At 62.1% G+C, this 57,671-nt stretch carries 50 protein-coding genes and 1 tRNA gene (1 of these 51 cut by a window edge); 29 read left to right on the top strand and 22 right to left on the bottom strand.

Features of this window, described 5'->3' with window-relative positions; all coding sequences use genetic code 11:
* A protein-coding gene (locus M1D87_RS02330) for an anhydro-N-acetylmuramic acid kinase (RefSeq protein ID WP_123084588.1) crosses the window boundary here: on the top strand, positions 1-876 show its 3' portion. The gene continues 216 nt to the left of window position 1, outside the view; 876 of the gene's 1,092 nt are visible here — the last part of the coding sequence; the start codon falls outside the window, past its left edge; it ends in the stop codon at positions 874-876.
* A gap of 59 nt (positions 877-935) precedes the next feature.
* Here M1D87_RS02330 and erpA read toward each other — a convergent pair whose 3' ends face one another.
* Positions 936-1,286 carry an iron-sulfur cluster insertion protein ErpA gene (gene erpA, locus M1D87_RS02325; protein ID WP_015268740.1) on the bottom strand — a complete coding sequence of 117 codons (351 nt, stop codon included), beginning with the start codon at positions 1,284-1,286 and terminating at the stop codon, positions 936-938.
* Positions 1,287-1,432: 146 nt separating this feature from the next.
* Positions 1,433-2,467: an N-acetyl-gamma-glutamyl-phosphate reductase gene (argC, locus tag M1D87_RS02320; RefSeq protein WP_123084589.1), complete on the bottom strand. Its 1,035-nt coding sequence runs from the start codon at positions 2,465-2,467 to the stop codon at positions 1,433-1,435.
* 141 nt (positions 2,468-2,608) lie between these two features.
* Between argC and hemJ the strand changes: the two genes are divergently transcribed.
* The 6 genes from hemJ (at position 2,609) to M1D87_RS02290 (ending at position 7,035) form a co-directional block, all read left to right on the top strand.
* The gene (gene hemJ, locus M1D87_RS02315; RefSeq protein WP_003258833.1) at positions 2,609-3,034 is read left to right on the top strand and encodes a protoporphyrinogen oxidase HemJ; all 426 of its coding nucleotides are present in this window, start codon (positions 2,609-2,611) and stop codon (positions 3,032-3,034) included.
* 28 nt (positions 3,035-3,062) lie between these two features.
* Positions 3,063-4,019, top strand: coding sequence for an NAD(P)H-dependent flavin oxidoreductase (locus tag M1D87_RS02310; RefSeq protein WP_123084590.1), 957 nt, complete (start codon positions 3,063-3,065; stop codon positions 4,017-4,019).
* 67 nt (positions 4,020-4,086) lie between these two features.
* Positions 4,087-4,869: an SDR family NAD(P)-dependent oxidoreductase gene (locus tag M1D87_RS02305; protein ID WP_061550917.1), complete on the top strand. Its 783-nt coding sequence runs from the start codon at positions 4,087-4,089 to the stop codon at positions 4,867-4,869.
* A 63-nt stretch (positions 4,870-4,932) separates the two neighbouring features.
* Positions 4,933-5,271 (top strand): histidine triad nucleotide-binding protein, encoded by a 339-nt coding sequence (locus M1D87_RS02300; RefSeq protein ID WP_013970615.1) that lies wholly within the window; start codon positions 4,933-4,935, stop codon positions 5,269-5,271.
* 65 nt (positions 5,272-5,336) lie between these two features.
* Positions 5,337-5,984 (top strand): 2-polyprenyl-3-methyl-6-methoxy-1,4-benzoquinone monooxygenase, encoded by a 648-nt coding sequence (gene coq7 / locus M1D87_RS02295; protein ID WP_003258825.1) that lies wholly within the window; start codon positions 5,337-5,339, stop codon positions 5,982-5,984.
* A 10-nt stretch (positions 5,985-5,994) separates the two neighbouring features.
* Positions 5,995-7,035, top strand: coding sequence for a DUF2157 domain-containing protein (locus M1D87_RS02290; RefSeq protein ID WP_123084591.1), 1,041 nt, complete (start codon positions 5,995-5,997; stop codon positions 7,033-7,035).
* An 88-nt stretch (positions 7,036-7,123) separates the two neighbouring features.
* On the opposite strand, the gene M1D87_RS02285 is transcribed toward M1D87_RS02290, so the two are convergent.
* Complete coding sequence (locus tag M1D87_RS02285; RefSeq protein ID WP_025337475.1) at positions 7,124-7,552, bottom strand: OsmC family protein; 429 nt, start codon at positions 7,550-7,552, stop codon at positions 7,124-7,126.
* A 191-nt stretch (positions 7,553-7,743) separates the two neighbouring features.
* Here M1D87_RS02285 and crp point away from each other — a divergent pair, with 191 nt between their 5' ends.
* Entirely contained in the window at positions 7,744-8,388 is a 645-nt protein-coding gene (gene crp, locus M1D87_RS02280) for a cAMP-activated global transcriptional regulator CRP (protein WP_039613260.1), read from the top strand.
* On the opposite strand, the gene M1D87_RS02275 is transcribed toward crp, so the two are convergent.
* The 4 genes from M1D87_RS02275 to M1D87_RS02260 form a co-directional block, all read right to left on the bottom strand.
* Positions 8,385-9,089 (bottom strand): lipoate--protein ligase family protein, encoded by a 705-nt coding sequence (locus M1D87_RS02275; protein WP_123084592.1) that lies wholly within the window; start codon positions 9,087-9,089, stop codon positions 8,385-8,387. The genes crp and M1D87_RS02275 overlap by 4 nt on opposite strands.
* A 104-nt stretch (positions 9,090-9,193) precedes the next feature.
* Complete coding sequence (trpC, locus tag M1D87_RS02270; RefSeq protein WP_421091537.1) at positions 9,194-10,027, bottom strand: indole-3-glycerol phosphate synthase TrpC; 834 nt, start codon at positions 10,025-10,027, stop codon at positions 9,194-9,196.
* Positions 10,024-11,073 carry an anthranilate phosphoribosyltransferase gene (trpD, locus tag M1D87_RS02265; RefSeq protein ID WP_013970609.1) on the bottom strand — a complete coding sequence of 350 codons (1,050 nt, stop codon included), beginning with the start codon at positions 11,071-11,073 and terminating at the stop codon, positions 10,024-10,026. Before trpD ends, trpC begins: the two co-directional genes overlap by 4 nt.
* Positions 11,074-11,082: 9 nt before the next feature.
* On the bottom strand, positions 11,083-11,676 hold the full coding sequence (locus M1D87_RS02260; RefSeq protein ID WP_039613257.1) for an aminodeoxychorismate/anthranilate synthase component II: 594 nt from the start codon (positions 11,674-11,676) through the stop codon (positions 11,083-11,085).
* Between the two features lie 367 nt (positions 11,677-12,043).
* Between M1D87_RS02260 and estP the strand changes: the two genes are divergently transcribed.
* Positions 12,044-13,924, top strand: a complete 1,881-nt coding sequence (gene estP, locus M1D87_RS02255) for an esterase EstP (RefSeq protein WP_123084593.1) — start codon at positions 12,044-12,046, stop codon at positions 13,922-13,924.
* A gap of 131 nt (positions 13,925-14,055) precedes the next feature.
* Here the strand turns inward: estP and trpE are convergent, their stop codons facing one another.
* The 9 genes from trpE to M1D87_RS02210 all read right to left on the bottom strand — a co-directional run bounded on the left by trpE (position 14,056) and on the right by M1D87_RS02210 (position 25,079).
* Positions 14,056-15,537 carry an anthranilate synthase component I gene (gene trpE / locus M1D87_RS02250; protein ID WP_123084594.1) on the bottom strand — a complete coding sequence of 494 codons (1,482 nt, stop codon included), beginning with the start codon at positions 15,535-15,537 and terminating at the stop codon, positions 14,056-14,058.
* 67 nt (positions 15,538-15,604) lie between these two features.
* A complete protein-coding gene (locus M1D87_RS02245) occupies positions 15,605-16,423 on the bottom strand; it encodes a phosphoglycolate phosphatase (protein ID WP_123084595.1) in 819 nt (272 codons plus the stop codon).
* A complete protein-coding gene (gene rpe / locus M1D87_RS02240) occupies positions 16,420-17,094 on the bottom strand; it encodes a ribulose-phosphate 3-epimerase (RefSeq protein WP_003260678.1) in 675 nt (224 codons plus the stop codon). Before rpe ends, M1D87_RS02245 begins: the two co-directional genes overlap by 4 nt.
* Positions 17,095-17,312: 218 nt before the next feature.
* Positions 17,313-18,140: an ABC transporter permease gene (locus M1D87_RS02235; RefSeq protein ID WP_003260880.1), complete on the bottom strand. Its 828-nt coding sequence runs from the start codon at positions 18,138-18,140 to the stop codon at positions 17,313-17,315.
* 11 nt (positions 18,141-18,151) lie between these two features.
* Positions 18,152-19,399 (bottom strand): ABC transporter permease, encoded by a 1,248-nt coding sequence (locus tag M1D87_RS02230; protein WP_013970602.1) that lies wholly within the window; start codon positions 19,397-19,399, stop codon positions 18,152-18,154.
* A 157-nt stretch (positions 19,400-19,556) separates the two neighbouring features.
* Positions 19,557-20,591: an ABC transporter substrate-binding protein gene (locus M1D87_RS02225; protein ID WP_015268730.1), complete on the bottom strand. Its 1,035-nt coding sequence runs from the start codon at positions 20,589-20,591 to the stop codon at positions 19,557-19,559.
* A gap of 40 nt (positions 20,592-20,631) precedes the next feature.
* Positions 20,632-21,756 (bottom strand): ABC transporter ATP-binding protein, encoded by a 1,125-nt coding sequence (locus M1D87_RS02220; protein WP_012270208.1) that lies wholly within the window; start codon positions 21,754-21,756, stop codon positions 20,632-20,634.
* Positions 21,757-22,051: 295 nt separating this feature from the next.
* Positions 22,052-22,684, bottom strand: a complete 633-nt coding sequence (locus M1D87_RS02215; protein WP_169774891.1) for a response regulator — start codon at positions 22,682-22,684, stop codon at positions 22,052-22,054.
* Positions 22,685-22,691: 7 nt separating this feature from the next.
* Entirely contained in the window at positions 22,692-25,079 is a 2,388-nt protein-coding gene (locus tag M1D87_RS02210) for a PAS domain-containing sensor histidine kinase (protein ID WP_123084596.1), read from the bottom strand.
* A 94-nt stretch (positions 25,080-25,173) separates the two neighbouring features.
* Between M1D87_RS02210 and M1D87_RS02205 the strand changes: the two genes are divergently transcribed.
* Positions 25,174-26,172, top strand: a complete 999-nt coding sequence (locus M1D87_RS02205) for an alpha/beta hydrolase family protein (RefSeq protein ID WP_123084597.1) — start codon at positions 25,174-25,176, stop codon at positions 26,170-26,172.
* A 108-nt stretch (positions 26,173-26,280) separates the two neighbouring features.
* Here the strand turns inward: M1D87_RS02205 and M1D87_RS02200 are convergent, their stop codons facing one another.
* Genes M1D87_RS02200 through M1D87_RS02190 form a run of 3 tightly spaced genes read right to left on the bottom strand, consistent with a single transcriptional unit; the run spans position 26,281 to position 28,737 of the window.
* Entirely contained in the window at positions 26,281-27,048 is a 768-nt protein-coding gene (locus M1D87_RS02200) for a TerB family tellurite resistance protein (protein ID WP_100413373.1), read from the bottom strand.
* Between the two features lies 1 nt (position 27,049).
* Positions 27,050-27,721: an N-acetylmuramate alpha-1-phosphate uridylyltransferase MurU gene (murU, locus tag M1D87_RS02195; protein ID WP_023662470.1), complete on the bottom strand. Its 672-nt coding sequence runs from the start codon at positions 27,719-27,721 to the stop codon at positions 27,050-27,052.
* Complete coding sequence (locus tag M1D87_RS02190) at positions 27,718-28,737, bottom strand: aminoglycoside phosphotransferase family protein (RefSeq protein ID WP_013970595.1); 1,020 nt, start codon at positions 28,735-28,737, stop codon at positions 27,718-27,720. The genes murU and M1D87_RS02190 overlap by 4 nt, the downstream gene beginning before the upstream one ends.
* Positions 28,738-28,867: 130 nt before the next feature.
* Between M1D87_RS02190 and M1D87_RS02185 the strand changes: the two genes are divergently transcribed.
* The 11 genes from M1D87_RS02185 to M1D87_RS02135 all read left to right on the top strand — a co-directional run bounded on the left by M1D87_RS02185 (position 28,868) and on the right by M1D87_RS02135 (position 43,018).
* Positions 28,868-31,675, top strand: coding sequence for an LPS-assembly protein LptD (locus tag M1D87_RS02185; protein WP_123084598.1), 2,808 nt, complete (start codon positions 28,868-28,870; stop codon positions 31,673-31,675).
* Complete coding sequence (locus M1D87_RS02180) at positions 31,656-32,975, top strand: peptidylprolyl isomerase (RefSeq protein ID WP_015268722.1); 1,320 nt, start codon at positions 31,656-31,658, stop codon at positions 32,973-32,975. The genes M1D87_RS02185 and M1D87_RS02180 overlap by 20 nt, the downstream gene beginning before the upstream one ends.
* Positions 32,972-33,961 carry a 4-hydroxythreonine-4-phosphate dehydrogenase PdxA gene (pdxA, locus tag M1D87_RS02175; RefSeq protein WP_038408583.1) on the top strand — a complete coding sequence of 330 codons (990 nt, stop codon included), beginning with the start codon at positions 32,972-32,974 and terminating at the stop codon, positions 33,959-33,961. Before M1D87_RS02180 ends, pdxA begins: the two co-directional genes overlap by 4 nt.
* Positions 33,958-34,758, top strand: coding sequence for a 16S rRNA (adenine(1518)-N(6)/adenine(1519)-N(6))-dimethyltransferase RsmA (gene rsmA, locus M1D87_RS02170; RefSeq protein WP_123084599.1), 801 nt, complete (start codon positions 33,958-33,960; stop codon positions 34,756-34,758). Before pdxA ends, rsmA begins: the two co-directional genes overlap by 4 nt.
* Positions 34,759-35,092: 334 nt before the next feature.
* A complete protein-coding gene (gene apaG / locus M1D87_RS02165; RefSeq protein WP_013970590.1) occupies positions 35,093-35,473 on the top strand; it encodes a Co2+/Mg2+ efflux protein ApaG in 381 nt (126 codons plus the stop codon).
* A complete protein-coding gene (locus M1D87_RS02160; protein ID WP_123084600.1) occupies positions 35,473-36,339 on the top strand; it encodes a symmetrical bis(5'-nucleosyl)-tetraphosphatase in 867 nt (288 codons plus the stop codon). Before apaG ends, M1D87_RS02160 begins: the two co-directional genes overlap by 1 nt.
* Before the next feature lie 14 nt (positions 36,340-36,353).
* Positions 36,354-36,683, top strand: coding sequence for a thiosulfate sulfurtransferase GlpE (gene glpE / locus M1D87_RS02155; protein WP_061303896.1), 330 nt, complete (start codon positions 36,354-36,356; stop codon positions 36,681-36,683).
* Positions 36,684-36,966: 283 nt separating this feature from the next.
* Positions 36,967-38,889 carry a PrkA family serine protein kinase gene (locus M1D87_RS02150; protein ID WP_013970587.1) on the top strand — a complete coding sequence of 641 codons (1,923 nt, stop codon included), beginning with the start codon at positions 36,967-36,969 and terminating at the stop codon, positions 38,887-38,889.
* Positions 38,890-39,019: 130 nt separating this feature from the next.
* On the top strand, positions 39,020-40,291 hold the full coding sequence (locus M1D87_RS02145) for a YeaH/YhbH family protein (RefSeq protein ID WP_013970586.1): 1,272 nt from the start codon (positions 39,020-39,022) through the stop codon (positions 40,289-40,291).
* Positions 40,288-41,856: a SpoVR family protein gene (locus M1D87_RS02140; protein WP_039613245.1), complete on the top strand. Its 1,569-nt coding sequence runs from the start codon at positions 40,288-40,290 to the stop codon at positions 41,854-41,856. The genes M1D87_RS02145 and M1D87_RS02140 overlap by 4 nt, the downstream gene beginning before the upstream one ends.
* A 55-nt stretch (positions 41,857-41,911) precedes the next feature.
* The gene (locus M1D87_RS02135) at positions 41,912-43,018 is read left to right on the top strand and encodes a multifunctional CCA addition/repair protein (protein ID WP_123084602.1); all 1,107 of its coding nucleotides are present in this window, start codon (positions 41,912-41,914) and stop codon (positions 43,016-43,018) included.
* 110 nt (positions 43,019-43,128) lie between these two features.
* On the opposite strand, the gene folK is transcribed toward M1D87_RS02135, so the two are convergent.
* Both folK and folB read right to left on the bottom strand, forming a co-directional pair.
* The gene (gene folK / locus M1D87_RS02130) at positions 43,129-43,638 is read right to left on the bottom strand and encodes a 2-amino-4-hydroxy-6-hydroxymethyldihydropteridine diphosphokinase (protein WP_123084603.1); all 510 of its coding nucleotides are present in this window, start codon (positions 43,636-43,638) and stop codon (positions 43,129-43,131) included.
* Positions 43,629-43,985 carry a dihydroneopterin aldolase gene (folB, locus tag M1D87_RS02125; RefSeq protein ID WP_004375185.1) on the bottom strand — a complete coding sequence of 119 codons (357 nt, stop codon included), beginning with the start codon at positions 43,983-43,985 and terminating at the stop codon, positions 43,629-43,631. The genes folK and folB overlap by 10 nt, the downstream gene beginning before the upstream one ends.
* Before the next feature lie 74 nt (positions 43,986-44,059).
* On the opposite strand from folB, the gene plsY reads away from it, so the two are divergent.
* Complete coding sequence (gene plsY / locus M1D87_RS02120; RefSeq protein ID WP_004375186.1) at positions 44,060-44,629, top strand: glycerol-3-phosphate 1-O-acyltransferase PlsY; 570 nt, start codon at positions 44,060-44,062, stop codon at positions 44,627-44,629.
* 3 nt (positions 44,630-44,632) lie between these two features.
* Here the strand turns inward: plsY and tsaD are convergent, their stop codons facing one another.
* On the bottom strand, positions 44,633-45,658 hold the full coding sequence (gene tsaD, locus M1D87_RS02115) for a tRNA (adenosine(37)-N6)-threonylcarbamoyltransferase complex transferase subunit TsaD (RefSeq protein WP_015268715.1): 1,026 nt from the start codon (positions 45,656-45,658) through the stop codon (positions 44,633-44,635).
* A 204-nt stretch (positions 45,659-45,862) separates the two neighbouring features.
* Between tsaD and rpsU the strand changes: the two genes are divergently transcribed.
* From rpsU to M1D87_RS02080, 7 genes are all read left to right on the top strand, one after another.
* Entirely contained in the window at positions 45,863-46,078 is a 216-nt protein-coding gene (rpsU, locus tag M1D87_RS02110) for a 30S ribosomal protein S21 (protein WP_003255575.1), read from the top strand.
* A gap of 303 nt (positions 46,079-46,381) precedes the next feature.
* Positions 46,382-48,364: a DNA primase gene (gene dnaG, locus M1D87_RS02105; RefSeq protein ID WP_421091536.1), complete on the top strand. Its 1,983-nt coding sequence runs from the start codon at positions 46,382-46,384 to the stop codon at positions 48,362-48,364.
* Positions 48,365-48,431: 67 nt separating this feature from the next.
* Positions 48,432-50,282: an RNA polymerase sigma factor RpoD gene (gene rpoD, locus M1D87_RS02100; RefSeq protein ID WP_013970578.1), complete on the top strand. Its 1,851-nt coding sequence runs from the start codon at positions 48,432-48,434 to the stop codon at positions 50,280-50,282.
* Between the two features lie 313 nt (positions 50,283-50,595).
* Positions 50,596-54,339, top strand: coding sequence for a bifunctional diguanylate cyclase/phosphodiesterase (locus M1D87_RS02095; RefSeq protein ID WP_123084605.1), 3,744 nt, complete (start codon positions 50,596-50,598; stop codon positions 54,337-54,339).
* Between the two features lie 16 nt (positions 54,340-54,355).
* Positions 54,356-54,432: transfer RNA gene (locus M1D87_RS02090), tRNA-Ile, on the top strand.
* A 217-nt stretch (positions 54,433-54,649) separates the two neighbouring features.
* On the top strand, positions 54,650-55,930 hold the full coding sequence (locus M1D87_RS02085; protein ID WP_421091535.1) for a hypothetical protein: 1,281 nt from the start codon (positions 54,650-54,652) through the stop codon (positions 55,928-55,930).
* Complete coding sequence (locus M1D87_RS02080; protein ID WP_421091534.1) at positions 55,931-57,040, top strand: hypothetical protein; 1,110 nt, start codon at positions 55,931-55,933, stop codon at positions 57,038-57,040.
* Positions 57,041-57,671 lie beyond the last annotated feature (631 nt).

The following is a 57,671-nucleotide window of genomic DNA, read 5'->3' as shown; positions in this document are numbered from 1 at the left end:
GGCATCTGCCAACTGCTGGCCAGGCAAGGGCTGCCGGCCGGAGCCATCCGCGCCATCGGCAGCCACGGCCAGACCATCCGCCACGAACCTGCACGTGGCTTTACCGTGCAGATCGGCAACCCGGCGCTGCTGGCCGAGCTTACCGGTATCAGCGTGGTCGCCGACTTCCGCCGTCGCGATGTGGCCGCCGGCGGCCAAGGTGCGCCACTGGTGCCGGCCTTCCATGAAACCCTGTTCAGCCATCTGGGCCAGCGCCTGGCAATTCTCAACGTGGGCGGCTTCAGCAACCTCAGCCTGATCGAACACGACAAGCCAGTCCACGGCTTCGACTGCGGCCCGGGCAACGTGCTGCTGGATGCCTGGATCGAACGCAAGCGCGGCCAGGCCTACGATGCGGATGGGGCTTGGGCTGCCTCGGGCTTGGTGCAAGCGGACTTGCTCAGCGCACTGCTGGCCGACCCGTTCTTCGCCGGAATCGGCCCGAAGAGCACCGGTCGCGAAGTATTCAACCTGCCCTGGCTGGAAGGTCATCTGGCCCGCCTGCCCGCTTACCGCGACGAGGACATACAGGCAACTTTGCTGGAACTGACCGCACGCAGCATCATCGACTCGTTGAGCAACGCCCAGCAAGGCACCGAAGCGCTGCTGGTCTGCGGTGGCGGTGCGCGCAACGGCGCCCTGATGGCACGCCTTGGCCAGTTGCTGCCCGACGCCCGTGTCGCCAGCACCGGCGCCCATGGCGTGGACCCGGACTGGGTCGAAGCAATGGCCTTCGCCTGGCTGGCCCACTGCTGCCTGGAAGGCATCGCTGCCAATCGCCCTAGCGTGACAGCGGCCAAGGGCCTGCGCGTACTCGGCGCAATCTACCCGGCCTGAACGTTACGCCAGAAAGCAAAACGCCGCGCAATTGCGCGGCGTTTTCGTATGGCCAGGCCTCAGATCGAGAACGAGGAGCCGCAGCCACAGGTGGTGGCAGCGTTCGGGTTCTTGATCACGAAGCGCGAGCCTTCCAGACCTTCCTGGTAATCCACTTCGGCGCCGGCGAGGTACTGGAAGCTCATTGGGTCGACCACAAGGGAAACACCTTCGCGCTCGACGATGGTGTCGTCTTCAGCCACGTCTTCATCGAAGGTGAAGCCATATTGGAACCCCGAGCAGCCACCACCGGTGACGAACACGCGCAGCTTCAGACGATCGTTGCCTTCCTCGGAAACCAGGTTCTTCACCTTTTGCGCAGCGCCGTGGGTGAATTCCAAAGCGGTGGGGGTGAAGGTTTCGACGCTCATGTTGATTCTCCCGGCGTGGTAGCCGCCATAAAACTCGATGACGCGCATTATCCGCTTTCCCGAGAAAATCGGTCAAGAATTGTGCGGCTTTAGTCGCGACATACAAAAAGGCCCGCACGACGCGGGCCTTTTCGCAAGCTGGCTGCTTATGGCAGCAGGCCCGCGTGGGACAGGCCCATGCGTTCGTCCAGGCTGAACAGGATGTTGAGGTTCTGCACTGCCTGGCCGGACGCGCCCTTGACCAGGTTGTCGATCACCGACAGCACCACCACCAGGTCACCACCTTGCGGGCGATGAACGGCAATGCGGCAGACGTTGGCACCGCGCACACTGCGGGTTTCCGGATGGCTGCCAGCCGGCATCACGTCGACGAACGGTTCGTTGGCGTAACGCTTCTCGAACAGCGCCTGCAGGTCGACCGAGGTGTCGGCGACGGTAGCGTACAGGGTGGCGTGGATGCCACGGATCATTGGCGTCAGGTGCGGCACGAAAGTCAGGCCGATATCCTTGCCAGCGGCCAGGCGAAGACCTTGGCTGATTTCCGGCAGGTGGCGATGGCCCTTCACTGCGTAGGCTTTCATGCTTTCGCCGGCTTCGCAGAACAGCGAGCCCACCGCCGCACCACGGCCAGCGCCGCTGACACCCGACTTGCAGTCGGCGATCAGGCGCGACGGGTCGGCCAGGCCAGCTTCCAGCAGCGGCAGGAAGCCCAGTTGGGTAGCAGTCGGGTAGCAACCCGGCACTGCGATCAGGCGCGCCTGGCGAATCTTCTCGCGGTTGACTTCAGGCAGGCCGTATACCGCGTCCTTGAGCAGCTCTGGCGCACCGTGCGGCTGGCCGTACCACTTGCCCCACTCGGCGGCGTCCTGCAGGCGGAAGTCGGCCGACAGGTCGATCACCTTGGTACCTGCCGCCAGCAGTTCGCCAGCCAGGGCGTGGGCAACACCGTGCGGGGTGGCGAAAAACACCACGTCGCAGGCGGCCAGGGTCTTGCTGTCCGGCACGCTGAACGCCAGACCGTCATAGTGGCCGCGCAGGTTCGGGTACATGTCCGCCACTGCAACGCCCGCCTCGGAGCGCGAAGTGATGACCGCCACTTCGGCCTGTGGATGCTGTGCCAGCAGACGCAACAGTTCGACGCCGGTGTAACCCGTGCCGCCGACGATACCGACCTTGATCATAACGCTTGCCCCTTATCAACGAGCCGTCTGGAAAGCGCACGATAATAGGGGCGCAAGGCGCCTGTAACAACTCTTCGGGTGACCCTTCGGGCGCTTGACCACTACTATCTGACGACCGTGAATACCTGAAGGAACTCCCCCATGCTTTACCTATGGATCAAAGCGCTGCATATCGTCAGTGTGGTCTGCTGGTTCGCCGGCCTGTTCTACCTGCCGCGGCTGTTCGTCTACCACGCCCAAAGCCAGGACAGCATCAGCCAGGAACGCTTCGTGACCATGGAGCGCAAGCTGTTTCGCGGCATCATGAACCCGGCGATGATCGCCACCTACGTGTTCGGCGCGTGGATGCTCTACCTCACGCCCGGCTGGCTCAGCCAGGGCTGGCTGCATGCCAAGCTGACCCTGGTCATCCTGCTGACCGTCTACCATCACATGTGCGGCGCCCAGCGCAAGCGCTTCGCCAGCGGCAGCAACACCCGCAGCCATGTCTACTATCGCTGGTTCAACGAAGTACCCGTATTGTTCCTGCTGGGTATCGTAATTCTGGTGGTGGTCAAACCGTTCTGACATAGCCACCCGCTCAAGGAGCCTTGCCATGTCGCTACCTGCCTCCCTCGAACAACGCCTGCGCCTGCCCGTGGTTGCCGCACCGATGTTCCTGATCTCCAACCCCAGGCTGGTACTGGCCTGCTGCTCCAGCGGCGTGGTCGGCAGCTTCCCGGCCCTGAACCAGCGCGACAGCGCCGGCTTCAAGGCCTGGCTGGAGGAAATCGAGGCAGGCCTGGCACTGTTGCAGGCGCCAGCACCCTATGCCGTCAACCTGATCGTCCACCCGACCAACCCGCGCCTGCAGGCCGACCTGGCCTTGTGCGTGGAACATCGCGTACCGATCGTCATCACCAGCCTCGGCGCGGTCAAGGAAGTGGTCGATGCCGTGCATGGCTATGGCGGCCTGGTGTTCCACGATGTCACCACCCGCCGCCATGCCGAGAAAGCCGCCGAAGCCGGCGTCGATGGCCTGATCGCCGTCGCTGCGGGCGCAGGCGGCCATGCTGGCACCTGGAGCCCGTTCGCCCTGGCCGCAGAGATTCGCCAGTTCTTCGACAAGACCCTGCTGCTGGCCGGCTGCCTCAACCACGGCCACGAGATCCTCGCCGCGCAAATGCTGGGTGCGGACCTTGCGTACATGGGCACCCGCTTCATCGCCACCGCAGAAAGCCAGGCCCCGGGCGCCTACAAGCAGATGCTGCTCGATTCCCATGCCGCCGACATCATCCACACCCCGGCGGTATCCGGCGTCCCTGCCAGCTTCCTGCGCCCGAGCCTGGAGCAAGCTGGCTACGACATGGATACCCTCAAGGGCGGCCATGAGCAAGGCAAGCTCAAGCCGATCGACGACGAAGCCAAGGCCTGGAAGACCGTGTGGTCAGCGGGCCAGGGGGTCGGCGGTATCGACGACCTGCCCAGTGCCAGCGCACTGATCGGACGGCTGCATGACGAGTACCGGGACGCTCTGGAGCGCTGCCAGGCGCTGCGCGCCCGTACCTTGTAGCAAAAGGCAACACCTTGACTGGCCAAGCTGTACACTAGGCGCCCTCTTCAGCCCCCAGGAGCCTTGCATGACCCGTTACGCCATGATCACTGGTGCTTCCAGCGGCCTGGGCCTCGCCCTGGCGGAAGCCCTGGCGCGGCGCGGGCGCAACCTGATCCTGGTGGCTCGCCAGCGTGAAACGCTGGAGCCGGTGGCCATCGAACTGACCCAACGCTTCGGTGTCGAGGTGCTATTCCGCGCCTGCGATCTCAGCCAACCGTTACGCCTGTCAGGCTTCGTGCTTGAACTGGAGGAAGGCGAGCGACGTATAGACCTGCTGGTCAATTGTGCCGGCCTGCGCACCTACGGGCCATTCCTGGCCCATGAGTGGGCGGACGAGCAGGACTTGTTGGAAGTCAACGTGCTGGCCCTGAGCCGCCTGTGCCACGCCATCGGTAACCTGATGGCCGTGCAGGGCGGCGGACAGATCCTCAATGTCGCGGGCCTGGCCGGGGTGGCGCCTGGCCCGTGGATGGCCGCCTATGCCGCTAGCAAGGCCTATGTACTGAGCTTCTCCCAGGCCTTGCGTGAAGAACTCAAGCGCACCGGCATCAAGGTTTCGGTACTGTGCCCAGGCCCGGTGCACTCCTCGCGCCGGCGCATTCCGCGGCTGGATGGCAAGCCACGCTGCCTCAGCCCTGAGGAAGTTGCGCTGTACACGGTGCGCGCGCTGGACAAGAACCGCGCGCTGATCATGCCAGGCCGACGCAACCGCTGGATGGCGTTCGCACCGCGTCTGCTGCCGCGCTGGCTGGTGCGCAAGCTGGCCGGTGCCATCCACCGCCGCTATTGCCCGGTTGGTATGGAATAGCTACTGGGCGAGCGGCGCCCGGCTGAGTACACTCGGCCCGACCCTCACCATGGAGCAAGTGCTGTGGACGATTTATTCATCAAGATCATCAACCGGGAAATCCCGGCGAAGATCATCTACGAGGACGACCAGGTTCTGGCGTTCCACGATATCGCCCCCCAGGCGCCCGTGCATTTTCTGGTCATCCCGAAAAAGCACATCCGCACCCTCAATGACTTGACCGAGGAAGACAAAGGCCTGGCTGGTCACATCTTGTTCACCGCCCAGCGCCTGGCCAAGGAACTTGGCTGCGAAGAAGGCTTCCGCGTAGTCATGAACTGCAACGAGCAAGGCGGCCAGACCGTCTACCACATCCACATGCACGTGCTTGGCCAGCGCCAGATGCACTGGCCACCGGGCTGATCCACGGCAAGCGACCCTGCCACTATTGCGGTAAACTGTCGGGCACATTCTTGCGGAGGTGCCCGATGGCTACCGAACGTCACTACTCGCCGCTCGACCGCTTGTTGCTGCAGGCCGATACAGCCATGCGCACCTTGCTGCCCTTCAGCGGCCAACCCGCCCGCCCTTCGCCGGCCATCGTCCAGCCGGACGTCGACCTTGACGAACAGCAGGCCCGTCATGTTGCCGGGTTGATGCGTATCAACCACACCGGTGAAGTCTGCGCCCAGGCGCTGTACCAGGGCCAGGCCCTGACCGCCAAGCTGCCCGAAGTGCGCAAGGCCATGGAACATGCCGCCGAGGAAGAAGTGGACCATCTGGCCTGGTGCGAACAGCGCATTCGCCAGCTGAACAGCCACCCCAGCGTGCTCAACCCGTTGTTCTACGGCATGTCGTTCGGTATCGGTGCACTCGCCGGGCTGGTCAGCGACAAGGTCAGCCTGGGCTTTGTCGCCGCCACCGAGCATCAGGTGTGCAAGCACCTCGACGAGCACCTGGAGCAGATTCCGCAGGAAGACGAAAAGTCCCGGGCCATCCTCGAACAGATGCGCGTCGACGAGGAACAGCACGCCGAGTCTGCACTGGAAGCCGGCGGTTATCGCTTCCCTGCCCCGGTTCGCTTTGGCATGAGCCTGTTGGCCAAAGTCATGACCAAGAGCACCTACCGTATCTGAAGGCATCACCATGACGGACCGTTTCGACGCCATGGACCTGGCGCGCGCCGTGCAAGCCGGCATTCTCCAGCCGGGCCAGGACCAGGCCCTGCTGGCGTTCCTGCGCCAGCGACCAGCACAGCGTGGCAGCTTCCAGCTGGCCCATGTCGCGTTCTACTTCGGCGCCATGCTGATCATGGCAGCCATGGGCTGGTTGCTCACCGAAGCCTGGATGCGCATCGGCGACTGGGCGCTGCTGCTCATCGCCAGCCTCTATATTCTGCTGCTCACACTGTTCGCCGTTAACCTGCAACGGCGCGTACAGCCCGTCGCGGCCGGGGTGCTGGCGGCGGTGGCGGTCAGCATCGTGCCGTTGGCGGTGTTCGCCATCGAACGGCTGGCCGGCTGGTGGCCAATGGATGATGCGCAGGCGAACTATCACCAGTACTACACCTACGTGCAGGGCGGCTGGCTGGCAATGGAAGCAGCTACGGTACTTGCCGGGCTGTTGATGCTGAGGCTGATCCCCTACCCGTTTATCGTCATGCCGATTGCCGTCGCCCTGTGGTTCATGTCGATGGACTTGAGCGAATGGTTCTTCGGCTCGCCATTCAGCTGGGAACAGCGCCGCGAGGTTTCGCTGTGGTTCGGTCTGGGCTTGCTGGTGTTTTTTGTTGGTGTGGACGGCCGCACCCGCGAAGACTATGCCCACTGGGGCTACCTGGCCGGGCTGGCGGCATTCTGGGGCGGGCTGACGCTGGTGGACAGCGGCAGTGAGCTGGGCAAGGCCCTGTACTGCCTGATCAATATTGCCCTGATGGGTATGGCGGTGCTGTTGCGCCGGCCGGTGTTCATGGTGTTCGGGGCGTTGGGTGTGGCGGCTTACCTGGGGTACCTGTCGTACGAGGTGTTTGCCGACTCGCTGCTGTTCCCGGTGGTGGTGACCCTGATCGGGCTGGGGGTTATCGCTCTGGGGCTGGTTTACCAGAAGCGGCGGGAGCGGTTGAGCCGGGTGATGCGCGATTGTTTGCCGGGATGGGTGCGGGCTGCGCTGCCGGCGCTTCGCAGCTGAAATTGCCAGGGCCGCTCCTACAGGTGGTACGCGATCCCTTGTAGGAGCGGCCTTGTGTCGCGATGGGGCGCAAAGCGGCCCCAAAATGTCAGCCTTGACCCAGCTCTACAATCTCGTACCCGTGGGTAATCTCAACCCCGGCACGCTCGAGCATGATCGAAGCCGAGCAATACTTCTCCGCCGACAGCTCTACCGCACGCTTGACCTGGGCCTCCTTCAGCCCACGCCCCTTCACCACGAAGTTCATGTGGATCTTGGTAAACACCTTCGGGTCTTCGCTGGCACGCTCGGCCTCCAGGAACGCCTCGCAGCTTTCCACCGCCTGGCGCGACTTCTTCAGAATGCTGACCACGTCAAAGCTGCTGCAGCCACCCAGGCCCAGCAACAGCATCTCCATCGGGCGCACGCCCAGGTTACGGCCACCGGCCTCGGGCGGGCCGTCCATCACGACGACATGGCCGCTCCCCGATTCGCCGAGGAACATCGCCTCACCGGCCCACTGGATACGTGCCTTCATCTACCCGGACTCCTGATTTTCGAAAAAGGGTGTCAGCTTAGACCTTGTACGGCTGTGGGAAAAGTACGAGTCATGTCGGTTTAGTACCGAAACATCCTGTAGTGTCTGATAAGCTGGCGCCAAATGACTGGCGCGCTCCGCCAGCCAACCTTTATAAAAAGCCTATGCGTCATATCGAACAGGATTTCGTGATGGTTGCTTCCGCCCTACCCGCCAAGATCAAGAACATCGAAAAGCTGCTGGTGCACTGCCAGCGCCGTCGCTATACCGCCAAAAGCAACATCATCTGCGCCGGCGACCGGGCCGAGACACTGTCGTTCATCATCAAGGGTTCGGTCACCATCCTCATCGAGGACGATGACGGCCATGAAATGATCATCGCCTACCTCAACAATGGCGACTTCTTCGGCGAGCTGGGCCTGTTCGAACCAGTCGAAGGTGAACAGCAGCGCAGTGCCTGGGTGCGCGCCAAGACCGAATGCGAAGTGGCCGAAATCAGTTATGAGAAATTTCGCGAACTGGCGCGCCAAGACCCGGAAATCCTTTATGCCTTGGGCAGCCAGATGGCCCAGCGCCTGCGCAACACCACGCGCAAGGTCGGCGACCTGGCGTTCTTCGACGTTACCGGGCGTGTCGCCCGTTGCCTGCTGGAGCTGTGCAAGCAACCCGACGCCATGACACACCCCGATGGCATGCAGATCAAGATCACTCGTCAGGAAATCGGCCGCATCGTCGGTTGCTCGCGGGAAATGGTCGGCCGCGTCCTCAAGGACCTTGAAGAACGCAGCCTGGTGCAGGTCAAAGGCAAGACCATGGTGGTCTACGGTACCCGCTAGTCTCTGGGCAGGTCGGTCAGCACCTTGGCATAGGCCTGCGACAGCCGCTCGAACCATGGGGCCGCGGGCGCCACTTCGTGCAGGGCGATGTGCGCATCGGCGCGGCAGCGCTGCTCCAGTTCGCAGCACTCATTGAAGCGGTTGACCGCAGCCACCATCGAATCACGCTCGTTGTCCAGCAGCAACGCACCGTGCACCAGCACCACCGGGCGCTTGCCACCCAGCCCCTGGCGCCAGCGCTGGGCGGTGCCGACCAATTTGCGGCCATTGAGGTTGACGTTGTAACGGCCATCGCAGAAGGCACCGTCGATTTCGCCCACCGATGCCACCCCGCCCCACTCGCGCAGCACGTCGCATAGCGGCAGGCACAAGCGCTCGTAGGCGTTTTCGATACGGCCGTGGTCTCCTTCGCTGCGGGGGGCAACATAGACCAGGGCTACGTTCACCGTGGAGTGTGACTGCGGCACCGGTTCGCCGCCGGTTTCGCGCAGCAGCACCGGCCAGCCGGCAATCGCCAGCTCCGCGCAGGCGGCTTCGAAGTTTTCCAGACGGCTCATGCGCCGGGGCATGACCAGGGCGTGGTCGGTCGGGCGCCAGAACAGCACGCCACTGTCGCACTCCCCGCGACAGACGGCGGCCAGCAATTCCTGTTCGGCGTGCAGGCCTTGTTCTACGGTCAGGGCCAGGGGTTGATCGGTCATTGATCCACCTATGTGTTTTTTTTACCGGCCCCTTCGCGGGCTCGCCCGCGAAGGGGCCATTACATGCATACAAAAAAGCCGGCAATAACGCCGGCTTCATTCGATCAGTCCAGTTGCTGAACAGTCTTCTTCACCTGTTCCGGGAAGAACAACCGCTGCAATTCAAGCCCTGGCTGCTCGGCGCGCATGAATGCCTCACCTACCAGGAACGAGTAGACCTCATTGATCGCCATCAGCTCCACATCGGCCCGGTTCAAGATGCCGCTCTCGGTAATCGCCTGGCGATCACGCGGAATACGCGGCAGCAGGTCGAGGGTGGTTTCCAAGCTGACCTCGAAGGTGTGCAGATTGCGGTTGTTCACCCCCACCAGCGGTGTATCCAAGGTTTTCAACGCGCGCTCCAGTTCATCGCCATCATGCACTTCCACCAGCACGTCGAGCCCAACATCCTTGGCCGTGGCCGCCAGTTCGGCCATCTTCACGTCATCCAGCGCCGACACGATCAGCAGCACACAGTCAGCGCCCAGGGCCCGCGCCTCGACGATCTGGTACGGGTCGACCATGAAGTCCTTGCGGATCACTGGCAGCGACACCGCCGCGCGGGCCTGCTGCAGGTACTCGTCGGCGCCCTGGAAGTAGTCCACATCGGTCAGCACCGACAGGCAGGTCGCCCCGCCCTTCTCGTAGCTGACGGCGATTTCCGCCGGCACGAAATTCTCGCGAATCACGCCTTTGCTCGGCGAGGCCTTCTTTATTTCGGCAATCACCGCCGGCTGCTTGCGCGCGGCTTGCTCGATCAGAGCCTTGGCAAAACCACGCGGGGCGTCGGCAGCCTTTGCAAGGCCCTCCAGTTCGGCGAGGCTGATGCGCGCGCTGCGCTCGGCCACTTCCTGAAACTTGCGGGCAATGATCCTTTCCAGCACCGTCGGCACACTCATGCTTCGTTCTCCACCTTGAATACTGCAGTAAAGGCACCCAGCTCCTGCAGTTTCTCCCAGGCCAGCCCGGTGTGCAGTACGTCGTGGGCCAGTTCCACACCGGCTTTCAGGCTCATGGCATGGTCAGCGGCATACAGCGCCGCGCCCGCATTGAGCACGATCATCTCGGCGGCCTTCTGGCCGTTTTCGGTCTTGCGTCGGCCCAGTGCATCGCGGATCAGCTCCAGCGACGCCTGCGGGTTCTCGACGGCCAGGCCGTGCAGGCTCTGGCTCTTCATGCCGAGGTCTTCCGGCTCTACCCAGTATTCGGTGATTTCACCATTTTTCAGCTCGGCGACGAAGGTCGGCGCAGCCAGGCTGAACTCGTCCAGGCCATCCTTCGAGTGCACCACCAGCACGTGCTTGCTGCCCAGGCGCTGCAGTACTTCAGCCAACGGGCGGCATAGGGTCTGGGCGAATACCCCGACCACCTGGTGCTTCACCCCGGCCGGATTCGTAAGCGGGCCGAGCATGTTGAACAGGGTGCGCAGCCCCAGGTCGCGACGCGGGCCGGCAGCGTGCTTCATAGCCGAATGATGGCTTTGCGCGAACATGAAGCCGATGCCCAGGCTATCGATGCAGCGGGCCACCTGGGTGGGCGTCAGGTTCAGGTAGATACCGGCGGCCTCCAGCAGGTCGGCACTGCCGCTCTTGCCCGATACCGCGCGGTTGCCATGCTTTGCCACGGTGCAACCTGCCGCCGCCAGTACGAACGACGAGGCGGTGGACACGTTGAAGATGTTGGCGCCATCACCGCCGGTACCGACGATATCGACCACGCCATCGAGGCTCTGCAGTTCGACCTTGTCGGCCAGCTCGCGCATCACCGACACCGCACCGACGATCTCGTCGATGCTTTCGCTCTTCATGCGCATGCCCATCAGGAAGGCGCCGATCTGCGCTTCGCTGCACTGGCCGGTCATGATCTGGCGCATGACGTCGCGCATTTCTTCGGTAGAAAGGTCCAGCTGACCGACGATACGGCTCAACGCACTCTTGATATCCATGTTCGATCCTTAGCGGCGGCCGCCGGTCTGCTTGAGGAAGTTGGCGAACAGTTCGTGGCCCTGTTCGGTCAGGATCGACTCGGGGTGGAACTGCACCCCTTCGATATTCAGCGTCTTGTGGCGCAAGCCCATGATCTCGTCGACCGAGCCGTCAGCATGGGCGGTCCAGGCGGTCACTTCCAGGCAGTCGGGCAAGGTTTCGCGCTTTACCACCAGCGAATGGTAACGGGTCACGGTCAACGGGTTGTTGAGGCCGGCGAACACGCCCAGGTCACGGTGATGTACCGGGCTGGTCTTGCCGTGCATCACCTGGCGGGCTCGTACCACATCACCACCAAAGGCCTGGCCGATGGACTGGTGGCCCAGGCATACGCCAAGGATCGGCAGCTTGCCGGCAAAGTGCAGGATGGCCTCGATGGACACGCCCGCCTCGCTCGGCGTGCACGGGCCTGGAGATACGACGATGCGCTCGGGGTTGAGGGCTTCGATCTGGGCGATGGTCATTTCGTCATTGCGAATGACCTTTACCTCGGCACCCAGCTCGCCAAGGTACTGAACGACGTTGTAAGTGAATGAGTCGTAATTGTCGATCATCAGTAACATCGGGTTAAACCTCTTGAATCTACTGACTTCAAAATTCGAACCTTCCTGCTTCTGCCAAAGGGGCAGCTTGGCCATTCAGGGGTGGTAGACAGGAAGGCAAACGGGGGCGGGCCGGACGGGCGGCAGGGGATAAAGTCAGGCGCGCCAACGCCAACGGGCGTGGGCCTTGATAACGCGCATCAAGAGTTTGCTGACGATCAACACAGGATAGGTCTCGCTCATACGTTCCGGCACAGTAGCCTACCGGGGCGGCGGGCGCAATATGCCCGTAAACACGGGGAAACGAATGGACTTGGGAGGGATGCACTGCGATTTGCTAAGGTCGATGGGGTTGTCCTGATAAAAACAAAGAAAAGGATGTTCCCTGATGCGAAAAGCACCGTTATTGCGCTTTACCCTCGCCTCATTGACGTTAGCCTGCAGCCAGGCCTTCGCGACACCCTCGCCCTACTCCAGCATGATCGTGTTTGGTGACAGCCTCAGCGACGCCGGGCAGTTTGGCGGGGTGCGCTTCACCAACCGCGATGCCAATGGCAATTATGCGCCAGTGTCTCCGATGATCCTGGGCGGGCGGCTCGGTGTGAGCCCGACCGAGCTTGGCCCCTCCACCTCCCCGGTCAATCCGGTGCTGGGGCTTCCCGACGGCAACAACTGGGCAGTCGGTGGCTACACCACCCAGCAGATCCTGGATTCGATCACCAGTACCTCCGAAACCGTCATCCCGCCAGGGCGACCCGGCGCCGGGCTGGTACTGCGTGATAAACCGGGCTACCTGGCCAACGGCCTGCGCGCCGACCCCAACGCGTTGTATTACCTGACTGGCGGCGGCAATGACTTCCTGCAAGGCCTGGTCAACAGCCCGGCCGATGCCGTGGCCGCCGGCGCCCGCCTGGCCGCCAGCGCCCAGGCCCTGCAGCAAGGCGGCGCCCGCTACATCATGGTCTGGCTGCTGCCCGACCTCGGGCAAACACCGAACTTCAGCGGTACGCCGCAACAAAACCCACTGTCGCTGCTATCCGGCGCGTTCAACCAGTCGCTGCTCAGCCAACTGGGGCAGATCGATGCCGAAATCATTCCGCTGAATATCCCTGTGCTGCTGAGCGAAGCGCTGGCCAGCCCCGAGCAGTTCGGCCTGGCCAGCGGCCAGAATCTGGTCGGCACCTGCTACAGCGGCGAAGGCTGCGTGGAAAACCCGATGTATGGCATCAACGGCGCCACGCCAGACCCGACCAAGCTGCTGTTCAACGACTCGGTGCACCCGACCATTGCCGGCCAGCAACTGATTGCCGACTACGCCTATTCGATCATCGCCGCCCCCTGGGAACTGACCTTGCTCCCGGAAATGGCCCACGCCAGCCTGCGCGCTCACCAGGACGAACTGCGCAACCAGTGGCAGACACCCTGGCAGGCAGTTGGCCAGTGGCAGGCCTTCGTTGCCACCGGCGCCCAGGACCTGGACTTCGACGGCCAGCGCAGCGCGGCCAGCGGCGATGGCCGTGGCTACAACCTGACCCTGGGCGGCAGCTACCGCCTGAACGATGCATGGCGCCTAGGCCTGGCCGGAGGCGTGTACCGGCAGAAGCTGGAAGCCGGCGCACAGGACTCGGACTACAAGCTGGACAGCTACCTTGCCAGCGCTTTCGCCCAATACCGCCAGGACCGCTGGTGGGCCGACGCGGCGCTTACCGCCGGGCACCTGGACTACAGCGACCTCAAGCGCACCTTCGCCCTTGGCGTGAACGACCGCAGCGAAAAGGGCGACACCAATGGCGAGGCCTGGGCGATGTCGGGGCGGCTGGGCTACAACCTGGCGGCCGAAAGCAGCAGCTGGCAGCTGGCGCCGTTCATCAGTGCCGACTATGCGCGGGTGAAGGTGGATGGCTATGACGAGAAGAGCGGGCGCTCGACGGCGCTGGGCTTCGATGACCAGGAACGTACATCACGCCGCTTGGGCGTGGGGTTGCTGGGCAGTGTGCAGGTGCTGCCGAGTACCCGGCTGTTCGCCGAGGTGGCGCAGGAGCATGAGTTCGAGGATGACCAGCAGGATGTGACGATGCACCTGACCAGCCTGCCGGCGAATGACTTCACCCTGACAGGGTATACCCCGCACAGCGACCTGACCCGGGCGAGCCTGGGGGTGAGCCATGAAGTGGTGGCGGGGGTGCATTTGCGCGGCAACTATAACTGGCGCAAGAGTGATGAATTGACGCAGCAAGGAGTGAGTTTGGGCGTCAGCGTCGACTTTTGAATTGATGGGACCGCTTTGCGGCCCTTCGCGGGCTCGCCCGCTCCCACAGGTATTGCACAGGCCTTGCAGCATGTGATTTCCCTGTAGGAGCGGGCGAGCCCGGGAAGGGCTGCAACGCAGCCCCGATCAACTTATTTGGCGGAAGTTTGCTCAGCCAACGCCACCGCGCGGAACATCGCTCGGCGCTTGTTGATGGTCTCTTCCCATTCCAGCGCCGGCACCGAGTCGGCAACGATGCCCCCCCCGGCCTGCACATGCAGCTCACCGTCCTTGATTACCGCGGTACGGATGGCAATGGCGGTATCCATGTTGCCGTTCCATGCGAAGTAACCGACGGCACCACCGTAAACCCCACGTTTGACCGGCTCCAGCTCGTCGATGATTTCCATCGCACGAATTTTCGGCGCACCCGACAGCGTACCGGCCGGCAGTATCGCCCGCAGTGCGTCCATCGCCGTCAGCCCTTCGCGCAGCTGGCCAGTGACGTTGGACACAATGTGCATCACGTTGGAGTAACGCTCGATCACCATCTTCTCGGTCAGGCGCACGCTGCCGGTAGAGGACACGCGCCCGACATCGTTACGGCCCAGGTCGATGAGCATCAGGTGCTCGGCAATTTCCTTGTCGTCCGACAGCAGGTCGTCTTCCAGCGCGCGGTCGGCCTCTTCGGTAGCACCACGCGGGCGGGTGCCGGCAATCGGGCGTACGGTGACCAGGTTGTCCTCGACGCGTACCAGCACCTCGGGCGAGCTGCCGACCACATGGAAGTCGCCAAAGTTGAAGAAGTACATGTACGGCGTCGGGTTGAAGCAGCGCAGCGCGCGGTACAGGTCGATAGGCGCCGCCTTGAAGTCGATCGACATGCGCTGCGACGGCACCACCTGCATGCAGTCACCAGCCAGGATGTATTCCTTGATGCGGCCGACGGCGTTCTCGTAATCCTCGCGGGTATAGCTGGAGCGGAATTCCGGCTCGGCAGCCTGCGGGCCACTCAGGTCCAGGCCACGGCGTGGAGTGATCGGCTGACGCAGGGTTTCAAGCAGGCCTTGCAGGCGTGCCTGGCCCTGTTCGAAAGCCTGCTCTTCCGCCGGGTCGACCAGCACGATCGCATGCATCTTGCCCGCCAGATTGTCGAACACCACCACCGCATCGGACACCATCAGCAGGATATCCGGCACACCCAGCGGGTCCGGGTTGGGGCTGGCACCCAGGCGCTTTTCCACATAGCGCACGCAGTCGTAGCCGAAGTAACCGACCAGGCCGCCATTGAAGCGCGGCAGGCCAGGGATATCGGCGACCTTGTAACGGTCCTTGAAGGTTTCGACGAAGGCCAGCGGGTCTTCGACATCGTGGCTTTCCACCTCCACGCCATCCTGCAGGATGCTGACGTGGTAACCGTACACACGCATCACGGTGCGCGACGGCAGGCCGATCATCGAGTAACGGCCCCATTTCTCGCCGCCCTGCACCGATTCGAGCAGGTACGAGTTGGGCTGGTCGGCCAGTTTCAGGTAGATCGACAGCGGCGTGTCAAAGTCGGCCAGGGTTTCGCAGGCCAGGGGAATGCGGTTGTAGCCGGCAGCGGCCAGGCGCAGGAATTCTTCGCGGGTCATGGGTAGCCTCGTGGCAAGCAGCAATATCAGGCAAACGGACGGGCCGGCACGCGCCGGCAGGCTGAAGTCAGGCGCGCCAACGCCAACGGGCCAGGGCCTTGATGACTTTCATCCAGAATTTGCCGGTAACCGCCACGGTGGACTCTCTGTCTTGTGAGGCTTGAAGGTCCGCCAACGTTATCCCAGTGGCCGGGTCTGCGCAACCGGGCAGCAATGCACGCAGGTCGTCGATCACCAGGCTGGGGGATTCGTCGTGGATCGGCCGGCCATGGTTGTAGCCGTAGGTCAGGCCGACGCACTGCACGCCAGCCGCCTTGGCCGCCAGCACGTCACTGCGTGAATCGCCGACAAACAGCGACTGCTGCGGGGTGACACCGGCCATCTGCATAACGAACAGCAACGCCGCAGGGTCGGGCTTTTTCTGCGGCAGGGTGTCGCCACCGATGATCCAGCGGAAGTAGTTGCCGATCTTCATCTGGTCCAGCAGCGGGCCAACGAAGCGCTCGGGCTTGTTGGTGATCAGAGCCATCTCCACGCCCTGCTTGCGCAGCCAGCGCAGGGTGTCCTGCACACCGGGGTAGACCACGGTCAGTTCGTGGCTTTCGGCATAGGCGTCCATGAACAGCGCCAGCGCCTGGTCGGCCAGCGCATCTTCCACGACAGCGTGGTCGATGCCGCCGGCCAGCGCCCGGCGCACCAGCACCTGGGCACCGTTGCCCACCCAGTGGCGCACCGCCTCCAGGCCGGCAGGCGGGCGCCCCAGTTCGAGCAGCATGCGGTCCACGGCGGCGGCCAGGTCTGGCACGGAATCGATCAGGGTACCGTCCAGATCGAACATCACCAGCCTGGGCAGCGTCCCGGGGAACAGCTGCTCGAAGCCGCTCATGGGCGGGCCTGAGCCAGTTCGGCGCGCATCCTGGCGATTACTTCCTGGTAGTCCGGGGCATTGAAGATCGCCGAGCCGGCCACGAAAGTGTCGGCGCCAGCGGCAGCGATTTCGCGGATGTTGTTGACGTTGACGCCACCGTCGATTTCCAGGCGGATATCACGGCCGCTGGCGTCGATCAGCGCACGCGCCTCGCGCAGCTTGTCGAGGGTGCCAGGGATGAACTTCTGCCCGCCAAAGCCAGGGTTGACGCTCATCAGCAGCACCATGTCGATCTTGTCCATCACGTACTTCAAGGCATCCAGGCTGGTGGCCGGGTTGAACACCAGACCGGCCTTGCAACCACCGTCCTTGATCAACTGCAGCGAACGGTCGATGTGCTGCGAGGCCTCCGGGTGGAAGGTGATGTAGGTGGCGCCAGCTTCGATGAAGTCGCCGATGATGCGGTCGACCGGGCTGACCATCAGGTGCACGTCGATTGGGGCGGTGACGCCGTACTTGCGCAGAGCGGTGCAGACCATCGGACCGATGGTCAGGTTGGGGACGTAGTGGTTGTCCATCACATCGAAGTGGACGATGTCGGCACCCGCGGCCAATACCTTGTCGACGTCCTCGCCCAGACGGGCGAAATCGGCGGAGAGAATGGAGGGGGCAATAGCGTAGGGCTGCATGGCGCACCTGTTGGCAGAATCACGGTGGCGCGCATTGTAACCCAGGGAAGCGGATGAAGGCTGATTAGCATCAACCTGTACCGGCCTCTTCGCGTCTGTAGGAGCAGCCTTGTGCTGCGAAGAGGCCGGTAGGACCGAAGAATAGCTTTTGTCTTACCGGCCTCTTCGCAGCACAAGGCTGCTCCTACAAGGGTAATGCGCAGGCCTTGCGCTACTAATCAAGCCGGCTGCTGAGTTCTCAGCTTCTCGCTACGCCCACGCAACCACTCCAGGGTCAGCAGCAACACTACCGAGAAGGCAATCAGCAAGGTCGCCGCCGCGGCAATGGTCGGGCTCAGGTTCTCGCGAATACCACTGAACATCTGCCGCGGCAGGGTCGCCTGCTCCGGCCCGGCCAGGAACAGGGTCACCACTACTTCGTCAAACGACGTGGCAAAGGCGAACAATGCCCCCGAAATCACCCCGGGCGCGATCAGCGGCAGGGTCACCCGGCGGAAAGTCAGCAGCGGCGAGGCGCCCAGGCTGGCTGCCGCGCGCACCAGGTTGTAGTTGAAGCCCTGCAAGGTCGCCGACACGGTAATGATCACGAACGGCACGCCGAGTACCGCATGCACCAGAATCAGCGAGGTGAAACTGTTGCCCATGCCCAACGGGGCAAAGAACAGGTAGCTGGCCACACCGATGATCACCACCGGCACCACCATCGGCGAAATCACCAGCGCCATCACCAGCGACTTGCCCGGAAAGTCGCCACGGGTCAGGCCGATGGCCGCCAGGGTGCCGAACACCATGGCCAGCACTGTGGCTGCCGGGGCGACGATGATGCTGTTCTTCAAGGCCCGCATCCACTCGGCCGAGCCGAAGAAGTCCTGGTACCACTGCAGCGAGAAGCCCTGCAGCGGGTACACCAGGAAACTGCCACTGTTGAACGACAGCGGCACGATCACCAGGACCGGCAGTATGAGGAACAGCAGGATCAAGCCGCAAAGTATGCGCAGGCTGTAAAACCACACCCGCTCCACGGGCGACATGTAAGGGCTCAGCATGACAAGGCTCCTCAGCTCAGGCGCAGGCGGCTGGCGCCGACCAGCCAGCTATAGATCAGGTACAACAGCACGGTCGCCAGCAGCAACAGCCCGCCAAGTGCGGTGGCCATGCCCCAGTTGATGCTGGTGTTGGTGTAGAAGGCCACGAAGTAGCTGACCATCTGGTCATTCGGGCTGCCCAGCAGTGCCGGGGTGATGTAGTAGCCGATGGCCAGAATGAACACCAGCAGGCAACCAGCGCCAACCCCGGCGTAGGTCTGCGGGAAGTAGACCCGCCAGAAACTGGCGAACGGGTGGCAGCCCAGCGAGATCGCCGCACGCATGTAGCTCGGCGAAATGCCCTTCATCACGCTGTACAGCGGCAGGATCATGAACGGCAACAGGATGTGCACCATCGAGATGTACACGCCGGTGCGGTTGAACACCAGTTCCAGCGGCTGGTCGATGATGCCCATGGCCATCAGCGCGCTGTTGATCAGGCCGCCCGACTGCAGCAGCACGATCCACGCCGCCACCCGCACCAGGATCGAGGTCCAGAACGGCAGCAGCACCAGAATCATCAGCAGGTTACTCTGCCGGGTCGGCAGGTTGGCCAGCAGGTACGCCAGCGGGTAGGCCAGCACCAGGCAGATTGCGGTAATCACCACACCCATCCACAGGGTGCGGGCGAAGATGTCCAGGTAAATGGCCTGGTCCGGGGTGGCCTTGGCCAGTTCGCCAAGGTCATCGATACGGTGGTCGAGCGAAGCCAGCAGGTAGAAAGAGGTGACCGTACTGGTGTTGCGGCGGATTGCCTGCCAGTAGGCCGGGTCGCCCCAACGCTCGTCGAGAGCCTGCAGGGCATCTTTATACGAAGCGGGTTCGCTCTTGAACGGCAGCGCCCGCGCGGTCTTGGCCAACAGGCTGCGGTAACCGGCAAGCTCCATGTTCAGGCGCTTGGAAAGGTCGCCCAGGGTCTGGTTCTTGCGCGATTCGGCCAAATCCTGGCTCAACGCCTTGTAAACGTCCTCGCCCGGCAGGCTCTTGCCATCCCACTGGGTGATGACGCCAACGGTGCGCGGCAAGCCGCCAACCACTTCCGGGTTGCCGACGCTCTTGTACAGCAGCGCCGCAATAGGCACCAGGAACACCAGCAGGAGAAACAGCGCCAGCGGCGCGATCAACGCCTGCGCCTTCCAGCGGTTGACCCGCTCGGCATGCTTGAGGCGCTGCTTGAGACTTGGACCTGCGCCTTCTTTGAGGGGCACTGCAATGGCCATGGCGAACTCCGCGATACGAACTGAAAATGGGGCTGCTGCGCAGCCCATCGCAGGCAAGCCAGCTCCTACAGATACTGCGCTGGCTCCAGGGCAGCGGCCCCCTGTGGGAGCTGGCTTGCCGGCGATGGGCCGCAAAGCGGCCCCCTACACTGGTCGTTTACTTCTTCGCCGCCCAGGCGTTGAAGCGTTGCTCCAGCTGCTCGCTGTTGTCAGCCCAGAAGGCCACGTCGATCTGCACCTGGTTGGCGATGTTTTCAGGCGTGGTCGGCATGTCCTTCTTCACAGCGTCCGACAGCAGGCTCACGGCCTTGGAATTGGCCGGGCCATAGGCGATGTTCTCGGAGTAGGTCTTCTGTTGCTCTGGCTGCACGCTGAAGGCGATGAATTTCTTCGCTTCCTCGACATCCTTGGCACCTTTCGGGATGGCCCAGGCATCGAAGTCGTAGATGCCGCCGTTCCACACCACCTTCAGGTTGCTCTCTTTCTGCACCGCAGCGATGCGGCCGTTGTAGGCAGAACTCATGACCACGTCACCCGAGGCCAGGTACTGCGGCGGCTGGGCGCCAGCTTCCCACCACTGGATGCTTGGCTTGAGTTCGTCGAGCTTCTTGAAGGCGCGGTCCACGCCCTCTTTGGTGCCCAGCACCTGGTACACATCCTTCGGTGCCACACCGTCGGCCATCAAGGCGAATTCAAGGGTGTACTTGGCGCCCTTGCGCAGGCCGCGCTTACCCGGGAATTTCTTGGTATCCCAGAAATCGGCCCAGCTGGTCGGTGCGGTCTTCAGCTTGTCGGCGTTGTAGGCCAGCACCGTGGACCATACGAAGAAGCCAACGCCACATGGCTGAATGGCACCCGGCACATAGTCGGCCTCATTACCGAACAGGGCCGGGTCGAGTTCTTCGAACATGCCCTCGTCACAGCCGCGGGCCAACTCTGGCGACTCCACTTCCACCAGGTTCCACGACACGCTCTTGGTGTCGACCATGGCTTTGACCTTGGCCATCTCGCCGTTGTACTCGCCTGCGATGATCTTGCCCTTGCCGGCCTTCTCCCACGGTTCGTAGAACGCCTTCACCTGGGCCGCCTTGTTGGCACCACCAAACGAGACAACAGTCAGGTCTGCGGCCATGGCCTGGCCAGCGGCGAACAGCCCCAGGGCCAGGGCGGTCAGTTTCAACTGCTTGCGCATTATTATTCTCTCCACAGTACAGGGTTGGTGAAGCAATCCATCAATGGGCTTCGGCAATCGGATCGAGCGCGCGGGCGTGCTCCACCTCCCAGCCCAGCGGTACCACATCGCCCACGGCCAGGGCCGGGTCGAGCTCGGCAATCGGCTGTTTCACGAAAAAATCGCCCTTGCCGCAAACTTCCAGGCGCACCCGCACGTGGTCGCCCAGGTAAATGAATTCCGCCACCCGGCCCGAGAAACGGTTAACACAGCTTTCGCTGTGGCCATTCAGGCGCACGCGCTCCGGGCGGATCGACAGGGTCACCGGCTCGCCGGCCTGGCCGACATTCACCGCCAGCGCCTCGACCCGCTCGCCACGCGGCAACTGCACCTGGCAGCGCTTGCCATCACTGGCCAGCAATGTGCCGTTGATGCGGTTGTTCTCGCCGATGAAGTTGGCGACGAAGGTGTTGCAGGGTTCTTCGTACAGCGTGCGCGGGTCGGCGATCTGCTGGATTTCGCCCTGATGGAACACGGCCACCCGGTCGGACATGGTCAGCGCTTCGCCCTGGTCGTGGGTCACATACACCACGGTCACGCCCAGGCGCTGGTGGATATGCTTGATCTCCATCTGCATGTGCTCGCGCAGCTGCTTGTCCAGCGCGCCCAGCGGTTCGTCCATCAGAACCAGCTGCGGCTCGAACACCAGTGCCCGGGCCAGGGCCACACGCTGTTGCTGGCCGCCGGACAGCTGGCCGGGGTAGCGTTTGGCGAAGGCATCGAGCTGGACCATGTTCAGCACCCGCTTTACCCGCTCGCTGATGTCGGTCTTGCTCAGGTTGCGCACGGTCAGCGGGAACGCCAGGTTCTCGGCCACGGTCATGTGCGGGAACAGCGCGTAGTTCTGGAACACCATGCCGATGTCGCGCTTGTGCGGCGGCACGTTGTTGATCGAACGCCCGGCCAGCTGGATTTCACCAGCGGTGGGGGTTTCGAAGCCGGCCAGCATCATCAGGCTGGTTGTCTTGCCCGAGCCGGACGGGCCAAGCAGGGTAAGGAACTCGCCCTTGCGAATATCCAGATTGAGGTCTTTGACGATCAGCGACTCGCCGTCGTAGCTCTTCTGCACACCACGGAAGCTGACCAGCGTTTCGCTGGTTGCAGCGTTCGACTTCGCCTCGCTCATGCCTGCACCTTCTTGTTGGATGACTGCGTAGGCATAGACTAGACAAGCGGCAAGCGCCGGAAAATCGGGGGTGCTGAGAGAATGCCATCATCCGGATGGAAGATTTGTTGTAGGGATTCCCCTACAAAGATGGCGGGTTTGGAATATTTCTCTCAGCCCTCCGGCACGCCCCTGTGGGAGCGGGTTCACCCGCGAAGAGGCCAGCCCAGGCACCGCAGATGGCAGGTCAGGCCCTTTCGCGGGTAAACCCGCTCCCACAGGATTCGCTACAGGACGCAGGAAGCGCATGTCGCAATCAGACCAGCTTGTGCTCCATGGCGTACTTCACCAGCTCAGCCAGCGAATTCACTTTCAGCTTCTGCATCAGGCGCGCCTTGTGGGTGCTGATGGTCTTGCTCGACAGCGCCAACTGCTGGGCGATGTCGTTGACGTTGGCGCCCTGGGCCAGGCGTTCGAACACCGAAAACTCTCGCTCCGACAGCAGCGTGTGCAACGGCCGCGACTCGGTCAGGCCCACCTCGAAGACCATGCGGTCGGCCAGCGCCGGGTCGATATAGCGCCCGCCAGCGGCAACCCGGCGAATCGCGGTCAGCAACAACGCTGGGTCGCTGTCCTTGGTGGCATAGCCCGCCGCTCCGGCCTTCAGCGCCCGCGCCGCCATCTGCGCTTCATCGTGCATCGACAGCATCAGGATCGCCGGGGCGTCCTGCAACGCGCGGATTCGCGGAATCGCCTCCAGACCATTCACGCCCGGCATCGAGATATCCAGCAGTACCACCTCGCACGGGGTGTGGCGCAAGGTCTCCAGCAACTGCTCGCCGTTACCGGCCTCCCCCGCCACCTGCATGTCCTTGGCCAGGCCAATCAACTGCTTGATGCCCTCACGGACAATGGTGTGGTCTTCGGCCACCAGCACTCGAATCACGATCGCTCTCCTACTCCAACGGTATGGCCACGCTCAGGCTGGTGCCTTCGCCCGGTTCACTGTCCAGCGCCATGCTGCCGCCCAGCATCAGCACCCGCTCACGTACCCCTACCAGGCCGAACGAGGTGGGCCGAGGCTGGTCACGGCAAAAGCCCTGGCCGTCATCGCTGACGGTCATGCGCAATTGCCCGTGCTCACGCACCAGTTCGATCTCCACGCTATGCGCCTGGGCATGGCGCATCACGTTGGTCAGCGCCTCCTGGAGGATACGGAACAGCCCGATGGCCTTGGCATCGCTCAATGCTGGCAGATTATCCGGTACTTGCACCAGGCAGGGGATCTGCGTGCGTGCTTCAAAGCGCCGCGCCTGCCATTCAATGGCCGAGGCGATGCCGGCATCGAGAATCGGAGGACGCAAGGCAGTGGCTACGTCGCGCACCAGCTGGAACAGCTGGGCGATCAGGCGCTTCATGCTGGCCAGCCGCTCGTTCAGCCCCGGGTCCAGCTCGGCGAAGGCCAGCTCGCACATCGACACTTCCAGCTTGAGCACGGTCAGCATCTGCCCCAGTTCATCGTGCACTTCTCGGGCGATGCGGGCTTTTTCTTCCTCACGCACGCTTTCCAGGTGGGCCGACAGTTCGCGCAGCTGCTCCTGGGACCTGGCCAGCGCCAACTCGGCCCGCTTGCCCTGCGTGATGTCCCAAACCACACCGTCCCATACCACCTGGCCGTTACCCAGGCGCCGGGTACTGGCTTTGATGTCGGCCCAGCGCTGTTCACCCTGGCGGGTGAGGATGCGCCCCTGCCAGGACCAGTCCTGGTCGCTGGCCAGGGCCAGGTCCTGCACCCGGTGGTAATCGGCACGGTCCTCAGGGTGCACCAGGTTGCGCAGGCCCATCTGCGGGTCCTGGATCTCACTGGGCGAATAGCCCACCAAGGCCTCGCTGCCTTCGCTGATGTAGGGGAATTCCAGGTCGCCCTCGGCCGGGTCGCGCTCCAGGCGGAACACCAGCCCCGGCACGTTGCCGGCAATGCCCTTGAGCCGCGCCTCGCTTTCGCGCAGGGCCGCCAGGGCGCGGTAGCGCTCGGTGACATCGGCGAGGTACACCACCAGGTACTCGGAGTCACGAAAGCGCAGAAAACTCAGCGACAGCTCGACCGGCAACAGGCTGTGGTCAGCCCGGCGGCACTGCGTCTCGAACTGACCAACACCGCCCGCCCCGGTACGTGCGCCCTTCCACAGCTCCAGCCAGCGATCCATGGTCAGGCTGGGTTCAAAGTCGCTCAGCGGCCGCTCCAGCAGTGCGCCTTCGCCGTAGCCCAGCATGCGCTCGGCGGCATGGTTGGCGTAGCGTACGTGGCTGTCCCAGTTGACCCAGAGGATGCCCACCGTGCTCTGGTCGATGGCAAACTGACTCAGGCGCAACGCTTCTTCGCGCACTTGCCGCTCCACAAGACTTTCCCGCGTGGCCAGCAGGCTGCGCTCCAACTGGCGCTGTTGCCGACGCTGCCACGCCAGGGTGGCCAGCGCGCACAACAGCAGCAAGCCGAACAGCAGTGCCAGGTTCTTCCAGAACCCTGTCGACTCGCTCAGGCGTGGGTACTTTGGCTGCAGCCAACGCTGGTGCAGTTGCTCCAGTTCCTTGGCCGGCAGCGCCTGCAGGCCGCGCTCCAGCACATCAGCCAGCAGCGGCCAGTCGCGCCGCGAACCGATGCGCAACAGTTGCGGCAGGCCGATATCGCCGACCACAGCCAGCTCGCCGAACTCGCTTTCGCGCGACAGGCGGCTGAGCTGAGCTTCATCCAGCACGGCGAAACTGGCCTGGCCGCCCACCACCAATTGCAGGGCCTCGCGCTCGTTGGGTACCCCTTGCAGGTTGAGGTTGCTGTAGTTACCGCGCAGGTAGTCCGCCAGCTGGCTGGGCATGCGCACCGCCACCCGCTGCTCGGCTCCGAGCGTTTCCAGTTCCACGGCCATCGTCCCGGTGCGCGGCCCCACCACCAGTTGCGGCACGCGCATGTAAGGGTCGCTGAACAGCCATAGACGCAGACTGGCGGGGGTCTGGGTAAGCCCCGGGGCAAAGTCGATTTCGCCGGCCTGGAGGGCATGTTCGAGGCTGGCCTGGTCGGCGAAGTTGCGCCAGGTAAGGTCCAGCCGCAGCGCCTGCGCCAGGCTGCTCACCAATTCCACGTTGGCACCGTACAGTTGCTGCAGGCGCCGGTCGAACTGAGCGTAGGGCGCCTGCAACACCAGGCCGACACGCAGGCTCCGATGGGTATCCAGCCATTGCTGCTGGGCAGGTTCCAGGGCAACCGTGGGCCCCGCCTCCGGTCTGGCTAATGCAATCAAGGGCAGCCACAAGCAGCCGATAACCAACAGGCGACGCACTCGCTTCATCTACACGCTCGTCTTGGCAAAGCGGCCATGCAGCATGGCCGTCACGGGCAAATACCATTAGGCTGCCGGTATCATTCTGGCCCCGGGTTGACTCATGTCCACACTTTATCGCACGACGCTGGCAATGTGCTGCCTGGCCTCGATCCTTCCACTCGGCGCCCTGGCCGCCGATGCCGAAAAACCATCCACCACCACCGAGGCACCCGTTGCCCAAGCTCCTCGCCCGCCGCTGCTGGAACGCAGCCAGGAGGATGCCCAAGCACTTGAACGGCTGGTGCCCAAGGCCGAACAGCAGACCCTTCAGGCCGGTGCCGACAGCTTCCTGGCCTTGTGGAAACCGGCCAACGACAGCGATCCACAAGGCGCGGTCATCATCGTCCCGGGGGCTGGCGAAACGGCTGACTGGCCGAATGCGGTCGGCCCGCTGCGGCAGAAGTTCCCCGATATCGGCTGGCACAGCCTCAGCATCAGCCTGCCCGACCTGCTCGCCGACAGCCCGCAGGCGCGAGTCGAGGCCAAGCCGGCTGCCGAGCCGCAGCCAGACAAGGGCGAAAGCGCCCCGGCCAAGGAAATGCCGGCCGATGCCAATGCCAACGTCGCCCAGGCTACCGCAGCCGATGCCGACACCGCAGAGAGCACTGACGCCAAACAGGCCAGCGAACAAACCGACCCAGCCGATGCCGAGCGCATTTTCGCCCGCCTGGATGCTGCGGTGGCCTTTGCCCAGCAGCACAACGCCCGCAGCATCGTGCTGATCGGCCATGGCAGCGGCGCATATTGGGCGGCCCGCTACCTGAGCGAGAAACGGCCACCACAGGTGCAGAAACTGGTAATGGTTGCCGCGCAGACTCCAGCACGGGTGGAGCATGACCTGGAAAGCCTGGCGCCAACCTTGAAAGTGCCGACTGCCGACATCTACTACGCCACCCGCAGCAGTGACCGCAATGCAGCCGCACAGCGCCTGCAGGCCAGCAAGCGGCAAAAGGACAGCCAGTACCGGCAGTTGTCGCTGATTGCCATGCCGGGGAACAAGGCGGCCGAGCAGGAGCAACTGTTCCGCCGGGTGCGGGGGTGGATGAGTCCGCAGGGGTAAGGTTTGCCATGATGGCCCTATCGCCGGCATGCCAGCTCCCATAGGTACGCCACAGTGTTCAGGGTCAGTGCAATACCTGTGGGAGCTGGCTTGCCGGCGATAGGGCCATCAAAGCCCGCGCCGCTTGCGGATCATGGCATAAGCCTGATGCAACTCCCGGGTCCGTTCAGTCGCTTCACGCACCTGCGACTCACTGGCACCAGTACCCGCCAGCTTGTCCGGGTGATGCCGACTGACCAGTCGACGATACGCCTGCTTGACCTTGTCGCCATCGGTATCCGCCTCGACCGCCAGCAAGCGCAACGCCGCCGCATAGGTCATGGCGACCCCTTCCGGCCCCGCCGCCTTGCGTGGTTCGTACTCCAGCGACATGGCCTGCACCTGCCGCCGGCTCAGGCCCAGTTTCTGCCCCCAGTCCAGCAGCAGTTCACGCTCCTTGTTGCCCATCTTGCCGTCGGCCCAGACCATGCGCCAACAGGCACGCAGGGTACCTTCGGCCGCATGCGGCTGCTGGCGAATGCGCCGCAGGTGCCCACCCAGCCGGTCCTTGCCCGCCTTGCCGCGGTTGAACGCAGCAATCGCACGCAGCCGAGCCTCTTCGGCCAGGTCCAGGCGCACCATCTCCTGGCGCGCCTGCTGAATATGCTGCTCGCCCACCCGGCCATCGCTCTTGGCCAGGCGCCCGAGCATCACGAACAGCAATTCGTCGTCCTGCAACGCCGGGCGCCCACCCAGGCGTTCGCGCATGTCCTCCCAGCCTTGCAAACGCAGGCGACGGTCCATGGCCTGCCCGAGCAACGCCCCGAGCAAGGCCCCGGGGATGCTGGCAACGGCAAAGCCGGCACCGACACCAATCACCGTGCTTGGCCACCACATGTCAGGCACGCTCGCCGATCAGGCGCTCGGCCTCGGCCAAGCGTTCGAGCGTACCGACATCAACCCAGTGCCCATGGTAGTGCTCGCCACTGACCTGGCCCGCAGCCATGGCCTGACGCAGCAACGGCGCCAGCTTGAAGGCGCCAGGCTGGCAGCCTTCGAACAGCGCCGGGTGCAGCACCGACAGGCCACTGAAGGTCAGCGTGCCGGGCGCATCGTCACCATCGACCACCCGCTCGCCCACCAGGCGGAAGTCGCCGCGGCCGTGATGGCCTGGGTTGTCGACCAGCACCAGGTGAGCCAGGCCTTGCAGGGGAGCCTGCAGGCGCGCGAAGTCGTAGTCGGTCCAGACATCGCCGTTCACCAACAGGAACGGCGCGTCACCCAGCAATGGCAGGGCCTTGAAGATGCCACCGCCGGTTTCCAGCGGCTCTCCTTCGGGCGAATAGCGGATGCTCAGGCCGAAACGGCTGCCGTCACCCAGGTGGTCCTCGATCTGCTGGCCGAGCCAGGCATGGTTGATCACCACCTCGGTGACGCCCGCCGCAGCCAGGGCCCGCAGGTGGTACTCGATCAATGGCTGACCGGCGACCGGGACCAGCGGTTTGGGGGTGTGCAGGGTAAGCGGGCGCATACGCTCGCCCTTGCCCGCTGCCAGGATCATTGCCTTCATGCACGCGCTCCGGCCCGCAACTCGGCAATCAGCTCACTCAGCTCCGCCAATTCGGGCCGGCGGCTGATCACTTCTTCTATATAGGCGAAGAAGCGCGGTACGTCGCCCAGGTAACGGGGTTTGCCGTCACGGTGGCAGATACGGGCGAAAATACCGATCACCTTCAGGTGGCGCTGTACACCCATCAGGTCGCTGGCACGCTGGAACGCCTCGAAATCGGCCTGCACCGGGATGCCGGCAGCCTGCGCCTTCTGCCAGTAGTCGCGCAGCCAGCCTTCGACCCGCGCCTGCGGCCAGCTGAGAAACGCGTCCTTGAACAGGCAGGTGATGTCGTAGGTGACCGGGCCATACACGGCATCCTGGAAGTCCAGCACGCCGGGGTTGGGCGTGCTCTGCATGAGGTTGCGCGGCATGTAGTCGCGGTGCACCAGCACCTTGGGCTGGGCCAGTGCGCTGTCGATCAGCAGCTGGCTGATTCGTTGCCAGGTGGCTTTCTGGGCATCGCTGAAGGCCAGGCCAAGCTCACGACCCACGTACCACTCCGGGAACAACTCGACTTCACGGCGCAACAGCGCATCGTCGTAGCTGGGCAACGGCGCGTCCATCGGCAGGCGCTGGAACGCCAGCAGCGCGTCGATGGCATCGGCGAACAGGCCGTCGGCGTTGTCCGCATCAATGATATCAAGGTATGTCTGATGGCCCAGGTCACCCAGCAGCAGGAAGCCACGTTCCAGGTCCTGGGCATGGATCAGCGGCACGTGCACGTCGGCACTGGCCAGCAGGTGGTCGATGGCGACGAACGGTCGGCAGTTTTCCTGTGGAGGTGGTGCATCCATGATCACGAAGCTGTGGCCGGCACCCTGCCAGCGGAAATAACGGCGGAAGCTGGCGTCGCTGCTGGCCGCGGTCAAGCTGCCTGCAGGCACGTCGCCCCAGGCGTTTTTCCGGAAAAGATCATTGAGCTGCTCATCGAGCCAGACCGTCAGTTGTTGCAGGCGTACATCGTGTTCAGGCATTACAAGGGTCTCCGACGGCCCTAGCCGTCAAGCGGGTCATGCTTTATTATCCAGCATCTTTTTCAGACCATCGAGAGGCGTGCGGCCCCACACGCGGGCAGATGGCACGCAGGAAGCCCGGACTAATAAGATGGCATTGAAATCCCCCGCGTTTCGTAGAAAGTTTCCGTTGCTGGTAACCGGCGGTCTGCTGGCCCTGCAACCTCTGGCCACGTCTTACGTGGTGGCAGCCGAACAGTTCGACTGCCAAGTGTCCGCCTCCGGTGGTTGGGACTGCAAGCCCAAGACCCCAACCAACAACCTGCCGCCGCGCCCGGTGCACGAGGGTGCTGCAGTCAGCACCGGCACCGGCACCGAAGCCGCGAGCGAAGGCGAAACCGCGGACCGGCCGATGCTGGTCACCGAGGCCAAGGGCCGTGGCCTGAAGTCGCGTAGCGAAGACTACAGCCACCTGGACTGGGTTCCGCGTGAAAAGCTCACTGCCGCACAGCTGGCCGAAACCGGCCCGTACTGCGGTGGCGCCTACATCGAGCCAACCCGCCCTGGCATGGCCGACACCACGCCGAAGGACGAGTCGCCGACCTACATCAACGCCAAGGTATCCAAGTACCAGCAAGAGCAGCAGATCGCTACCCTCGCCGGTGACGTGGTGATGCGCCAGGGCAGCATGCAGGCCGAGGCCGACGAGGCCAACCTCTACCAGACCGAAAACCGTGGCGAGCTCAAGGGCAACGTCAAGATCCGTGACAACGGTTCGCTGGTGGTCGGTGACGAGGCACAGATCCAGCTCGACACGGGCGAGGCCCAGGTCGACAACGCCGAATACGTGATGCACAAGTCGCACATCCGCGGCAGTGCCCTGTACGCCAAGCGTGGCGAGAACGCCATCATTCGTCTCAAGGACGGTACGTACACCACCTGCGAACCGGGCAGCAACGCCTGGCAGCTGAAGGGCAACAACATCACCCTGAACCCGGCCACCGGTTTCGGTACCGCGACCAACGTTACGCTGCGGGTCAAGGATTTCCCGGTGTTCTACACACCGTACATCTACTTCCCGATCGACGACCGTCGCCAGTCCGGCTTCCTGCCGCCATCGTTCAGCAGCACCAGCGATACCGGCTTCATGCTGGTCACGCCTTACTACTTCAACCTGGCGCCGAACTACGATGCCACGTTGTACCCGCGCTACATGACCAAGCGCGGCCTGCTGATGGAAGGCGAGTTCCGCTACCTGACGCCTTCCAGCGAAGGCCAGTTCGGTGGCGCGTACCTCAACGACAAGAACGACGACCGCAAAGACCAGACTGACTACAAAGAGCAGCGCTGGATGGTCAACTGGCAGCACAAGGGCGGGCTGGACGAGCGCCTGATGACCGAGGTGGACTACACCGACATCAGCGACCCGTTCTACTTCCAGGACCTGGAATCCGACCAGATCGGTATTGAAACCCAGGACCTGCTGAACCAGCAGGGTGCACTGACCTACCGTGGTGACAGCTACACCGCGCGGTTGAATGTGCATGCCTACGAAATGGCGACCATCTCGAAGATCACCCCGTATGATCGCCTGCCGCAGATTACCTTCAATGGCAAGCTGCCGTACGAGCCAGGTGGGCTCAATATTGCTTACGAAACCGAGGCAGTCCGTTTCGATCGTGACCTGAAAGACGACTTTGTATTGAACGAAGATGGCCTTCCCGACACTTCGGCGGGTGCGCCTGGTCGCCGCCTGGACCAGAACGTCAGCGGCATCGCCCGCGCCAACGGCAACCGTTTCAACGTCGCACCATCGATCAGCCTGCCGATGGAAGCCAGCTACGGCTTCCTGACCCCCAAGCTGAAGTATGCGTATACCCACTACGATCTGGACTTGGACAGCCAGGGTAAAACCCAGGCTATCGCGCAATCGGCCAACCCAGCGTACGGCAGCTACAACAGCTCGCTGAACCGCGACGTACCGATCTTCAGCGTGGACAGCGGCCTGTATTTCGACCGCAAAACTTCGCTGTTCGGCACCAACTACAAGCAAACCCTCGAACCGCGTATGTACTACCTCTACGTCCCGTACAAGGACCAGAAGGACATCCCGCTGTTCGACTCGGGTGAAACCCTGTTCAGCTACGATTCGCTATTCCGCGACAACCGCTTCAGCGGCACCGACCGCATTGGTGACGAGAACAAGCTGTCGCTGGGCGTGACCACCCGCTGGATCGAAGAAAACGGTTTCGAACGCCAGAACTTCAGCATCGGTCAGGCTTTCTATTTCAAGGACCGCAAAGTTCAGCTCCCTGGTATCGATTACCGTACCCGCAGCGACTCGCAGTCCGATGTATCTCCGTATGCGCTGGTGTACAACTACTTCTTCAACCGCGACTGGCGCTTCAATTCGGACTTCAACTGGGACCCGGACAGCCGCAGCACCCGCTCGGGCAGCGCGATGTTCCATTACCAGCCTGAAGACAATCCGAACAAAGTGGTCAACCTCGGTTATCGCTACCGTAACGACACCATCTCCTACGACTCCACGACCGGTACCTGGAAAGTGGGCGGTGGCGATTACGGCGTCCCAGGCAGCGAGAACTACATCAAGGACTACTACAAGATCCAGCAGCATGACTTCTCGGTCATCTGGCCGATCGTTCCGCAGTGGAGCGTCATCGCTCGCTGGCAGCATGACTACAACCGCAATCGCACCCTGGAAGCCATGGGCGGTTTCGAGTACGACAACTGCTGCTGGAAGCTGCGTCTGATCAACCGTTACTGGATCGACTACGACGACTTCAGCCAAGCCCTCCCGGCGAACGAAAAAGGCGACCACGGCATCTTCCTTCAGATCGTGCTGAAAGGCCTCGGTGGTGTAGTCGGCAACAAGGTCGAATCTTTCCTCGACCAAGGCATTCAAGGTTATCGTGAACGTGAAGACCAAGCTTATTGATCGACTGCGCCCGGCGTTGCTGGGCGTTGCATTGCTGAGTGGCGCGGTGCATGCCGCGGTACAACCTCTTGATCGCGTGGTGGCCATCGTCGACAACGACGTGGTCATGCAAAGCCAGTTGGACCAGCGTGTCCGCGAGGTCCAGCAAACCATCGCCAAGCGTGGCGGCGGCATGCCGCCTGCCGGTGCGCTGGATCAGCAGGTGCTGGAACGCCTGATCGTCGAGAACCTGCAGTTGCAGATCGGCGAGCGCTCCGGCATCCGCATCACCGACGAAGAGCTGAACCAGGCCATGGGCACCATCGCCCAGCGCAATGGCATGTCGCTGGACCAGTTCCGCGCCGCCCTGGCTCGTGACGGCATGTCGTTCGACGACGCCCGTGAGCAGGTCAAGCGCGAGATGATCATCAGCCGCGTGCGCCAGCGCCGCGTGGCCGAGCGTATCCAGGTCTCCGAGCAGGAAGTGAAGAACTTCCTCAACTCCGACCTTGGCAAGATGCAGATGTCGGAAGAGTACCGCCTGGCCAACATCCTGATCCCGACCCCGGAAGCGGCCAACTCGGAAGCCATCCAGGCCGCCGCGCGCCAGGTTGGCGATGTGTACCAGCAGCTCAAGCAGGGCGCGGACTTCGGCCAGATGGCCATTGCCCGCTCCGCCAGCGAAAACGCCCTGGAAGGCGGCGAAATGGGCTGGCGTAAAGCCGGCCAGCTGCCACCAGACTTCGCCAAGATGCTCAGCAGCATGCCGGTTGGCGAAATTACCCAGCCCATCCGCATCCCCAACGGCTTCATCATCCTCAAGCTCGAGGAGAAGCGCGGTGGCAGCGAGAACGTGCTGCGTGACGAAGTGCACGTTCGCCACATCCTGATCAAGCCGAGCGAGATCCGCAGCGAGGCGGCCACCGAGCAACTGGCCGAACGCCTGTACGAGCGCATCAAGAACGGCGAGGACTTCGGCGAGCTGGCCAAGAGCTTCTCGGAAGACCCGGGTTCGGCGCTCAACGGCGGCGACCTCAACTGGGTTGACCCGAACAGCCTGGTACCGGAGTTCCGCGAGCAGATGGCCAACGCCGCCCAAGGCGAGGTCACTCGTCCGTTCAAGACCCAGTACGGCTGGCATGTCCTGGAAGTGCTGGGCCGTCGCGCCACCGACAGCACCGAGCAGGCTCGTGAGCAACAGGCCATGAACGTACTGCGCAACCGCAAGTACGACGAAGAGCTGCAGACCTGGCTGCGCCAGATCCGCGACGAGGCCTACGTTGAAATCAAGCTGCCTGGCGCTGACCAGGCCGCCCAGTGAAGCCCCTGCGCTTTGCCGTCACCCCCGGCGAGCCGGCCGGCATAGGCCCTGACCTGTGCCTGCTGCTCGCCGCAGACGCCCAGCCCCATCCCCTGATCGCCATCACCAGCCGTGACCTGCTCGCCGAGCGGGCCACGCAGCTGGGGCTGGCCGTCAACCTGCTGCCGGTAGCGCCGGGCCTATGGCCCGAGCAGCCGGCGCCAGCGGGTAGCCTTTACGTCTGGGATACCCCCCTGGCGGCCCCGGTGGTGCCGGGCCAGCTCGACAAGGCCAATGCCGCGTTCGTGCTGGAAACCCTGACCCGTGCCGGGCAAGGCTGCCTGGAAGGGCATTTCGCCGGGATGATCACCGCCCCTGTACACAAGGGCGTAATCAACGAAAGCGGTATCGCCTTCTCCGGGCATACCGAATTCCTTGCCGAGCTGACCCACACCGCGCAAGTGGTGATGATGCTGGCCACCCGTGGCCTGCGCGTGGCCCTGGTGACCACGCACCTGCCGCTGCGCGACATTGCCGACGCCATCACTGCCGAGCGCGTCGAGCGTGTAACCCGTATCCTGCATGCCGACATGCGCGACAAGTTCGGCATTGCCAACCCGCGTATCCTGGTGTGCGGCCTCAACCCGCACGCGGGCGAGGGCGGCCACCTGGGCCGCGAGGAAATCGACATCATCGAGCCGACCTTGGCCCGCCTGCGCACCGAAGGCATGGACCTGCGCGGGCCGCTGCCGGCCGATACCCTGTTTACCCCCAAATATCTGGAGCACTGCGACGCGGTGCTGGCGATGTACCACGACCAGGGCTTGCCTGTACTCAAGTACAAAGGCTTCGGCGCTGCGGTCAACGTGACCCTGGGCCTGCCGATCATCCGCACGTCGGTCGACCACGGCACAGCCCTGGACCTGGCCGGCACCGGCAAGGTCGACACCGGCAGCCTGCGCGTCGCGCTGGAAACCGCCTACCAGATGGCCGAGAACCGACCATGAACGAGCAATACCAACACCGGGCGCGCAAGCGCTTCGGCCAGAACTTCCTGCACGACGCCGGCATCATCGACCGCATCCTGCGTGCCATCAACGCCAAAGCCGGCGAACATCTGCTGGAAATCGGCCCCGGCCAGGGCGCCCTGACCGAAGGCCTGCTCGGCAGCGGGGCACAACTGGACGTGGTGGAACTGGACAAGGACCTGGTGCCGATCCTGCAGCACAAGTTCGCCGACCGCAGCAATTTCCGCCTGCACCAGGGCGACGCCTTGAAGTTCGACTTCAACCAGCTAGGCGTGCCACCGCGCAGCCTCAAGGTGGTGGGCAACCTGCCCTACAACATTTCCACCCCACTGATCTTCCACCTGCTCAGCCATGCCGGGTTGATCCGCGACATGCACTTCATGCTGCAGAAGGAAGTGGTCGAGCGCATGGCCGCCGGCCCTGGCGGTGGTGACTGGGGGCGTCTGTCGATCATGGTGCAGTACCACTGCCGGGTCGAGCACCTGTTCAACGTTGGCCCTGGCGCATTCAACCCGCCGCCGAAAGTGGACTCGGCCATCGTCCGCCTGGTGCCGCACGAAGTGCTGCCGTACCCGGCCAAGGACGCAAAGCTGCTGGAGCAGGTGGTACGCGAAGCCTTCAACCAGCGTCGCAAGACCCTGCGCAACACCATGAAAGGGCTGCTCGACAGCACGGCCATCGAAGCTGCCGGCGTGGATGGCAGCCTGCGCCCTGAACAGCTGGATCTGGCCGCCTTCGTGCGCCTGGCTGACCAGTTGGCAGACCTACAAGCCTGATATCTCCTGTACCGGCCCTATCGCCGGCAAGCCGGCTCCCACAGGTACTCCACAGCCCTCAAAATCTGCGCAGTACCTTGTAGGAGCAGCCTTGTGCTGCGAAGAAGCCAGTAGGGCGAAAGATTTTCTTCGACAGTAATGGCCTCTTCGCAGCACAAGGCTGCTCCTACAGGTGCTGTGCATGCCTTGAAACCCATGCCGGCCAGGTGGGAGCGGGTTTACCCGCGAAAGGGCCGGGACAGACAACACAAATCCCCAAGCCCCTCACCGCTGGCCCTTCCCCCTCTCAATGGCCTAGACTGCATTATTGCGTCAGTTTGCCCAAGGCCCTTGCATGTCCGACCCTCGCTATAAAATCGACGTCAGCGTCGTGACCCGCTACCTCAAAGAACAATCCGACCCCGAAAACAGTCGTTTCGCTTTCGCCTACACCATCACCGTGCAGAACAATGGCTCGCTGAAGGCCAAGCTGCTGTCGCGCCACTGGCTGATCACCAACGGTGACGGCGAGGTCGAGGAAGTGCGTGGCGCCGGCGTGGTCGGCCAGCAGCCCAATATCGACCCGGGCCAGAGCCACACCTACAGCAGCGGCGCGGTCATCAGCACCCGCGTGGGCACCATGCAGGGCAGCTACCAGATGTTCGCCGAAGACGGCAAACGCTTCGATGCCGAGATCGCCCCCTTCCGCCTGGCGGTGCCCGGGGCGCTGCACTGATGGCTACCTACGCCGTCGGTGACCTGCAGGGCTGCCTGCAGCCACTCAAGTGCCTGCTCGAACGGGTCAACTTCAACCCCGCCGTCGACCGCCTGTGGCTGGTCGGCGACCTGGTCAACCGCGGCCCCGAGTCACTGGAAACCCTGCGCTTCCTTTATTCGATCCGCCAGTCGCTGGTATGCGTGCTGGGCAACCATGACCTGCACCTGCTGGCCGCCTGGCACAATGTCGAACGCCTGAAGAAAAGCGACACCCTGCGCGAGATCATCGAAGCGCCGGACGCCGACCAGCTGTTCGACTGGCTGCGCCAGCAAAAGCTGCTGCATTACGACGAACCTCGTGGCATTGCCCTGGTTCACGCCGGCATTCCACCGCAATGGACCTTGGGCAAAGCCCTGGAGCTGGCCGCCGAGGTCGAGGAAGTGCTGCGCGACGACGAGCGCCTGAAACTGTACCTGGACGGCATGTACGGCAACGAGCCGAACAAGTGGAGCAAGAACCTCAGCGGTATCGAACGCCTGCGGGTCATCACCAACTACCTCACGCGCATGCGCTTCTGCACCGCCGAAGGCAAGCTCGACCTCAAGAGCAAGGAAGGCCTGGACACCGCCCCCAAAGGCTACAAGCCCTGGTACGCACACAAGGGCCGGCGCTCACGCCACGTGAAGATTATTTTCGGCCACTGGGCCGCCCTTCAGGGGCAGGTCAACGAGCCCGGCATCATCGCCCTGGACACCGGTTGCGTGTGGGGCGGTGCCATGACCCTGTACAACGTCGATAGCGGCGAATATCACCGCTGTGACTGCAGCGACGACGGCAACTTACGCCTCCCCGCCCAAACGCCTACACTGAACGATCAATCCTGAAGGAAGCCGTACCCATGAGCGAATTCAAGCGCATCCCTCCCGAACAGGCCCTGGCCCTTCGCGCGCAAGGTGCGGTAGTCGTCGACATTCGCGACCCGCAGGCCTTTGCCGCCGGCCACATCACTGGCGCCAAGCATCTGGATAACCATTCTGTCGCCGAGTTCATCCGCAATGCCGACCTCGACGCCCCAACCCTGGTGGTGTGCTACCACGGCAATTCCAGCCAGAGTGCTGCGGCCTATCTGGTGAACCAGGGTTTCTCGGACGTATACAGCGTCGACGGCGGCTTTGAGCTGTGGCGCGCCACCTACCCGGCCGAAACCGCCCAGGGCACTGCCGAATAATTTTTTCATTTTTACTGCAGCCCGCGCCCCATGCGGGCTTGCGGCTTATCTGACGAACGGTCGTTCGCAACTTCTCCGCCCCTCGCCCTTGACCTTGCGGATAACCAACTATTCTTAAGCGCAGGCCATCCAGAAAAAGGGGAGAGCCGGTACACCGGCGTGCGGGTCATCGGTAGCGTTACAGGGTGTTCTGGGGGGTATACAGCAATCGGCAGCCCCGGTTGCATGCCAGCATCAGCTGACTGATCCGGCGTCGTCTCCACGTATCGAGCGAGGTGACGTCATGAGTATTTTTAGCCACTTCCAACAACGTTTCGAGTCTACGCGCCAGGAAGAACTCTCGCTGCAGGAGTACCTCGAGCTGTGCAAAGAGGATCGCAGTGCCTACGCATCGGCGGCCGAACGGCTGTTGCTGGCCATCGGTGAGCCGGAGCTGATCGACACCTCAACCAACTCCAGACTGTCGCGAATCTTCTCCAACAAGGTTATCCGCCGCTATCCGGCCTTTGCCGACTTCCATGGCATGGAAGAGTGCATCGACCAGATCGTGTCCTACTTCCGCCACGCCGCCCAAGGTCTGGAGGAAAAGAAACAGATCCTCTATCTGCTGGGCCCGGTGGGCGGCGGTAAGTCGTCGCTGGCCGAAAAACTCAAGCAGCTGATGGAAAAGGTACCGTTCTACGCTATCAAGGGCTCGCCGGTATTCGAGTCGCCATTGGGCCTGTTCAATGCCACCGAAGACGGGGCCATTCTCGAGGAAGAGTACGGCATCTCGCGGCGCTACCTGAACACCATCATGTCGCCTTGGGCCACCAAACGCCTGCAGGAGTTCGGCGGCGACATCAGCAAGTTCAAGGTGGTGAAGCTGTACCCGTCGATCCTCAACCAGATCGCCATCGCCAAGACCGAACCTGGCGACGAGAACAACCAGGACATCTCGGCCCTGGTCGGCAAGGTCGATATCCGCAAGCTCGAGGAATTCCCGCAGAACGACGCCGACGCATATGCCTATTCGGGCGCGCTGTGCCGGGCCAACCAGGGCCTGATGGAATTCGTCGAGATGTTCAAGGCCCCGATCAAGGTCCTGCACCCGTTGCTTACCGCCACCCAGGAAGGCAACTACAACAGTACCGAAGGCCTCGGCGCCATCCCCTACTCCGGGATTCTGCTGGCCCACTCCAACGAATCGGAGTGGCACACCTTCCGTAACAACAAGAACAACGAGGCGTTCATCGACCGGATCTACATCGTCAAGGTGCCGTACTGCCTGCGCGTCAGCGACGAAATCAAGATCTACGACAAGCTGCTGATCAACAGCTCGCTGGCCAAGGCGCACTGCGCGCCAGACACGCTGAAAATGCTCGCCCAGTTCACCGTGCTGTCGCGCCTGAAAGAGCCGGAAAACTCCAACATCTACTCGAAGATGCGGGTGTACGACGGGGAGAACCTCAAGGACACCGATCCAAAGGCCAAGTCGATCCAGGAGTACCGCGATGCGGCCGGCGTCGACGAAGGCATGAACGGCCTGTCGACCCGCTTCGCGTTCAAGATCCTGTCCAAGGTGTTCAACTTCGATCCGCATGAAGTGGCCGCCAACCCGGTGCACCTGCTTTATGTGCTGGAGCAGCAGATCGAGCAGGAACAGTTCCCGGCCGAGGTGCGCGAACGCTACCTGCGCTACCTGAAGGAATACCTGGCCCCGCGCTACATCGAGTTCATCGGCAAGGAGATCCAGACCGCCTACCTGGAGTCCTACAGCGAATACGGCCAGAACATCTTCGACCGCTACGTGCTGTACGCAGACTTCTGGATCCAGGACCAGGAATACCGCGACCCGGAAACCGGCGAAATCCTCAACCGTATCGCCCTCAACGAAGAACTGGAGAAGATCGAGAAGCCGGCCGGCATCAGCAACCCGAAAGATTTCCGCAACGAAATCGTCAACTTCGTGCTGCGTGCCCGTGCCAACAACAACGGCAAGAACCCGAGCTGGCTGAGCTACGAAAAGCTGCGGGTGGTGATCGAGAAGAAAATGTTCTCCAACACCGAAGACCTGCTGCCGGTCATCAGCTTCAACGCCAAGGCAAGCAAGGAGGACCAACAGAAACACAACGACTTCGTCACGCGTATGGTGGAGCGTGGCTACACCGACAAACAGGTTCGTCTGCTGTCGGAATGGTACCTGCGGGTCAGGAAATCGCAATAAAGCGACAAGCTACCCACCGCGCGCCCAGGGCTGATATGCCAGCCCTGGGCGGCGGCAGCTGCTTTGCTGCCTTTATGTGCAGCAGCTCGTAGCTTGAAGCGTGCAGCTGTTCCCAGCTACCGGAGGGACCATGAGCTACGTTATAGATCGACGCCTGAACGGCAAGAACAAGAGCACGGTGAACCGCCAGCGCTTCCTGCGGCGGTACCGCGAACACATCAAGAAAGCCGTCGAAGAGGCGGTGAGCCGCCGTTCCATCATGGACATGGAACATGGCGAGCAGATCAGCATTCCGGGGCGCGATATCGACGAACCGGTGCTGCACCATGGTCGCGGGGGCAAGCAGACCATCGTGCATCCAGGCAACAAGGAATTCACCGCCGGTGAACACATCCCAAGGCCACAAGGCGGCGGCGGTGGCAGCGGCCGCGGCAAGGCCGGCAACTCCGGCGAGGGCATGGACGACTTCGTCTTCCAGATCACCCAGGAAGAATTCCTCGAGTTCATGTTCGAGGACCTCGAGCTACCCAACCTGGTCAAACGTCACCTGACCGGGGCCGACACTTTCAAGACCGTGCGCGCCGGTATCGCCAACGAAGGCAACCCGTCACGTATCAACATCGTGCGCACACTGCGTTCAGCCCATGCCCGGCGTATCGCCCTGACCGGCAGCAGCCGCGCATTACTGCGCGAAGCGCAAAAGGAACTCGCCCGCCTGAAGGTCGAGGAACCGGACAACTTCACCGATATCCAGGAAGTCGAGCACGAGATCGAACGCCTGAAGGCACGCATTAACCGCCTGCCCTTCCTCGACACCTTCGACCTCAAGTACAACTTGCTGGTCAAGCAGCCCAACCCCAGCTCCAAGGCGGTCATGTTCTGTCTGATGGACGTGTCCGGCTCGATGACCCAGGCCACCAAGGACATCGCCAAGCGTTTCTTCATCCTGCTGTACCTGTTCCTCAAGCGTAACTACGACCGCATCGAAGTGGTGTTCATCCGCCACCACACCAGCGCTCGTGAAGTCGACGAGGAAGAATTCTTCTATTCGCGGGAAACCGGCGGCACCATCGTTTCCAGCGCACTCAAATTGATGCAGGAGGTCATGGCCGAACGCTACCCGGCCAGCGACTGGAACATCTACGCCGCCCAGGCTTCCGACGGCGACAACTGGAACGACGACTCGCCGATCTGCCGCGACATCCTGGCCAAGCAGATCATGCCGCATGTGCAGTACTACACTTACGTTGAAATCACTCCGCGTGAACACCAGGCGCTGTGGTACGAATACGAGCGCATCGGCGAAGCCTTCCCCGACACGTTCGCCCAGCAGCAGTTGGTATCGGCCGGCGATATCTACCCGGTCTTCCGTGAACTCTTCCAGCGCAGGTTAGCCACATGACCGCCAGAGCACAGAGACGCCAACCTATTTCCACCGGGTCCGAGTGGACGTTCGAACTGATCCAGACCTACGACCGGGAAATCAGCCGCCTGGCCGAGCGTTACGCCCTGGACACCTACCCCAACCAGATCGAGGTCATTACCGCCGAGCAGATGATGGACGCCTACGCCTCGGTCGGCATGCCGCTGGGTTATCACCACTGGTCCTACGGCAAGCAGTTCCTCAGCACGGAGAAGTCCTACAGCCGTGGCCAGATGGGCCTGGCCTACGAGATCGTGATCAACTCCGACCCGTGCATCGCCTACCTGATGGAAGAAAACACCATGTGCATGCAGGCACTGGTGATCGCCCACGCCTGCTACGGCCATAACAGTTTCTTCAAGGGCAACTACCTGTTCCGCACCTGGACCGACGCCAGTTCGATCATCGACTACCTGGTGTTCGCCAAGCAGTACATCGCCCAGTGCGAAGAGCGCCATGGCATCGATGCTGTGGAAGATCTGATCGACTCCTGCCACGCCCTGATGAACTACGGTGTCGACCGTTACAAGCGACCTTATCCGATTTCCGCCGAAGAGGAGCGACGGCGGCAGAAGGAGCGCGAGGAGCACCTGCAGCGGCAGATCAATGACCTTTGGCGGACCATTCCGAAAAGCGCTGACAAGGGTAACGACCGAGATGATGCGCGCTTCCCCGCCGAACCGCAGGAAAACATCCTGTATTTCATCGAGAAGAACGCCCCGCTGCTGGAGCCTTGGCAGCGTGAAGTGGTGCGCATCGTGCGCAAGATCGCCCAGTATTTCTACCCGCAGCGCCAGACCCAGGTGATGAACGAAGGCTGGGCGACATTCTGGCACTACACGCTGATGAACGACCTGTACGACGAGGGGCTGATCACCGAAGGCTTCATGATGGAGTTCCTGCAATCCCACACCAGCGTGGTATTCCAGCCCGGCTTCGACAGCCCCTACTACAACGGCATCAACCCCTACGCACTGGGCTTTGCGATGTATACCGACATCCGCCGCATGTGCGAAAACCCGACCGAAGAAGATCGGCGCTGGTTCCCCGACATTGCCGGCAGCGACTGGCTTTCTACCATCAAGTTCGCAATGAGCAGCTTCAAGGACGAGAGCTTCATCCTGCAGTACCTGTCGCCGAAGGTCATTCGCGATCTGAAGCTGTTCAGCATCCTCGATGACGACCAGCGCGACGACCTGTATGTACCTGCCATCCACGACGAGGCCGGCTACCGGACCATTCGCGAACTACTGGCGGCGCAGTACAACCTGGGCAACCGCGAACCGAACGTGCAGATCTGGAGCGTTGACCGCCGCGGCGACCGCTCGCTGACCTTGCGTCACCAGCAACACAACCGCAAACCGCTGGGCGATTCTACCGATGAAGTGCTCAAGCACCTGCACCGCCTGTGGGGCTTCGACATCCACCTGGAGACCGTCCAGGGCGAGCAGGTGATGAAAACCCACCACATGCCACCACGCGGCGAGCACGGCGAAAGCGCCGACTATGGCCGCATGGATCTGGCTGTCATTCACCACCTCTAGTGCAACTTCAAGGCTGCCGACGGGTTATCCTGTCGGCAGTTATGGAGAGCTGCACATGCACATCTACAAAGTTGGCGGCGCCGTGCGCGACCGCCTGCTCGGCCGCCCTGTCAGCGATATCGACTGGCTGGTGGTCGGCGCCACGGTCGAGGAAATGCACGCTAAGGGCTTTCGACCGGTCGGCGCTGATTTCCCGGTGTTCCTGCACCCGCAAACCGGCGAGGAATACGCCCTGGCGCGCACCGAGCGCAAGAGCGGGCGGGGCTACGGCGGCTTCACTTTCCACGCCAGCCCCGATGTGACCCTGGAAGAAGACCTGATCCGTCGTGACCTGACCATCAATGCAATGGCCGAGGACGAGACGGGTACGGTATACGATCCCTATCATGGCCAGGACGATATCGACCAGCGCCTTTTACGCCATGTTTCCCCGGCATTCGCCGAAGATCCATTGCGTGTGCTGCGAGTTGCGCGCTTTGCTGCCCGTTATGCACCGCTGGGATTCCGGGTTGCCGATGAGACGCTTGAGCTGATGCGTCAGATCAGTGCCTCTGGCGAATTGCAGGCACTGACCGCCGAGCGCAGCTGGAAGGAAATCGAGCGGGCGCTGATGGAGGCGCAGCCGCAGGTGTTCTTCCAGGTGTTGCATGCTTGTGGGGCCCTGCAGGAGCTGCTGCCAGAGCTAGATGACGCCCCCCAGGCCCTGGCGGCGCTGGAACAGTCGGCAATGCACGAACAGCCCCTGCATGTACGCTGGGCCTGCCTGCTGCAGTCGCTGACACCGGCCGCGATCAAAGCCATCAACAAGCGCCTGAAGGCGCCGCGAGAGTGTCAGGAGCTGGCGTTGCTGACGGGTGAGTGCCTGGAGCTAGGCAACCAGGCGCAGGAACTGCCTGCCGAGACAATCCTGGAGCTATTGCAGAAGTTCGACGTGTACCGGCGGCCGCAGCGGTTCGAGGACTTCCTGATCACTTGCGAGATGACAGCACTGGGCAAGGGAAAATCGGGTTATCCACAGGCCGACTACCTGCGAGGGGCAGCGGCGGCGGCGCGGGCAGTGGATGTTAAGCCGTTGGTGCAGGTTGGGCTGACTGGCCAGGCCTTGGGTGAATCGCTCAAAGGTGAGCGGCTGAAAGCCCTCGAAGCTTACAAGCTCGGTTGAACATACCAGCCCCTTCGCGGCTAAAGCCGCTCCCACAGATACGGCGTTGCTCTCGAGGTTGTCGCTGTACCTGTGGGAGCAGCTTTAGCCGCGAAAGGGCCGGTACAGGCTTACACGGGAGTCAGCTGCAACCCACGCCACTCAAAGGCAACCGGCGCCAGCACCTGATCAATCCGCGCCTCCTGCCACAACTGCGCCATTGTCTTGCCTACCCCCGGATGCACAAGCTCCGGCGCCAGCAGCGACAGTGGCCACAGCACAAAGGCGTTCTTCAGGATCTCGGCCCGAGGCAACACCAGCCCATCGAACGTGCCGTGCAAGTCGTCATACATCAGCACGTCGATATCCAGCGGCAGCCCCTTGCGGTCCGGGGCATAGCGGCCATTGTCGGCCTCGATGAACTTCAACCGGCGGTCCAGTTCGATCAACGGCAACGCAGTCTGCCCAGTCACCACGAAGTTGATGAACGGACCGCTCTTGATCCCCACCGCCTGGCTTTCGAACGCCGGCGAGCAGCGCATGTCGGTCAGGATGCCTGCCAACGCATCGAGCCCGGCGCACAAGTGCACCTCGCGATCAATGTTGCTGCCAAGCCCCAGGTAAACCGTGCTCAGAGACATCCGCGCTCGATCTCCACGCCAACACCGCCACGGGCCGCCGGTACCGCACCCGGCTTGGTCAGCTTCAACCGCACCCACGGGATGTGGAACTCTTCCATCAACGTCGCCACCAGGCGCTCGGCGAAAGTTTCAACCAACTCGAAACGCGCCTGTTCGGCAAACGCCTGGATACGGGCCGACACACTGGCATAATCCAGCGCCAGGTTCAGGTCGTCACCCGCCGCAGCCGGGCGGTTATCCCAGGCAAAGCTCAGGTCCAGGCGCAAGCACTGGCGAATATCCCGCTCCCAGTCATAGGCACCGATGACGGTATCGACTTCCAGGCCTTCGATGAACACTCTGTCCAAGCACTTCTCTCCACAGCACGACAAGGGCGACTGGCGCCGTTAGAATCAGGGCGTCCTCGCCCGGAATAGTTAGCATGTTTTGGTTACTGGCGTTGCTCGCCTACCTGCTTGGCTCGCTGTCCTTCGCCATCGTCCTCAGCCGCCTTACGGGCAGCCCGGACCCGCGTTCCAGCGGTTCAGGCAATGCCGGCGCCACCAACATGCTACGCCTGGCAGGCCGCAAACTGGCGATCCTGACCCTGCTTGGCGACCTGTGCAAGGGCCTGTTGCCGGTATTGCTCGCCCGCGGTGCCGGCCTGGACCTGCAAGCGCAGGCCTGGATTGGCGTTTGCGCAGTGCTGGGCCACCTGTTCCCGCTGTACTTCCGCTTCCAGGGCGGCAAGGGCGTGGCAACCGCCGCCGGCATGCTCATGGCCCTGTATTTCCCAGCCGCGCTGCTGGCCATCGGCGCCTGGCTGCTGACTTTCTACCTCACCCGCACCAGTTCGCTGGCGGCACTGATCGCCACACCACTGACCTTGCCGTTGCTGGCCTGGCGCGAGCCAGAGGCCCTGCTGCCGATCACTGTGTTGACGGCAATGATCGTATGGCGCCATCGCAGCAACCTGCGCGACCTGTTCGCAGGCCGCGAACGGCACTTCTGAAGCTTAAAGCGGCGGCAACTGCTCCATCGGCCAGCGTGCCTGCACACTGATTGCCAGGTCTTGCTGTTGCCCGGCCAACAACCGCTGGCAGCCGGCATAGGCGATCATCGCACCGTTGTCGGTACAGAACTGCGGGCGCGCGTAGTACACGTTGCCCTTGATGCTGCCGAGCATGTCCTCAAGGGACGCACGCAGTGCCTTGTTGGCGCTGACGCCACCGGCAATGACCAGGCGCTTGAGGCCAGTCTGTTTCAACGCCCGCTTGCACTTGATGGTCAAAGTCTCCACCACCGCCTGCTGGAATGCCAGGGACAGGTCGCAACGGGTTTGCTCACTGTCGTCGCCGGCATCGCGGCACTGCTGCCAGGTGTTCAGGGCAAAGGTTTTCAGGCCGCTGAAGCTGAACTCCAGGCCCGGGCGGTCGGTCATCGGCCGCGGGAACACGAAGCGGCCAGGCACGCCGCGCTCGGCCAGGCGGGCGATTTCCGGGCCACCGGGGTAGTTCAGGCCGATCAGCTTGGCGGTCTTGTCGAACGCTTCGCCGGCGGCGTCGTCCAGGCTCTCCCCCAGCAGCTCGTACTGGCCGATGCCATCGACCCGCACCAGCTGGGTGTGACCACCGGAAACCAACAAAGCGACGAACGGAAACTCCGGTGGGTTTTCTTCCAGCATGGGTGCCAGCAGGTGGCCTTCCATGTGGTGTACGCCAATCGCCGGGATGTCCCAGGCAAAGGCCAGCGCCTGGGCGCACGAGGCCCCCACCAGCAGGGCACCGACCAGGCCAGGGCCAGCGGTGTAGGCGATGGCGTCGATCTCGGTGGCGACGCAGCCGGCCTCATCCAGCACCTGGCGGATGAGTGGCAGCATGCGCTTGACGTGGTCGCGCGAGGCAAGCTCTGGCACCACACCGCCGAACACGCGGTGCAGGTCGATCTGGCTGAACAGCGCGTCGGCCAACAAACCGCGCTCGCTGTCGTATAATGCGACGCCAGTTTCGTCGCAGGATGTTTCCAATCCCAGTACTAGCATGGGTTCGTCCCTTGTGGGGGCTGAATTCGAAGCCGCGCATGATAGTCCCCGTGTCGGATGCCGACCAGCGGTTTTCGATCAGAGGCTTTGCATTCCGGCTTGCTAAGGGTTAACATCCGCAACCCTTGAAAACCGACGTTCTCCAGCACACCTTTGTTTTGCCAGGAGCACGTCTACCCCGGTAATGAATTAAGGTAGCCCTGGATGCCAGCCGTCAAAGTTAAAGAGAACGAACCCTTCGACGTAGCTCTGCGTCGTTTCAAGCGCTCCTGCGAAAAAGCCGGTGTACTGGCTGAAGTTCGTAGCCGCGAGTTTTACGAGAAGCCGACCGCCGAGCGTAAGCGCAAAGCAGCTGCTGCTGTTAAGCGTCACGCCAAGAAAGTTCAGCGCGAACAGCGCCGCGCCGTTCGTCTGTACTAATACAGACGTTCTACGCAAAGCTTCTGCCCTGCCCGGCTAACCGCCGGGCGATGGCAGTGGTCGCTTCAAACTTGAGCAGCTAGCTCAAGGCCCTGCACAAGCTTCATGCGAACTGCACATGGGCAACCTGCCTGAAACGTCAGAGCTGGTCCTCCTTGTTGTATGACCAGACGTGCACGTCCGACTGACGAGCCCTCAGGGGCTGGCGACGAGCACACATTCCCTCGCACTTTCCCAAGCGGCACTCGCCCCATTCGGCGCGTGAGCGATTAGACTTGCCAGCTGCCAGATGACGAGACTGCCATGGCCGGGCTGATTCCCCAGAGTTTCATTGACGACCTTATCAACCGCCTCGACATCGTCGACGTGGTGAGTTCGCGCGTCCAGCTGAAAAAAACCGGCAAGAACTATTCCGCCTGCTGCCCGTTCCACAAGGAAAAAACCCCCTCCTTCACGGTCAGCCCCGACAAGCAGTTCTACTACTGCTTCGGCTGCGGCGCCGGCGGCAACGCCCTGGGCTTCGTAATGGACCACGACAACCTGGACTTCCCCCAGGCGGTCGAGGAGCTGGCCCGCGCCGCCGGCATGGAAGTACCCCGCGAGCAAGGTCGCCGCGACCACAAGCCGCGCCAGCCAACCGATTCGCCGCTGTACCCGCTGCTGGACGCCGCCTCGGAGTTCTACCGCCAGGCCCTGCGCAGCCACCCGACCCGCAAGGCAGCGGTGGATTACCTCAAGGGCCGCGGCCTGTCCGGGGAAATCGCCCGTGACTTCGGCCTGGGCTTCGCCCCGCCAGGCTGGGATAACCTGCTCAAGCACCTGGGTGCCGACACCTTGCAGCAGAAGGTGATGATCGATGCCGGCCTGTTGATCGAAAACGCCGAAAGCGGCAAGCGCTACGACCGTTTCCGCGACCGGGTGATGTTCCCGATCCGCGACAGCCGCGGACGCATCATCGCCTTTGGTGGCCGAGTGCTCGGCGACGACAAGCCCAAGTATCTGAACTCCCCGGAAACCCCGGTGTTCCACAAGGGCCAGGAACTCTACGGCCTGTACGAGGCACGCAAGCACAACCGCAACCTCGACGAAATCATCGTCGTCGAGGGCTACATGGACGTCATTGCCCTGGCCCAGCAGGGCCTGCGCAACGCCGTGGCCACCCTCGGCACCGCCACCAGCGAAGAGCACCTCAAGCGCCTGTTCCGCGTGGTACCCAGCGTGCTGTTCTGCTTCGACGGTGACCAGGCCGGGCGCAAGGCCGCCTGGCGCGCCCTGGAGTCGACCCTGTCGAACCTGCAGGACGGCCGCCGCGCGCGCTTCCTGTTCCTGCCCGAAGGCGAAGACCCGGACAGCCTGGTGCGCGCCGAAGGCACCGACGCCTTCATGGCCCGCATCAACCAGCACGCCCAGCCGCTGGCCGATTACTTCTTCGAGCAGCTAAGCGTCGAAGCCGACCCGCGCTCGCTGGAAGGCAAGGCGCACATGGCGACCCTTGCCGCACCGCTGATCGAAAAGATCCCCGGCGCCAACCTGCGCCAGCTGATGCGCAACCGCATTAAGGAAATCACCGGCCTCGACCCGCAGCAGGTCGAGCAACTGGCGCAACACGCCCCGGCCACCAGCAGCGTGCCGGACTACGACCCTGGCTACGACTATGACGCCATGGCCAGCTATACCCCCGATTACGGCGACATGCCGCAGCACGACTTCGCCCCCGTTCATCAGGAACAGGAGTGGAAGCCGAACAAGGGCGCTGGCAAGAAGCAGTGGGGCGACAAACCCTGGGACAGGAACCGCAAGGGTGGCAAGCCATGGCAGCAGCGTGACGAAGCACCACCACGCGTACCGGCCCCGGTCGAGCCGCCCACCCTGGCCGCCCTGCGCACCTTGCTGCACCACCCTCTGCTGGCCGGCAAGGTGGAAGATGCCAGCCACTTCGCCGATGAAGAACACTTGTACAGCCAGCTGCTGGTGGCACTGATCGAAGCCGCGCAGAAAAATCCTGGGCTAAGCTCAATGCAGTTGATCGCACGTTGGCACGGCACCGAACAGGGGCGCCTGCTGCGGGCCTTGGCGGAAAAGGAATGGCTGATCGTGGCCGACAACCTTGAACAACAGTTTTTCGACACTATAACTAGCTTGTCCGCCCGCCAACGCGAGCGCAGCCTGGAACAACTGCTCAGGAAATCACGTCAAAGCGAATTGACCAGCGAGGAAAAAACCCAGCTCCTCGCCCTGCTGAGCCGGAATGTTCCCGCACAAACGCCGACCTCATCTGGCGCGTGAGGCCCATGCTCGGGTATAATCCTCGGCTTGTTTTTTGCCCGCCAAGACCTTCAGTGGATAGGGTGTTATGTCCGGAAAAGCGCAACAGCAGTCTCGTATCAAAGAGTTGATCACCCGCGGTCGTGAGCAGGGCTACCTGACTTACGCGGAGGTCAACGACCACCTGCCTGAGGATATTTCAGATCCGGAACAGGTGGAAGACATCATCCGCATGATCAACGACATGGGGATCAACGTATTCGAGAGTGCTCCGGATGCGGATGCCCTTCTGTTGGCGGAAGCCGACACCGACGAAGCCGCGGCCGAAGAAGCCGCTGCTGCGTTGGCGGCAGTTGAAACCGATATCGGCCGCACGACCGACCCGGTGCGCATGTACATGCGCGAAATGGGCACCGTCGAGCTGCTGACCCGCGAAGGCGAGATCGAAATCGCCAAGCGTATCGAGGAAGGCATCCGTGAAGTCATGGGCGCCATCGCTCACTTCCCGGGCACTGTCGACTACATTCTCAGCGAATATGACCGTGTCACCAGCGAAGGCGGCCGTCTGTCGGACGTTCTCAGCGGTTACATCGATCCTGACGACAATATCGCCGCGCCGACCGAAGAAGTGCCGATCCCGGGCACCAAGGCCGCCGCTGCGAAGGAAGAGTCCGACGACGACGAGGACGAATCCGAAAGCGGTGACGACGAGGAAGAGGCCGAGAGCGGCCCGGACCCGGAAGTCGCCCGTCAGCGTTTCGGCGCGGTCAACGACCAGCTTCAGGCCACCAACAAGGTTCTGAAGAAGAATGGTCGCACCCACCAGGAAAGCATCGACGCCCTGCAGGCCCTGGCCGATTTGTTCATGCCGATCAAGCTGGTACCGAAGCAGTTCGAGGTACTGGTAGAGCGTGTTCGTGACGCCCTGAACCGCCTGCGCCAGCAGGAACGCGCCATCATGCAGCTGTGCGTGCGTGACGCCCGCATGCCGCGTGCCGACTTCCTGCGCATGTTCCCGAGCAACGAAACCGACCAGACCTGGAGCGGTGACCTGGCCAAGCGCAACACCAAATGGGCTGCCGCCCTGGGTGAAAAGGACGCTGCCATCGTCGCTTGCCAGCAGAAGCTGATCGACCTTGAGACCGAAACCGGCCTGACCGTTGCCGAGATCAAGGAAATCAACCGTCGCATGTCGATCGGTGAAGCCAAGGCCCGCCGCGCCAAGAAAGAAATGGTCGAGGCGAACCTGCGTCTGGTGATCTCCATCGCCAAGAAGTACACCAACCGTGGCTTGCAATTCCTCGACCTGATCCAGGAAGGCAACATCGGCTTGATGAAAGCGGTGGACAAGTTCGAATACCGTCGCGGCTACAAGTTCTCGACCTATGCCACCTGGTGGATCCGCCAGGCGATCACCCGTTCGATCGCCGACCAGGCGCGCACCATCCGTATTCCGGTGCACATGATCGAGACGATCAACAAGCTCAACCGCATTTCCCGCCAGATGCTGCAGGAAATGGGTCGCGAACCGACCCCGGAAGAGCTGGGCGAGCGCATGGAAATGCCTGAGGACAAGATCCGTAAGGTACTGAAGATCGCCAAAGAGCCGATCTCCATGGAAACCCCGATCGGTGACGACGAAGATTCGCACCTGGGCGACTTCATCGAGGACTCGACCATGCAGTCCCCGATTGACGTGGCCACGGTCGAAAGCCTCAAGGAAGCCACTCGTGACGTGCTCTCGGGCCTGACCGCACGCGAAGCCAAGGTGCTGCGTATGCGCTTCGGTATCGACATGAACACCGACCACACCCTCGAAGAGGTGGGCAAGCAGTTCGACGTGACCCGCGAGCGGATCCGTCAGATCGAAGCGAAGGCGTTGCGCAAACTGCGCCACCCGACTCGCAGCGAGCATCTGCGCTCCTTCCTCGACGAGTGATGACAAAACCCCGGCCCAGGCCGGGGTTTTTCTTTTCCGGCTGTTGCGCAAAATCTGAATTCTGGCGCGATCTCTGTAGGAGCAGCCTTGTGCTGCGAAGAGTCCATTGCAACAGTAAATGATCTTTGGCCTAACTGGCGTCTTCGCAGCACAAGGCTGCTCCTACAGGGGGCGCGCATGCCATAGAGGCCATGCAGGTCGCCCCACACCCGCAAGGCCCTGTTGCCTCTGACAAAAGACCCTGCCTTCCAACGCACACCTACAGCAATGCCCGTCTACACTCGACTTCATACCACTTGAATGTGAGGCCGCTATGCCGCTGATGCCGGCCATCCTGTTGCTGCTCCTGATTTTGTGGAACACAGCGGCCGGCGCCCTGACCCTGACAGACGAGGAGAAAGCCTGGTTGGCTGCCCACCCGCAGCTAAGCCTGGGTGTAGACGCCTCTTGGCCACCGTTCGAGTTTCGCGACCAGGAGGGCCGGTACCAGGGATTGGCCGCCGATTACATCGCCACGATCCAGCAACGCCTGGGCGTGACACTCAAACCGGTTGAACCCAGCAGCTGGACCGAGGTACTGGCGCAAGCACGCGAAAGCCGCATCGACCTGCTGCCCGGCATCATGTCCACCCCCGAGCGCCAAGGCTACCTGGCCTTCACCCGGCCGTACCTCGACTTCCCCATCGTAATCCTCGCCCATAAAGGCGGTGCACAGCCGCGCAACCTGGACGACCTTTACGGCCTGAAGATCGCCGTGGTCGAAAACTACGCCCCGCACGAACTGCTGCGCACACACCACCCAGACCTCAACCTGGTGGCCCTGCCTAACGTCAGCTCCACCCTGCAGGCCCTGGCCACCGACGAAGTGGACGCCGTGGTCGGTGACCTCGCTTCAAGCATCTGGAGCCTGCGCCAGCTCAAGCTCGACGGCCTCTACGTCAGCGGCGAAACGCCCTACCGCTACCAGCTGGCCATGGCCGCCCCGCGCGACAAGAAAGTACTGGTCGGCATTCTCGACAAAGTGATAGCCGACATGAGCAGCAGCGAAGTCAGCCAGATCCAGCAACGCTGGGTGGGCAATGTGGTCGACCAACGGATGTTCTGGTCGGACCTGCTGGTGTATGGCCTGCCCACGGTGCTGGTATTGATGGCCGTGCTGGCAGCGGTCATCCGCATCAACCGCCGGCTCAGTTCGGAAATTTCACGGCGCATCGCCCTGGAGCAGGAACTGCGCAGCAGCGAGTACCACTATCGCAGCCTGGTCGAGAGCCTGTCCGCTATCGCCTGGGAGGCCGACGCCAACGACTTCACCTACAGCTACGTCTCGCCCCACGCAGAAGGCCTGCTCGGCTACCCATTGGCCGACTGGCTCAAACCTGGCTTCTGGCGCAGCATCCTGCACCCGGAGGATGCCCTCTGGGCCCAGGCCTACTGCGACAGCGAGACTGCCGCCGGCCGCGACCACAGCCTCGACTACCGGGTGATCAGGGCCGATGGCCAGCCACTGTGGGTACGCAACATCGTCAGCATGATCGAGCATGGCCACCAGCCGGTGATGCGTGGCCTGATGATCGACATCAGCGAGACCAAGCGCACCGAGGACGCCCTGCGCCTGTCCGAACAGAAGTTCGCCTCGGTGTTCCAGCAGTGCCCCGACATCCTGCTGATCGCCCGCCACAGCGACGGCTGCCTGCTGGAGGTGAACGAGGCCTTCGAAGAGCAGATCGGCCTCACCCCGAGCCAGGTAATTGGCCGCACCGCCACCGAGCTCAACCTGTGGGGCGTCGAAGGCGACGGCCCGCGGCTGCTCGAACGCCTGCACCAAGGCGGTATCCGCAACCTGGAAATGAGCTTCCGCCGCAGCAACGGCCAACTCTTCACCGGCCTGACCTCGGCCGAAACCTTTGAACTCGACGGCAACCTCGCGCTCGTGGTGGCGGTACGCGATATCAGCCAGCTCAAAGAAACCCAGGAGCAGCTACAAACCTCGGAAGAGAAATTCGCCAAGGCCTTCCATGCCTCGCCCGATGGCCTGCTGCTGTCGCGCCAGAGCGACGGTTTGCTGCTCGAAGTGAACGAAGGCTTCTGCCGCCTGACCGGCTATGACCTCAGCCCGACCATCGACCAGACCTCGCTGGACCTGGGCATCTGGGTCGACCTCAACGAGCGCAAGCGTCTGGTCCAACAGCTAAACCGCGACGGCTTCGTACGCGACTTCACGTGCCACCTGCGCCGCAGCGACGGGCAGATTCGCCTCTGCGAACTCTCTGCACGGCCGCTGCCGATTGCTGGCGACGACTGCATACTGACCATCGCCCGCGACATCACCGAGCGCCATCTGATGCAGGAAAAGCTGCAGCTGGCCGCCACCGTGTTCGAGAACACCGCCGAAGGCGTGCTGATCACCGACATCGACCAGCACATTAGTGCCGTAAACCGCGCCTTCAGCGAAATCACCGGTTACAGTGAGATCGAAGCCCTCGGCCAGACCCCACGCCTGCTCGCCTCCGGCCAGCACGACAGTGCGTTCTATGCCGCCATGTGGCACCAGCTGACCGATGAAGGCCATTGGCAAGGCGAGATCTACAACAAGCGCAAGAACGGCGAACTGTACCCTGGCTGGCTGACCATCAGCGCCGTGCGCAACAGCGAGCGCGAGATTACCCACTTCGTCGCTGTGTTCGCCGACATCTCCAGCCTCAAGCACGCCCAGGCCAAGCTTGACTACCAGGCCCACCACGATCCACTGACCGGCCTGCCCAACCGTGCCCTGTTCGAGAACCGCCTGCAGGCCGCGCTCACCTGCGCGCAGGTCTCCAACCGCAAGGGCGCGGTGCTGTTCCTTGACCTGGACCGTTTCAAGCACATCAACGACAGCCTCGGCCACCCAGTCGGCGATCTGCTGCTCAAGGGCATCGCCCAACGCTTGAAGGAGCAGGTGCGTGATGTCGACACCGTGGCCCGCCTGGGTGGCGATGAGTTCATCATCCTGCTGCCCGGCCTGCACAAACCCAGTGACGCCAGCGCCATCGCCAACAAGCTGCTGACCTGCTTCAACGCGCCATTCCAGGCTGGCGAGCATGAGTTCTTCACCAGCGCCAGCATCGGCATCAGCCTTTATCCACAGGACGGCACCGACGTTGCCACACTGATTCGCAACGCCGACGCCGCCATGTACCGCTCCAAGGCCAAGGGCCGTAACCGCGTCGAAGCCTACACCCTCGACCTCACCGCCCAGGCCAGCGAACGCATCGCCCTGGAGCACGAACTGCGCCGCGCCATCGAGCGCAACGAACTGAGCCTGTGCTTCCAGCCCAAGCTCAGCCTCAAGACACAGAGCCTGGTCGGTGCCGAAGCGCTGATACGCTGGAGCCACCCGACCTTTGGTGAAGTGCCGCCAGAACACTTCATTCACCTGGCGGAAGAGAACGGCACCATCCTCCAGATCGGTGACTGGGTATTGGAGCAGGCCTGCCGGCAGATGCAGGCGTGGAAGATGCACTACGAACCCTTCGGCCCGTTGTCGATAAACCTCGCCGGCGCCCAGCTACGCCATCCCCACCTTGCCAGGCGCATCGAACAGTTGCTGAAGCACTACCAGCTCACAGCCGGTGACCTGCAGCTGGAAATCACCGAAAACTTCATCATGAGCCAGGCAGAGGAAGCCTTGGCCGTGCTGTACCAGCTGAAGAAACTGGGCGTGCAACTGGCCATCGACGATTTCGGCACCGGTTATTCATCGCTGAGCTACCTCAAGCGCCTGCCGCTGGACATTCTCAAGATCGACAAGTCGTTCATCCGCGGGCTGCCCGACGACCCTCATGACGCCGCCATCGCCCGCGCCATCATCGCCTTGGGCCGCAGCATGCAGCTGACCATCATTGCCGAGGGCGTGGAAAACCAGGCCCAGCAACGGTTCCTGGCGGCAGAGGGCTGTGAGCAGATCCAGGGCTACATCGTCAGCCTGCCCCTGCCCCCGGACGAGTTCGCGGCGACGTTTCTTCGCATAGCACTATCGGATCTTTCAGATGGCACAGGTGCGAAACCCTCGTTATAATCCGGCCACTTACTGAGGGCCTATAGCTCAGTCGGTTAGAGCAGAGGACTCATAATCCTTTGGTCCACGGTTCGAGTCCGTGTGGGCCCACCAATGAAATCAACGACTTAGGTCAATCGCCGCGATTGACCTTTTTTGTGCCTGAAGGCTTTGTAAGCACTTTGTAAGCAACTGGCAAAAAAAGCCTGTTCACTTACCGGATTTGCACGGACCAGCGGTCCTTGGCGTTTGCCATCATGGACTGGTCTCTATCACCTACGGCTGCACACCGCAGAGAAGGCTGACGCCCGTATTCCCACAGGTATTCATCATGGATCGAAAAATAGTTGTTGCACGTTGCCACGAAATTCAGCTGGCAATGGGGACCAAAGATCACTCTCGGCTTGAACGCATTCCCGAAATGGGGATGGCCGTACAGCTTGCTCTGCACATCCGTGGCTTACCTCTGCTGGAATACCCCCTAGTAAAACTGGTAGCGTCCAGCCTGATCGGCATTCCCACACTAGCCGTAGAAAGGGTCACCAGGCTTTTGGCTGAAATTGGCTTCGTCCGACTCGTACAGGAAGGGAAAACTATCAAGTCAGTCCTGCCCACAGTCCCTTTCTTCGACCAACTCTACGATGGGCTAGGGCAATATTTTGCGGACGAGTCAAAGCCCGACGAATTTGAGACGATGACCCTGGAAATCGTGGATCGGTTGGCGGGAGCGCCCCATAATGCCGATTCGCTAGCATCTAAGCTAGGAGCGAATCGCAAGGACTTTGACGACAGCATCGAGCTAGGTACGAAAAGTAGCTATCTCTTGAAGCAACGTCACCGTACACGCGACATCCTGATGAACCCGACTTATTTCACAGAAAATGCAGATATTTTTGCTGATCAAGTGGCGAAATCGGGTGCGAAAACTGTTCAAAACACGTTGAAATTACTCAAACGCGCTCAAGGTTGGCCTCTTTCGCTGATCGAGGCGACCGGTGAGATCGCTGGCACAAAAATTACTAGCGACGAGGTCGCACTACTCAAGCGATTGGCGCAGGATGGTATGGTCAAACCACCTTCGATCATCACCTCGCACGCCGGTACGTCAATGTTCATGTTCACCCCCACACCTGGCCAGGTGAATGTTAGTCCGCTAAAGCGAGAACAGTACGAGCGAGCACTGGCTATCGTATCGGCCGTGAGGCAAGGCGAACTGCTCCCCAATAAGTATTGCATCCGAAATCCTGGTGCCCTCCTGTACAAGTTGATGACTGACTTGGAGCTTCGGCCGACGAGCGACTATGCCGAGCAGTACCAAAACCTGGTGTTCTTGCGAATAGCGAAGCTTGAGAAGCTGAACAATGGTTGGCATCAGCTAAAAGTGATCGACACCCCCGAGAACCGAGAGTCCCTACGGATCGCATACCAGCTGGTTCAAGGTGAAAAGATAACGGATCTTGCCATCGACAAGGATGCTATCGCGGCGATGACGGGCAGTCAGTCATATGTCGAGTCGCTTGTCAGCGCTAAGATTCTGCGCGAGCGTGAGACAATCAAGCTTTCTGCTGAGACGCAAAATGAAATATCTGACCTGCTTTTGGAGGGAATTTAGATGCTAAAGGACCGAGCCCAAAAGGCTACAGCACTAAAATTCTGCGTATCCAAGCGCTGGCTACCGCAGCTTGAAGTCGAGATTGAGCCAAACAATCGTATAGAACAATCTAGATTCTTATTGACTGACCTTGACGTGCTAGCTATTTCCGCGTCATCGGTCGGAACGCACAGCAAGCTCGTCTTTGACTGTAAGAGCGGCACACGAGAGTCGGCAATTGGCAGAGCGTTTTGGCTGCGGGGCGTCATGTCCAAGGTTGGCGCAGATCATGGCTTCGTTGTCCTAAATCCAAAGGTTAGTTTGACCCGGGATCATCGGGGAAGCGCCTCCGAACTGGGCGTTTCACTTCTTCACGACACTGAGTTTGAAGACTTGGCTCAGGGTCTCCAAGGGGCAATAAATCTCCCTGAAAACTACTCTCAAGTGGCTGAAATCGAGGCTTGGGAGATGTTCTTGGGTCTACGCTCAAAATCTCAGGCATTTGCTCAATATATGAGCTATGCCGCGAGCTCCTTTTGGACGATCAAGGATTATGGCGAGCAGTGTCGAAAAACTATCGCGCGCCTGCGTAGATTGAGGCCTGAGCTAGATCCTGCGAAAGGTGACCACGTTGCCTTATTTGGCGATGCTCTATGCCTCTTCTTGACTTCGCTATCTAGTCTTGCCAACAAGCTATTTCTCTTGCTCATGCGCCCGTCGGCAGCCGAGGACTTTTCGTTAGCCCTTCTATCGTCCGTGTATGGTGGCTATGAGAACCTGCAGACAGCTAAAAAGATTAGGCTGATGGCCACAGGGCCAAATGATGAGTCAGTAAGCATTTTCCCGGATATCGAACGATTTGAGCAGCTTGTGCGCGAGATTGTACAGGCCCCGCAGCAGGCTCTCCCAGCTGCGTTGCTTTCTAGGGAGATCGCCTTTACCCACATGAGAAATATGCCAGAGACGGGACTGCAATTGGATATTGCCCGAGAGTCTCCTTACGCGCCGAAGTTTGTTCTCCTTGCCGCAGAGTACTTACAGCGAGCAGTAAAACTCCCACCCGAATTTTCCTCACTTTATACCGATATCGCTTTATCAGTGATGTCTAGAGCAGCGCATAAGGTGACCTGAGATCGCAGGCTGACCTGGCCTATCCCAACGGCCCGGCTAGGTTAGCCTTTAGGTCTTTGCCAGGACAGCCTAGAATTCTTCCGCCGAATCCATCTCGAAAGGAGATTGGCCAAGATATGAGCGGTACCTGGATTTGTTCCGTCTGCCGAACGCACGTGCTTACGTGCTGCTTCTAGCCCCCCCCCAAAAAAGTCATCATAATGCAAATTAGTTAAGGCACATCACTTTTAGCCCAATGCGCTCCCGGTTATAGCTTCGCACCGCTCGTAACCTTTTGATTTACAGTCCCTGAACCTCGCAGAGAAAATTTTTTCCCTCTACTTGTATTTTGACCAAATGATCAAATTGTTATCTGACTGTGTCACGCGATACCGGCGAAGGCTCTAACCTGAGCATTCACGTTCACTTTGCTTAACGACCTAGGACACGAAGTAATGGCAATCGAAGCTATGCCGCAAATAGCCTTGACCGCTATGCATCCTTCGCAGCCTCAACCGTGCGCACCGTGTTATTTGTACCCAACGATTGGTCATGTTCTTGCAAAAAAAAACAGCAGGCGCTCTAGCCTGCTGCATTCAGAGAGTTGCGTATTCGATTCTCGACTTTCAGATATCGCCGTTTTTGCCCTGTC

It is taken from the genome of Pseudomonas sp. SA233 (genome assembly GCF_054792385.1).
This window is presented reverse-complemented; position numbering and strand designations above follow the sequence as displayed.

Coding starts and splice junctions, on each gene's coding strand:
- erpA (WP_015268740.1), bottom strand. CDS start 1,286: ATGAGCGTCGAAACCTTCACCCCCACCGCTTTGGAATTCACCCACGGC.
- argC (WP_123084589.1), bottom strand. CDS start 2,467: ATGATCAAGGTCGGTATCGTCGGCGGCACGGGTTACACCGGCGTCGAA.
- hemJ (WP_003258833.1), top strand. CDS start 2,609: ATGCTTTACCTATGGATCAAAGCGCTGCATATCGTCAGTGTGGTCTGC.
- M1D87_RS02310 (WP_123084590.1), top strand. CDS start 3,063: ATGTCGCTACCTGCCTCCCTCGAACAACGCCTGCGCCTGCCCGTGGTT.
- M1D87_RS02305 (WP_061550917.1), top strand. CDS start 4,087: ATGACCCGTTACGCCATGATCACTGGTGCTTCCAGCGGCCTGGGCCTC.
- coq7 (WP_003258825.1), top strand. CDS start 5,337: ATGGCTACCGAACGTCACTACTCGCCGCTCGACCGCTTGTTGCTGCAG.
- M1D87_RS02290 (WP_123084591.1), top strand. CDS start 5,995: ATGACGGACCGTTTCGACGCCATGGACCTGGCGCGCGCCGTGCAAGCC.
- M1D87_RS02285 (WP_025337475.1), bottom strand. CDS start 7,552: ATGAAGGCACGTATCCAGTGGGCCGGTGAGGCGATGTTCCTCGGCGAA.
- crp (WP_039613260.1), top strand. CDS start 7,744: ATGGTTGCTTCCGCCCTACCCGCCAAGATCAAGAACATCGAAAAGCTG.
- M1D87_RS02275 (WP_123084592.1), bottom strand. CDS start 9,089: ATGACCGATCAACCCCTGGCCCTGACCGTAGAACAAGGCCTGCACGCC.
- trpC (WP_421091537.1), bottom strand. CDS start 10,027: ATGAGTGTGCCGACGGTGCTGGAAAGGATCATTGCCCGCAAGTTTCAG.
- trpD (WP_013970609.1), bottom strand. CDS start 11,073: ATGGATATCAAGAGTGCGTTGAGCCGTATCGTCGGTCAGCTGGACCTT.
- M1D87_RS02260 (WP_039613257.1), bottom strand. CDS start 11,676: ATGTTACTGATGATCGACAATTACGACTCATTCACTTACAACGTCGTT.
- estP (WP_123084593.1), top strand. CDS start 12,044: ATGCGAAAAGCACCGTTATTGCGCTTTACCCTCGCCTCATTGACGTTA.
- trpE (WP_123084594.1), bottom strand. CDS start 15,537: ATGACCCGCGAAGAATTCCTGCGCCTGGCCGCTGCCGGCTACAACCGC.
- M1D87_RS02245 (WP_123084595.1), bottom strand. CDS start 16,423: ATGAGCGGCTTCGAGCAGCTGTTCCCCGGGACGCTGCCCAGGCTGGTG.
- rpe (WP_003260678.1), bottom strand. CDS start 17,094: ATGCAGCCCTACGCTATTGCCCCCTCCATTCTCTCCGCCGATTTCGCC.
- M1D87_RS02235 (WP_003260880.1), bottom strand. CDS start 18,140: ATGCTGAGCCCTTACATGTCGCCCGTGGAGCGGGTGTGGTTTTACAGC.
- M1D87_RS02230 (WP_013970602.1), bottom strand. CDS start 19,399: ATGGCCATTGCAGTGCCCCTCAAAGAAGGCGCAGGTCCAAGTCTCAAG.
- M1D87_RS02225 (WP_015268730.1), bottom strand. CDS start 20,591: ATGCGCAAGCAGTTGAAACTGACCGCCCTGGCCCTGGGGCTGTTCGCC.
- M1D87_RS02220 (WP_012270208.1), bottom strand. CDS start 21,756: ATGAGCGAGGCGAAGTCGAACGCTGCAACCAGCGAAACGCTGGTCAGC.
- M1D87_RS02210 (WP_123084596.1), bottom strand. CDS start 25,079: ATGAAGCGAGTGCGTCGCCTGTTGGTTATCGGCTGCTTGTGGCTGCCC.
- M1D87_RS02205 (WP_123084597.1), top strand. CDS start 25,174: ATGTCCACACTTTATCGCACGACGCTGGCAATGTGCTGCCTGGCCTCG.
- M1D87_RS02200 (WP_100413373.1), bottom strand. CDS start 27,048: ATGTGGTGGCCAAGCACGGTGATTGGTGTCGGTGCCGGCTTTGCCGTT.
- murU (WP_023662470.1), bottom strand. CDS start 27,721: ATGAAGGCAATGATCCTGGCAGCGGGCAAGGGCGAGCGTATGCGCCCG.
- M1D87_RS02190 (WP_013970595.1), bottom strand. CDS start 28,737: ATGCCTGAACACGATGTACGCCTGCAACAACTGACGGTCTGGCTCGAT.
- M1D87_RS02185 (WP_123084598.1), top strand. CDS start 28,868: ATGGCATTGAAATCCCCCGCGTTTCGTAGAAAGTTTCCGTTGCTGGTA.
- rsmA (WP_123084599.1), top strand. CDS start 33,958: ATGAACGAGCAATACCAACACCGGGCGCGCAAGCGCTTCGGCCAGAAC.
- apaG (WP_013970590.1), top strand. CDS start 35,093: ATGTCCGACCCTCGCTATAAAATCGACGTCAGCGTCGTGACCCGCTAC.
- M1D87_RS02160 (WP_123084600.1), top strand. CDS start 35,473: ATGGCTACCTACGCCGTCGGTGACCTGCAGGGCTGCCTGCAGCCACTC.
- glpE (WP_061303896.1), top strand. CDS start 36,354: ATGAGCGAATTCAAGCGCATCCCTCCCGAACAGGCCCTGGCCCTTCGC.
- M1D87_RS02150 (WP_013970587.1), top strand. CDS start 36,967: ATGAGTATTTTTAGCCACTTCCAACAACGTTTCGAGTCTACGCGCCAG.
- M1D87_RS02145 (WP_013970586.1), top strand. CDS start 39,020: ATGAGCTACGTTATAGATCGACGCCTGAACGGCAAGAACAAGAGCACG.
- M1D87_RS02140 (WP_039613245.1), top strand. CDS start 40,288: ATGACCGCCAGAGCACAGAGACGCCAACCTATTTCCACCGGGTCCGAG.
- M1D87_RS02135 (WP_123084602.1), top strand. CDS start 41,912: ATGCACATCTACAAAGTTGGCGGCGCCGTGCGCGACCGCCTGCTCGGC.
- folK (WP_123084603.1), bottom strand. CDS start 43,638: ATGTCTCTGAGCACGGTTTACCTGGGGCTTGGCAGCAACATTGATCGC.
- plsY (WP_004375186.1), top strand. CDS start 44,060: ATGTTTTGGTTACTGGCGTTGCTCGCCTACCTGCTTGGCTCGCTGTCC.
- tsaD (WP_015268715.1), bottom strand. CDS start 45,658: ATGCTAGTACTGGGATTGGAAACATCCTGCGACGAAACTGGCGTCGCA.
- rpsU (WP_003255575.1), top strand. CDS start 45,863: ATGCCAGCCGTCAAAGTTAAAGAGAACGAACCCTTCGACGTAGCTCTG.
- dnaG (WP_421091536.1), top strand. CDS start 46,382: ATGGCCGGGCTGATTCCCCAGAGTTTCATTGACGACCTTATCAACCGC.
- rpoD (WP_013970578.1), top strand. CDS start 48,432: ATGTCCGGAAAAGCGCAACAGCAGTCTCGTATCAAAGAGTTGATCACC.
- M1D87_RS02095 (WP_123084605.1), top strand. CDS start 50,596: ATGCCGCTGATGCCGGCCATCCTGTTGCTGCTCCTGATTTTGTGGAAC.
- M1D87_RS02085 (WP_421091535.1), top strand. CDS start 54,650: ATGGATCGAAAAATAGTTGTTGCACGTTGCCACGAAATTCAGCTGGCA.
- M1D87_RS02080 (WP_421091534.1), top strand. CDS start 55,931: ATGCTAAAGGACCGAGCCCAAAAGGCTACAGCACTAAAATTCTGCGTA.